Source organism: Brevundimonas sp., assembly GCF_004210735.1.
Taxonomy (GTDB): domain Bacteria; phylum Pseudomonadota; class Alphaproteobacteria; order Caulobacterales; family Caulobacteraceae; genus Brevundimonas.
The window spans coordinates 1-52720 of record NZ_SDZL01000007.1; the positions used below are offsets into that span (position 1 = coordinate 1).

The window sequence follows — 52720 nt, forward strand, 5'->3', positions numbered from 1 at the left end:
TTCACTTCCCAGTTCCAGTTCGCGCCGGTCGTGGACGATTCCGCATTGATGTCGTCGATGACGTGGTAACCCGCGTCAATCGCGCCATACCAGCCGTCCGGCTCCGCCGACGCAGCACCGGCTGCGAACAGCCCCGCCGCGGCGACACTGGCAAGAAGTTTGATCTTCATTGGTGTCCTCACACTCATGTTATTCCTACGGCGACGCTTACACGGCGCGCTCCAGCCCCGAACGACCTATTCGTCGCATCGTTCCGAAACCAGGCGCGGATTATGGCGACTGTGGCGCCGTTTCAACACATTGCGAGGTTGGCGGGGCGGCTTCGCCCTGCAAGATTTCGTCGATGAAAATGGAGACTGACATGAGACTGAGCTTTGACAACCGCGTCGCCATCGTCACCGGGGCCGGCGGCGGCCTGGGCCGGGAACATGCCCTGGCTCTGGCGGCTCGGGGCGCGAAGGTGGTGGTCAACGATCTGGGCGGCGCCCGTGACGGCTCGGGCGGATCAGCGACGGCGGCCGAGGCTGTGGTGGCCGAAATCGTGGCGGCCGGTGGCGAAGCGATGGCCAATGCGGCCTCGGTCACCGACCCCGCCGCTGTCGAGGCCATGGTCGCGGACGTCATGGCGCGCTGGGGTCGGGTCGACATCCTGGTGAACAACGCCGGCGTCCTGCGCGACAAGACCTTCGCCAAGATGACGTTGGAGGATTTCCGCTTCGTCGTGGACGTGCACCTGATGGGCGCGGTCAACTGCACCAAGGCGGTGTGGGAGATCATGCGCGCCCAGAATTATGGCCGCATCGTCATGACCACGTCGTCATCGGGCCTGTACGGCAATTTCGGCCAGTCGAACTATGGCGCGGCCAAGATGGCGCTGGTGGGATTGATGCAGACCCTGTCGATCGAGGGGGCCAAGAACGACATCCGGGTCAACTGCCTGGCCCCCACCGCCCATACGCGGATGACCGAGGATCTGGGCGCCGCCCTGCCGCTGGAAGCGCTGGGGCCTGAACTGGTGACGCCGGGCCTGCTGCACCTGGTCAGCCAGGATGCGCCGACGCGGGCGATCCTGGCCGCCGGGGCGGGCGGATTCGAGCGGGTCTATGTGACCCTGACCCAGGGCGCCTTCATCACCGGCGCAGACGCGCCCGAGCAGGTGGCCGCGCGCTTTGACGAAATCTCGGACCGCGCCGGCGAGATCGTGCCGGAGATGGGCGCCGCCCAAGGCATGATCGAACTGACCAAGGCGAAAGCTGCGCTTTCTTCCTAGGAGCCTATGCGCGCGACGCGGTCGCTCGCGGCTTGAGGCTATCTAGCGTCAACATCAGATATCCCGGCGCCTTGCGTTGACCTCGCGTGAGGCGCCTAACTTGGCTCAGGCAGGAAACCCGCGCTCAAGCAGCAAGCCGCCGCGCGGCGAGCGATAGCGCACTTATAAGGAAGCTCAGATGCGTGAAGCCGTCATCGTCTCCACCGCCCGCACCCCGATCGGCCGGGCCTATCGCGGGGCGTTCAACGACACCCAGGCGCAACAGCTCGGCGCCCATGCGGTGAAGCATGCGGTCCAGCGCGCAGGCGTCGATCCGGCCGAGGTCGAGGACGTGGTCCTGGGCGCGGCCCTGCAGCAGGGCGCGACCGGCACGAACGTCGCGCGCCAGGTCGCCCTGGCGGCGGGCCTGCCCTCGACCGTCCCGGGCATGAGCCTGGACCGCCAGTGCGCGTCGGGCCTGATGGGGATCGCCACGGCGGCCAAGCAGGTGGTGTTCGACCAGCAGAAGATGGCCGTCGGCGGCGGGCTGGAGTCGATCTCGCTGGTCCAGAACCAGCACATGAACCTGTACCGTATGAAAGACGAGGCGCTGCTGAAGCTGTCGCCCCACATCTATATGTCGATGCTGGAGACGGCCGAGGTCGTCGCCGCCCGCTACGGGATCAGCCGCGACGCCCAGGACGAGTACGCCCTGCAGTCCCAGCAGCGCACCGCCCAGGCCCAGGCCGAAGGCCGCTTTGACGCCGAGATCGTGCCGATGACCACCAGCATGCTGGTGATGGACAAGGCGACTGGCCAGACCTCGTCGAAGGAAGTGACCCTGTCAAAGGACGAAGGCAACCGGCCCGAGACGACGCTGGAAGGGCTGCAATCGCTGAAGCCGGTGTTCGGCGGCGGCGAGGAAATCGAGCAGGGCCGGTTCATCACGGCGGGCAACGCGTCACAGCTGTCGGACGGCGCTTCGGCCTGCGTCATCATGGAGGCGGGCGAGGCGGTGAAGCGCAACCTGCAACCGCTTGGCGCCTATCGCGGCATGGCGGTGGCGGGCTGCGAGCCGGACGAGATGGGCATCGGCCCGGTGTTCGCCGTGCCCCAGCTGCTGAAGCGCCATGGCCTGACCGTCGATGACATCGGCATCTGGGAGCTGAACGAGGCCTTCGCCGTGCAGGTGCTGTACTGCCGCGACAAGCTGGGCATTCCCAACGACCGGCTGAATGTGTCAGGCGGCGCCATCTCGATCGGCCATCCCTACGGCATGTCGGGCGCCCGGATGACCGGTCATGTGCTGATCGAAGGCAAGCGGCGCGGCGCCAAATACGGCGTCGTCACCATGTGCGTCGGCGGCGGGATGGGCGCAGCGGGCCTGTTCGAAATCTACTGAGTCTTAACTGACGCCATAATGCGCACGGTACCAGGCCACGAAGGCGGCGACGCCTTCGTGGACCGAGGTGCCGGGCGTATAGCCGGTCAGCGCCGTCAGCAAGTCGACGCTGGCGAAGGTGGCGGGAACGTCGCCCGCCTGCATCGGCATCATGTTCAGCGTCGCTTCACGACCCAGCGCCCCTTCCATCTCGCGGATGAAGTCCATCAGATTGACCGGCTCGCCCCGGCCGATGTTGACCGCGCGCCAGGGCGCGGCCGGGCTGAGGGAATCCATCGGCCCGACCGGCGACCCCTTGACCGGCGGAACCGTCAGCAGACGGACGATCCCCTCGACCAGATCATCGACGTAGGTGAAGTCCCGCTTCATGTCGCCGCCGTTATAGACGTCGATGGGCCGCCCCTTCAGCGTCGCATCGACGAATTTGAACAGCGCCATGTCCGGCCGCCCCCACGGCCCATAGACCGTGAAGAAGCGGAACATGGTCGTCGGGATGTCCCACAGATGGCTGTAGGAGTGGGTCATCAGCTCCGTCGCCTTCTTGGTCGCAGCATAGAAGGTCATCGGGTGGTCGGCGCGGTCCGTCTCGCAGAACGGCATGACGGTGTTGGCGCCGTAGACCGAACTGGTGGACGCGCCCAGGAAGTGACCGACCTGATATTTGCGGGCCAGCTCCATCACATTGAAGGTGCCGACCAGGTTGGAGTCCACATAGGTTTCCGGGTGTTCCAGACTGTAGCGGACGCCCGCCTGGGCCGCGAGGTGGATGATCGCCTCGGGCCGGGCCTGTTCCGCCACCGTTTCCAGAGCGGCACGGTCTTCAAGCATGACGATGTGTTCGGAAAAACCGTTGTGCCGCTTCAGCAGGTCATGCCGCGCAGTCTTCAGGGCCACGTCGTAATAGGCCGTCATGCCATCGACGCCGAACACCTCGTGCCCGTCGGCGATCAGCCGCCGCGCCAGGTGAAAGCCGATGAAACCGGCCGAACCGGTCAGCAGAATGCGCATGATGTATCCCCCGTCACCGGCCCCATGTCAGGCGAACGCCGGTCTGGCAAGAGAGGCGTCACCCCAGCGACAGGTCGCAATCCGCCAGTTCCGGCAGAACTTTCGCACTGACCGCCAGCTGATCGTAGGCCGACATGATGTGGTAGAAAGAGCTGGCGGGCGCCGCCTCCTCGACGAAACGTCGGTCGCCGGCCAGACGATCCCACCACAGGCCGTTGGGCAGCAGATAGGATTGCAGGGCGGCCAGTGCGTCGGCGGCGTCGGCGATGTAGGCGGCGCGCGCCGTCCCTTCGGCCGTTTCCGCCAGCAGAAGCGCGGCCTTCAGCCATTCGCCCTGCGGCCACAGGCGCGCCGAGCCGCTGCGGACGGACATGTCGTCCCGCAAGGCGTCAATCGCCACGCCCCGGATGGCGTCCACCCCCTTGCGACCGACCTCATAGAGGCGCCGCGCCGCATCAATCGCATCAGCATTCTGGCGTCGAACACCCCATCGCGTCAGCAGCCAGGCCCATTCGAACTGATGTCCCGGCTCGACCAGGCGCCCCTCCTCGCCCGGCTGCGGCGTCCAGTTCTCGGAGAAGAACTCGCGCAGCGCGCCGCTTTCGGGTGCGATGAAATGAGCCATGGCCAGTCCGGCGATCTCGTCTGCGATGGCGCGCCATTCCGGATTCGGGTCCAGATCCTCCCAGGCCAGAACCGCTTCCAGCAGGTGCATCTGGGCGTTCGCCTGATAGGGCTGGTCGCCCGCCTCGGGCCAACCGCCGAACGGCAGGCGTTCGCGCATCAGCGCGTCGCGCAAGGCCAGGGCGCGACGACGCGCCTCGTCCGCCTCGACCCCGGCTTCGACGGCAGCGGCCAGGGAGAACAGAACGAAGGACTGATCGTACAGGGTGGCGGTGTCGTCCAGCGTGTGACCGTTGTCATCCACCAAGGTGCGGTAACGCCCGTCATCGCGCGAATTCGTCTGCCAGAACCGGCGCAAGCCCCGTGTCACCGTATCTCGCCACGGCCCGCGCCAGCCCAGCAAGCCCGCGCGGCAATAGACCTGGACCTGGCGCGCCTGCACCCGCGTGCGCCGGGGAAGGTCCACACGACGGCCGTTCTGGCGCATCCGATCGACGAAGGCGCCGTCCGGCTCGACGCCCAGGGTGCACCATAGCGGCAGGGCCGTGGTGCGCATCCAGGTCGAAAAACTCGCGGCGCAATGGTCAAAAGCTTCCCGCGCGCCCGAGCCGAGACCGAAGTGAGTGGGGTGTTCGGCGCGGATGCGCTCGACCAGGCCTTTCACCTCCTGCGCGCGATCCAGGTCGCAGACCAGGACGGCGTCTTTTTCCGCGATGATCGCCAGGTTGGACACGCCGGCCGTGGCGACCAGTATGCCCTCGGACGCCCGCACCAGACATTGGTCGCCTTCTGATCCGATCCAGGTCCCGGCGGCCCCGGAGCCGGTCGCCGCCACCGCGTCCCAGGCGCCCAGGTCCGACCAGGCGAAGCCGACCGGCAGCACCCAGGCCTTGGCCGTGCGTTCCATGACGGCGTGGTCGATGGAGATGCGGGGCGCGGTGGCGAAGACCGGAGCCAGTTCGATCACTCCGCCTTGTTCCGGCGCCAGGGATGCGGTCGCGGCGTGTGCCACATCGGGCGCATAGGTCGCCAGTTCTTCCAACAGGGTGGCCGCCGGGACGATGAAATTGCCGCTGTTCCACAGGTAGCCCTGGGCGAGATAGGCCGTCGCGGTTTCGCGGTTGGGCTTCTCGACGAAAGCCGCGACGGGCGCCAGGCCCTGACCCTCGGCGCGGATATAGCCATACGCCGAGGACGGCTCCGTCGGCCGGACGCCCAGGGTGACGACGAAGCCTTCCTTGGCCTTGGACGCCGCCGCGCGGACCGCGTCGCGGAAGCCGTCGCCTTCCGGCAGATGATGGTCAGACGCCACATAGACCACCACCCCGGCAGGGTCGGTACGGGCCACATAGGCGGCGGCGGCGGCCATGGCGGCCGCGGAATCCCGCGCCTCGGGCTCCAGCAGGATGATCGCGTCGCGGCCCAGTTCCTGAAGCTGGGCTTCGGCCCAGTGGCGATAGGCGGCGCCGGTCACGACGATGACCCTGCCCGCCTCGCCCGCCAGGGGCGCGACCCGTTCGACCGCGTCCTGAAACAGCGACCGCCCGCCCTCAAGACCAAGGAACTGCTTGGGCCGATCCGCGCGCGACGCCGGCCACAGGCGGGTGCCCGAGCCGCCGCACATGATGACGGGGTAGAGAGGTTGGCTCATGCAGTCCTTCCGCAAAGCACGGCAGAGCTATTGCCTAGCCTGTCGCACGCCCCGCTGTCGACCGTTCAGCGTTTCGCGGTGAGGGCTGCGACAAAGTCGTCGCGCCAGATGGAGACGTCGGTGTCGCGCACGATCTGCATCAGGGCCTGCCAACGCTGGATACGCTCTTCCAGCGGCATGATCAGGGCGGTCTTGATGGCTTCGGACAGTTCCTCGCGGCTGAACGGATTGACCAGCAGGGCCTCGCGCATCTGTTCGGCGGCGCCGGCGAAGCGGGACAGGATCAGCACGCCCGGGTCGTCGGGGTTCTGGGCCGCGACATATTCCTTGGCCACCAGATTCATGCCGTCGCGCAGGGGCGTGACCAGGCCGACCCGCGCCGCGCGATAAATCCCCGCCAACTGATCGCGGCGATAGGTGCGGTTCAGATAGCGGATCGGCTGCCAGTCCATGTCGGCGTAGGCGCCGTTGATGCGGCCGGCCAGCGCCTCCAGCCGGACGCGGATGTCCTGATAGGTGTCGACCTCGTCGCGCGAGATCGGGGTGACCTGCAGCAGGAAGACCTCGCCGCGCATGTCGCGGTTGTCGTGCAGGAACTGCTCATAGCCCAGCAGTCGCTGTTCCAGCCCTTTGGAGTAGTCCAGCCGATCGACCCCGACCAGCATGGCGCGGAAGGCCGAGGACGCGGCCATCCGGTCATAGGTGCGGGCCCCCAGCGTCGAATTGCGGGCGTCGAGGAAGCCCTGAACATCGATGCCGATGGGAAACACGCCGCCCTGAAGCGTCTTGCCGAACGCGTCCAGACCGTCGTTGCCCGACGGCTTTCCACCCGCTTCGGAGATCACATAGTCGCGGAACAGGTCGAACCATTCGCGGGTGTGGAAGCCGACCAGGTCGTAGTCGAACATCGATTCGACCAGCCGCCGATGATACGGCAGCGTCACCAGCAACTGCCGCGCCGGCCACGGCGTATGCAGGAAGAAGCCGATCCGGTTCGTGATCCCAAGCCGCCGTAGATCCCGGGCCAGCGGAATCATGTGATAGTCGTGGATCCAGATGACGTCGTCCGGCTGGATCAGCGGGGCCAGGGTCTCGGCGAAGCGGGCGTTGGTCCGCTCGTAGCCTTCGCCGAACGACCGTTCATAGGCCGTCAGATCGACCCGGTGGTGGAACAGGGGCCACAGCGTCTTGTTGGCGTAGCCGTTGTAGTATTCCTCGACGTCCTGCTCTTCCAGATCGACCAGGGCGACGGTGACGCCGGCCCGGTCCTCGATCTTGGCCTCTGGGACAAAGGTCTCGGTCGTCTCGCCGGACCAGCCGAACCACAGGCCGTCGTATTTGCGCAGCGCCGCCGAAAGGGCCATGGCCAGTCCGCCGGCCGAGCCCGCCGCCGGATCCTTGGGCGCCGAGACGCGGTTCGAGACGACGATCAACCGGCTCATCGCGCGTCCGTCCACGACCGGCTGAGCAGGACGGCGCAGTTGATGATGCCGACCAGGGAATAGGTCTGGGGGTAGTTGCCCCACAGTTCGCCGTTCTCGATGGCGATGTCCTCGCTGAGCAGGCCGGCGTAGGTGCGGCGGGCCAGCATGTCCTCGAACACCTTGCGCGCCTCTTCGGTGCGGCCGTTCAGGTGCAGCGCCTCGATGTACCAGAAGGTGCAGAAGTTGAAGGCGGTCTCGGGCTCGCCGAAGTCGTCGGGGTGGGCGTAGCGGAACAGGTATTCGCCGCGCTTCAGTTCCTTTTCCACCGCCTCGAAGGTGCGGACCTGTCGCGGATCGCGCACGTCGAGGAAGCCCAGGTCGGTCATCTGCAGCAGCGAGGCGTCCAGTTCCGTCCCGCCGAAGCTGGCGGCGAAGCGGCCCTCGTCCGGCAGATAGGCCTCGGCCTCGATGCGCTCGTGGATGATGCGGGCGCGGTCGGCCCAGACCTCGGCCCGCTCGTTCAGGCCCAGGTGACGCGCCGCCCTGGCCAGCCGGTCGCAGGCGGCCCAGCACATGACCGAGGAATAGGTGTGCACCCGGGCGATGGTGCGGAACTCCCACAGGCCTGCGTCCGGCTGGTCGTGCATGGCGAAGGCGCGCTCGCCGACCTTTTCCAGCGCGTGATAGTCGTCGATCGAGCCGGGCCGCAGCAGGCGCTGGTCGAAGAAGGACTGCACCAGCGGCAGGACGATCTGGCCATAGACATCGTGCTGAAGGTGCTCGTGCGCCTGATTGCCGACGCGCACGGGCTTCATACCGCGATAACCCTCAACCGTCTCGACGATCCGCTCGCTGATCGCCGGTTCCAGACCCACGCCGTACAGGGGCTGGACGTGGCCGCCCTTGGACGCGTCGACCAGGTTGCGCAGATAGACCAGATAGTTTTCCAGGATATCGACCACACCCAGCCGGTTCAGCGCCCGCACCGTGTAATAGGCGTCGCGAATCCAGCAGTAGCGATAGTCCCAGTTGCGGCCGCTGCCGGGGAACTCGGGCACCGAGGTGGTCATGGCGGCGACGATGGCGCCGGTCTCCTCGTGCACGCACAGCTTCAGGGTGATGGCGGCACGGATCACCGCCTCCTGCCAGTCCAGCGGCAGGTACAGGGTGCGAACCCATTCCTTCCAATAGGCGATGGTCCGGTCCAGCGTGGCCGAGACGCCGGCGCGGACCTCCTGATCGTAGCCCTCGTCCGGGCCCAGGAAGAAGGCGAGTTCATTCTCCAGCCGGAAGGTGCGCTCATCCATCACATGCGAGACCGGGCAGTTGGTCGTCAGCCGCATGGTGATGTCGGTGCACAGATAGCGGATGTGGTTCGAGCCCGAGGTCTGCTCGGCCCGCCGCGCGCCCCACCCGGCCGAAGGCCGCAGCCGCACCGTGATGCGCGGCACGCCGTGCAGCGGCCGCACGATCCGCGCGAAGGCCAGCGGGCGATAGGTCCGGGCATGTTTGATATGGCGCGGCGCGAAATCGAGAATCTCGACCGAGGATCCGTCCTCGGCCGTCAGCACGGTGCGCAGGACCGGCGTGTTGCGGACATAGGCCTGATCGATGCGCTGCTGGCCCTCGATCTGGATGGACCAGAAGCCGTGTTCGGGGTCGCTCCCGTCCATCAGGGCGGAAAAGATCGGGTCGCCGTCGACGCGCGGCGCGCAGGCCCAGACGTAGCGGCCCTCACGGTCGATCAGGGCGCTGATGGCGCAGTTGCCGATGGGGGCGAGGTCCAGCGAGGGGGTCATGCGGGCGTCTCCTCGACGGTCTCCAGCCAGTCCAGCACCGCGTTCACGTCAGCAAGGCCGTAGCGCGCGGCGGTGTCGCGCGGGCCGCCGACCAGCACGCCGAACCCGCCCAGACGGGCAGCGGCGCGAAAGCCGTCCTCGTCCGTCAGGTCGTCGCCGACCATGATGGGGGTCGCCCCCGCGAACGGCGTCTCGGCCATGAAGGCGGCGACGGCGACACCCTTGTCCGCGCCGGGGGTTTTCAGCTCCACCACCATTGAACCCGGTTGCAGGGCCAGACCGTGGGCCGCCGCCAGCGCGTGGGCCAGGGCGGTGGCGTCCGCCGCCTGTTCCGGCGCCTGGCGGAAATGCAGGGCGACGGCCCCGCGCTTGTCCTCAACGATCACGCCGGGACGCGGTTCGGCGAAGGCCCGAAGCGCCCGCGTCGCCTGGGGCAGCGACGGCGCCGAGTCGCGTTGCTGAAGCCCGCCCGTCGCGTCACGGCGCTCCAGCCCATGCACGCCGGAAGCGGCGCCGGCCGCGCCGTCGGTGATCCGGTCGATCTCGGACAGGGGACGGCCGCTGACGATGGCCACCCTGCCCTGCATACGCGCGGCCAGACGCTCAAGCATGGCCGTGCGTCGGGGATCGGGGCCTACGGCGTCCGGCGTGGCCGCCAGCGGCGCCAGAACGCCATCAAGATCGAGGAAAAAGGCAGGTCGGATCAGGCGGGAGGGAGGGGATTGCAGTGGCAGGACGGACGTCGCGGACGACAAGGACATAGGCGTGCGGCTTTGACTCATAAGGCTCCCTCGAAGGGAGCGGAACGCGCCAAGGCAGCAAAGGTTACAGCGGTCGAGAATTTTTCCCGCCATTGTCGAAATGCGCCGCAAGAGGCTATCTCCCGCAAATGACACTCTCTGCTCCCGTTCATTCCTCGCCCGAGGAAATCGCCGCGATGACCGAGCGCGCCCGCGAGGTCGTGCAGTTGAACATCGAGGCCTTGAGCGCGCTGGAACGCTCCATCGACGTCTCGATCGCCCGCGCCTGCGACGTCATCCTGAGCCGGCCCGGCTATGTGGTGGTGACCGGCATGGGCAAGTCGGGCCATATCGGCGGCAAGATCGCCGCAACCCTGGCGTCCACCGGCACCAACGCCTTCTTCGTCCACCCGGCCGAGATGAGCCACGGCGACCTGGGCATGCTGCGACCCGACGTGACCCTGATCGCCCTGTCCAACTCGGGCGAAAGCCGCGAGTTGCGCGATCCGTTGCTGTATTGCCAGCGCAACGGCATTCCGGTGATCGGCATCACCCAGCGGCCGTCCAGCTTCCTGGGGCGTCACTCCGAGGTCTGCCTGACCATGCCGAATGTGGCCGAGGCGTGCCCCAACGGCCTGGCGCCCACGACCTCGACCCTGATGAGCCTGGCCGTCGGCGACGCCCTGGCCATGGTGTTGATGGACCGACGCGGTTTCACCCGGGAAGCCTTCGGCATGCACCATCCGGGCGGCGCCCTGGGCATGAGCCTGCAGTCGGTGAAGGAATGGATGGGCGACAACGCCGCCGCGCCAGCCACCGTCGGCGAAGAGGCGCCGTTCAGCGAGGTGGTGGCCGCCATCACCGCCGGCCGCAAGGGCGCAGTCGCCGTGCTGGGCGCCGACGACAACCTGGCCGGGGTGGTCACCGACGGCGACGTGCGCCGCGCCTTCGCCAACGACATCGCCGGCGTGCGTGCGGCGGACATCATGAGTCGCTCACCCATCACGGTGGAGCCCGAAGCCCGGATGAGTGACGTGGTCGACCTGCTGACCCAGAACAAGATCTCCAACCTGTTCGTGGTTCAGGACCAGCGCCCGGTTGCCATCATCCACATCGCGGAGCTGATGCAGTCCGGCTACGTTTCGTGACGGTGGAGGCCGACGGGCCAGCTTCTAGTCCAGCACCACGCCCGTGGTGCGCATGATCTCGGCGCGCAGTTCGGGGATGCCGCCGGCCTTTTCGGCCGAGGTGACGGCGACCCAGGGGTAGGCGGCGGGGCGTTTGGCGATCGCCTTGAGCGTGGCGGCCTGGACCTGTTCGGCCTCGCCCTTTTTCAGCTTGTCGGCCTTGGTCAGGACGATCTGGTAGCTGACCGCGGCCAGGTCCAGGGCGTCCAGCGCCTCGGTGTCCACGGCCTTGAGGCCATGGCGGCTGTCGATCAGCAGATAGACCCGCTTCAGCGTCACCCGGCCACGCAGATAGTCGCGGCCCAGGTCCTGGAATTTCTTCACCGTCGTCTTGGACGCCTTGGCCCAGCCGTAGCCGGGCAGGTCGACCAGCCGCATCTTGCCGTCCAGATCGAAGAAATTGATCTCACGCGTGCGGCCCGGCTCGTTCGAGGCCCGGGCCAGCTTGTGCATGCCGACCAGGGCGTTGATCAGGCTGGACTTGCCGACGTTGGACCGGCCCGCGAAGGCGATCTCGGGCAGGTCGGGATCGGGCAGTTGCTCGATCTTGGCGCAGCCCATGATGAAGGTGGCAGGGCGCGCGAACTGCACGCGCGCGGCCTCAAGCTCCTCCGGCGTATATTCGCCGGGGCCCAGTTCGCGCGGAGCCTGATCGCCCTCGATCATCCTCAGGCCTTCTTGAAGCGGGCGAGGAAGGTGTCGATCGGGTTCTCGGCCTTGAAGCGGTGCATGATGAAATACTGCTGGATGATCGACAGGATGTTGTTCCACGCCCAGTAGATCAGCAGGCCGGCGGCGAACGGCGCCATGATGAAGGTGAAGATCAGCGGCATGAAGGCGAAGATCTTGCGCTGCATCGGGTCCTGCGCCGGCGGGTTCATCGCCATCTGCAGCCACATGGTCAGGCCATAGAAGATCGGCAGTACGCCCAGGTGCAGCGAGCCGTTCAGCAGCCCACCAAGCACCGGCAGGCTGGCCGGATCCCAGGGGATGAGCCCGAACAGGGTCCAGATCGTCGAGGGATCGCGCGCCGACAGGTCGCGGATCCAGCCGAAGAAGGGCGCGTGACGCATCTCGATGGTCACGAACAGCACCTTGTACAGGGCGTAGAAGACCGGGATCTGGACCAGGATGGGCAGGCAGCCGGCCAGCGGATTGATCTTCTCCCGCTGATACAGGGCCATCGTCTCCTGCTGCTGCTTCTGCGGGTCGTCCTTAAAGCGCTTCTTGATCTCCTCCATCTTGGGCTGGAGGGTCCGCATCTTGGACATGCTCTCGTAGGATTTGTTAGCCAGCGGGAACATGAGCAGCTTGACCACGACGGTCAGGCCGAGAATGGCCAGGCCGAAGTTGCCCAGCAAGCCGAAGAAGAACTCCACCACCATGAACAGCGGGCGCGTCAGGAACCAGAACATGCCCCAGTCGATGGCGTAGACGAAGCGCGGCAGGCCCAGGCTTTCCTCATAGCTCCTGAGGATCTCGTTGCGCTTGGCGCCGGCGAACAGGCGCTGGGTTTCGGTGATCTGGCGGCCCGGCTGGATGACGTGGGCCTCGCCCAGCATATTGGCTTCGTGGATGTTGGTGCGCTCTGCGTCGCGAACGCTGAAGCGGGTGTCGACCTTCTCGGACTGGTTCGGGATCAGGGCCGCCAGCCAGTATTTGTCGGTGATGCCCAGCCAGCCGCCGGTCGATTCATTCTCGATGCGCGGCTTCTTGGCCCAGTCCTTGTACTTGACCTGTTCGGTGCGATAGCCGTCCGCGCCCCCGAAGGCGCCGATGGCGCCTTCGTGCAGGATCATCTGCTTGCCCAGATCGCCCGGAACGCCCTGACGCTGGACCGAGCCGTACGGGGCGATGGTGATGGCCTGGGCGCTCAGGTTGGCGACCGTGTCGGTGACGGTGAACAGATACTGCTCGTCAATTGCGATGACGCGCGTGAAGCGCAGGCCCGCGCCGTTGTCCCAGGTCAGGGTGACCGGCGTGGTCGGGGTCAGGGTCGCGCCCGAGGTCAGGCGCCAGACGGTGTTGGGGCCGGGAACGCCGCCCTGGACGTTGGGGCCGGTCCAGCCGAACTGGGCGAAATAGGCGTGCTCCATCCCCTGCGGGCGGAACAGCTCGACCGGCGGCGAGGCCTTGTCCAGCGTCTCGCGATAGCGTGTCAGATACAGGTCATCGATACGCGCGCCCTGCAGCGACAGCGAACCCTTCAGATTCGGCGTCTGGATCGGCACGCGGGCGGCGGTGCCCAGCGCCTCGGTCCGGTCGGTGACGAAGACGGCGCTTTCGGGCCGCAGGGCGGTGTTCGAGGCGTCCGTAGCCGCGGTCGACTGCTCGGCGGCGGCGGCGTCCTGCGTCGCCTTGCGACGCTCGGCCTGCGGCTGCAGCACCAGCACCTGATAGACCAGCAGGAAGATCGCCGCGATCACGACGAAGATGATCGTGTTGCGGGAATTCTCGTTCTTCATGGAGTTCAGCGGTCCTGGCCGGAAAGGTCGCGGTCGGTGGGGGGCGTCTCGGACGCCGCGCGCGGGGTCGCGAGCCTTGTAAGCGCCGATTTCACATCGTCAAGCAAACGGTCCCATGGACGGTCCGCGGTGCCCATGCGGGCGATGAACACATAGTCGCAGCCGGGCTGCGCATGGAGGGGCGTCAGCAGCCGCGCAGCCTCGCGCAGGCGGCGCTTGGCGCGGTTGCGAACCACCGCCCCGCCGATCTTGCGGGTAGCGGTGAAGCCCAGCCGCACGGCCGGATCGTCGTCGTCCCGCTGCAACTGCTGAACAACCACGGCGCCCCGCGCCTGGGAAACGCCTTTGGCGGCCGCCAGAAACTGGGGCCGCCGTGTCAGGCGATCGATTTTCATCAGATCGGTCATGCGCCGTTGGGGGCGCGTGACGTCAGGCCGTCAGGCGCTTGCGCCCCTTGGCGCGGCGACGCGCAACGATCTTCTGTCCGTTCTTGGTGGCCATCCGCGAACGGAAGCCGTGACGGCGCTTGCGCACGAGTCGCGACGGCTGATAGGTCCGCTTCACGGTCGGCTCCGAAATCTAGAGTGAGGGCGGACGGGTTGCTGTCCACCGCAGGAAGGGCGGGCCTATACGGGGCGAGAAACGGTGAGTCAACGCCGACAGGCCCGGGCGGGCTCAATTCCTCTAGGGAAACAGGGCGTCGTCGGCTAGGAAATCGCCATGGATCGGGTCAAAAGGTTTCTGCCCCTCGCCGTCCTGCTGGCCTTCGTGGCGCTGATCTTCGGCATGGGCTGGAACCGCTATCTCTCACTGGACACCCTGCGCGAGCACGGGGAGACGTTCCGCGCCCTGGCGCGGGATCACTATGTCCTGACGCTGCTGGCCCTGATGGCCGTTTTCGCCCTGATGACCGCCAGCGTGATCCCGGGCGTGGTCTTCATCACCGTGACCGCCGGCTACCTGTTCGGGCCGTGGGTTGGGGGAGTGTCCACGTCGATCGCCGCCACCGTGGGGGCGCTGGGCGTCTATTATGTCGGACGCTCGGCCATGGGCGAGGCCCTGCGTCGCCGGGCCGAAAGTCAGGCGGGCCTGCTGAAGACCATCTGCGAGGGTATCGACCGCAGCACCTTCCGTTATGTGCTGGTGGCGCGTCTGGTGGTGACGGTGCCGTTTCACCTGATCAATCTGGCGGCCGGGGTGATCTCGGCGCCGCTGAAACCCTATGTCGTGGCCACCTTCATCGGCCTGCTGCCGGCGCACACCATCTATTGCTGGATCGGCGCCGAGCTGAACGAGATCCTGGTCAACGATCCGGATCCCAACCTGCAGGAGATGTTCGCCCAGTTCATGTGGCCGCTGATGGGGGTCGGTTTCCTGTCGCTGCTGTTGCCGCTGGCGCTGCGGGGCGTGCAGTCGTGGCGCGCGCGTCGGGAGCCGCTGAACGGGAACACGGCATGAGCGGCGACAGCAACGGTGCGCCACCGTCCCGCGTTGGCCGCCCGATGGATCGGCTGCGCCCCCGGATCGCCACCCTGCGTCAGGACTGGCCCGATGAACTGAAGGTGCGCGCCCCGGACGGCCTGTCCGCGCGCCTGCTGCTGCTGACCGTGGCCTTCACCCTGGCGGTCGAGGCGATGATCATGGCCCCCAGCGCCGCCTCGTTCCACGAGCGATGGTTGCGTGACCGGTTGCAGGCGGCCGAACTGGCCTCGGTCGGGGTCGAGGCCCTGCCCTATAGCGCGGTCGAGGACGACACGGCCGAACAGCTTCTGACCATCGGCGGCGTGCAGGCCGTGGTCGTCGGCGAGCAGGGGGTGCGCCGTCTGCTGTTGCAGGCCCCGAACCTGCCTCGCGCGCCCGACGTCATCGACCTGAGGCGCGAGAGCAGCTGGTCGCGGTTGATGGAGCCGTGGCAGACCCTGTTCGGCCATCCCGACCGTTCGATCCGGGTTCAGGCCCGGCCCCGTTATCGGTCCGGCGACTTCATCGAGATCCTGGCGCCCGCCCAGCCGTTGAAGCTGGAGCTGCGGGCCTTTTTGCTTAACACCCTGTTCGTGTCGCTGCTGATCTCGGCGGTGGCGGGGGCGCTGCTGTATGCGGGCCTGTCGTATCTGGTGATCCAGCCGCTGCGCCGGGTCACCCGCTCGATCGAACGCTTCGCCGCCGACCCCGAAAGCCCCACCGAAACCCCGTCGGACCGTCAGGACGAGATCGGCCGGGTTGAGCGCGAACTGGCGCGGATGCAGGAAGAGGTGCGGCATTCCCTGCGCAGCCGCGCCCGGCTGGCGGCGCTGGGCGAGGCGGTGGCCAAGATCAATCACGATCTGCGCAACATGCTGACCTCGGCCCAGATGGCGTCGGAGCGGCTGTCGACCTCGTCCGACCCGATGGTGGCCAAGGCCCTGCCCCGGCTGGAGCGGGCGCTGGATCGCGCCTCGGGTCTGGCCCGGAACGTCCTGGCCTATGGCAAGACCGAGGAGCCAGAGCCGCAACGCGTCCGCGTGCCCCTGGCCCAGGCCGTCGCCACGGCCGGCGAGGACGCGGGCCTGACCCTGGCCGCCGGCGCACAGGGCGTGCGGCTGGAGCGCAAGCTGCCGGCGCGCGCGATGGTGCTGGCCGACGCCGATCAGTTGCATCGCATCCTGGTCAATCTGATGCGCAACGCCCGGCAGGCGATCGAGGCGGACGCCGCCCGTTGCGGGCGCGGCGCCGTGCGGGTCAGCGCACGCCCCGATGAGGCAGGCTGGGTCATCGACATTCAGGACGACGGTCCCGGCGTGCCCGAACGACTGGCCGAACGACTGTTCCAGCCCTTTGTCAGCGGTGGCGGATCAGAGGGGACCGGTCTGGGCCTGACCATCGCCCGCGAACTGGCCGTCAACCACGGCGGCGACCTGCGTCTGGTTGAAACCAGCGCCCAGGGCACGCTGTTCGAACTGCGCCTGCCAGGCTGAGCGCGGCGCCATTTGGGCGATGGCGCGTTATGCGCTGGATGAAAAGGGGCGAGGCCCCACCGTCCCGGAGCCTGTGATGCTGAAACTGACCGATCTTCGACTGACCGTCGCCGTCTCGGCGGCTGCCCTGACCTTTGCGACTGCGCCTGTCGTGGCCCAGACCGCTCCCGCGCAAACCCAGACCCAGACCACGCTGGACGCCATGCTGCGCGCCAAGGGCGAGGAATATCACCGCGCGCCCGACGCCGAGCAGAACCCGGCCGAGGTTCAGGCCACACAGGCGCTGAACGCCGAGATCGCGGTCGAGAACAGGGCCGCCGCCGAACTGGAAGCGGACGAGGAGGCTGGCTACGCCCGCGCTGTCGCCCGCAATGCGACCGATGTCGCCGAGACAGACGCCCTGCGCGCGCAGTACGAGGCCGACCTCGCGGCTTCGACAGCGGCCAAGTCCGAATACGACCGCGCCTACGCTTTATGGGAGGGCCTGATCCGCGCCTGCGAGGCCAGCGGCCGCACAGATTGCCGGGTGAACGATCCGCGTTAGGTCGCCTCTGTTCACGGACGCGAGACCACCCCATAGTTGCGCCTGCGGGCTCGGATGAGGGGGATCATGCGCAAGTTTCTGATCGGGGCGGCAGCTTTTGCGGTGTTGCTGACGCCTGGCCTGACGTTCGCCCAGGAAGCGGACGAGGATGTCATTGTGGACCCCGCTTGGGCGGAGGTGCCGGCGCCGGAAGAGCTGGGACGCCTCTACCCGGCGTTCGCCGGCGCCATGGCGATGAGCGGCTCGGCGGTGCTGAAATGCCGCGTCACCCTGGAGGGGCGTCTGGCGTTGTGCGAAGTCGTCAAGGACCTGCCTGCCGGACTGGGATTCGGCCGGTCGGCCCTGGCGTCCGCCCCGCAGTTCCGTTTGACGCCCCGAACGGTCAACGGCGACATCAGGAAGTCATACGTCCAGTTCACCGTCCAATTCACGATGGATCGGGACGAGACCATAACGCCCTGGTCCGGCAAGGAGCCGCCGCCGGAGCAGGTGGCGGCGCTTCGCAAGTCACTGGCTCAACTGGTCGAGGATAGGGGGCCGCCCCCGGGAGTCGACCTCGACAATCTGGGGGTCGATGACGCCCGTCACGCCGAGGTCGTGGCGATGATCCAGAGCGTCCAAGCCGATTTTCTGGACGGGCAGCTGGACGCCATGGCGCTGGCCATGACCCGTGTGTCGACGCCCGAACAGATGACCGCGATGGTCAATGGATTGCCGCCGCCCGGCCCTCTGCCCGAAGGCCTGGAAGAAGCAGGACCGGAACTGAAGCAACTGCAACTGCAGTTCGAGCGGCGCCTGCGCGATCTCTATTGCGCGCGCCATATGTGCCTGGCTGACGGAGCGCCGGGATTGGCCGGCGACGGTGTCCTGAATGCCGCTCAGGCTGCGGCGCGTGCCGCAGCGGTCAACCCGATCCCGGCGAGGCAGTAACCCCGCCGGGCATGACCTCGATCAGGCCTCGGTCTCTTCCGTGCGCTTCTTCATCATGACGTCGAAGCTGTTCCACACGCCTTCGGCGCCGTGCCACGAGCCCTTGGTGGCGGCCTTGGAGTATTCGGTGGCGCGGGCTTCGAAGAAGTTGGCGTGTTCGACGCCCGACAGCAGCGACTGCAGCCACGGCAGCGGATTTTCCGTCACACCGTAGATTTCCGGCAACTTCAGCTGGCGCAGGCGCCAGTCGGCGATGAAGCGGATGTAGGCCTTGATGTCGTCCGGCGTCATGCCGTTCACCGGGCCCTGCTCGAAGGCCAGATCGATGAATTTGTCCTCCATCGTCACCACGGTGCGGCAGCACTCGACGATGTCGTCGGCCACGGCCTTGGTGACGGCGCCGGTCTCCTTGTTGAAGGCGTGATACAGCTTGATGATGCCCTCGCAGTGCAGGCTTTCATCCCGCACCGACCAGGACACGATCTGGCCCATGCCCTTCATCTTGTTCTGGCGCGGGAAATTCATCAGCATCGCGAAGGACGCGAACAGCTGAAGCCCTTCGGAGAAGCCGCCGAACATCGCCAGGGTGCGGCACACGTCGGCGTCCGTATCGACCCCGAACTGGCCCATGAAGTCATGCTTGTCGCGCATGGCCTCGTATTCCATGAAGGCGCCGAACTCGCTTTCCGGCATGCCGATGGTTTCGAGCAACAGGGCGTAGGCCGCGATGTGGATCGTCTCCATGTTGGCGAATGACGCCAGCATCATCTTGACCTCGGTCGGTTTGAACACCCGACCGTAGCGCTCCATGTAGTTGTCCTGAACCTCGATGTCCGCCTGGGTGAAGAAGCGGAAGATTTGGGTCAGCAGATTGCGCTCGCTCTCGGTCAGGGCGACGGCCCAGTCCTTGACGTCTTCGCCCAGCGGCACCTCTTCGGGCATCCAGTGGACCTGCTGCTGCTTCTTCCACATGTCGAAGGCCCACGGGTAGCGGAACGGCTTGTAGGCGGCGGAGGGCGTGAGCAGTCCTGGCAGGGTCGAGACCGGGCCGGAGGGCGACAGGGGGGCGTGGGCGTTCATCGATCGGCTCTCGAACGGACGGCGGACGAATCCGGGAGGTAAGGCGCTCACCATGCGGCCATGGCCGGGCGGCGCCAAGTCGAAATGCGGCTATATTGCGATCACTTTTTTCTCGACCGCTAAATGTGGTGTTCGCCCGGCCCAAACATGGGGAGAATCCTGGGGACGGAAACGTCCGCGCCAGCGTGGCCGGAACCCCGACTGTCGCGCCACCGTTCCTTCAGCCTCGCGCTGTTGGAGGAGCGCCCGATGTCAGACACCGTGACCGAACCGTCCTTTGACCCGCCGCCCGAGGCTATCGCCTTCTATGAGGAATCGCTGCGCCTGCTGAAGGAATCGGGTGTGCCCTTCCTGCTGTCCGGCACCTATGCGGTCACCGCCTACACGGGCATCCGTCGCCCCACCAAGGATCTGGATGTTTTCTGCAAGCCAGGCGACTACCCCCGCATCCTGGCCTTCTTCCAGGCCCGCGGTTACCGCACAGACGTCGAGGACGAGCGCTGGATCGCCAAGGTCTGGAAGGACGACAAGCATTTCTTCGATGTGATCTTCGCCATGTCGAACGGCACCATCGCCGTGTCCGACAGCTGGTTCGGCGAGGACACGATCGACGTCTATGGCCACACCGTCACCATCACCCCGCCCACGGCCCTGATCCTGTCCAAGGTCTTTATCCAGGACCGCTATCGCTATGACGGGGCCGATGTGAACCACGTCATCCTGAAGCAGTCGGACGCCATCAACTGGAAGAGCCTGCTGGACCAGATGGATCTCTACTGGGAAGTGCTGCTGGCCCATCTGCTGAACTTCCGGTTCGCCTATCCGACCGAGCGGGGCCGTGTCCCGACCTGGCTGATGAGCGAACTGATCGGTCGGCTGCAGGCCCAGGTCGACCTGCCGGCGCCCCGGGTCAAGGTCTGTCGCGGGCGACTGTTCAGCCCGCGCGACTATATCGCCGACATCACCGAATGGGGCTTTGGCGACGTCGTGGGCAAGGGGCTGGAGGAACGCCATGACCCCATCGCCTGAAACGCCGCCCGCTGACACCAGCGACGCCGCCCTGCAGACTCCCCAGCCCGGCATGGAGGCCGGACCGGCGAAAACGCTGCGCGTCGCGGCGGTCGGCGACCTGCATGTCGGCGAGGCGTCCCAGCACCCCTATCGGGAACTGTTCGAGCGGGTCAGTGAGGACGCCGATGTCCTGTGCCTGTGCGGCGACCTGGTGAATTTCGGCAAGACCCGCGAGGTCGAGATCCTGACCGAAGACATCCGCGCCTGTAAAATCCCCATGGTGGGCGTGCTGGGCAATCACGAGCACGAATGCGGCCAGCCCGAGGTGGTGCGCGACATGTTGTGCGAGGCCGGGGTGCAGATGATCTTCGGCGGCCGCAGCTATGAAATCCAGGGCGTCGGCTTTGGCGGCGGCAAGGGATTCGTCGGCGGGTTCGGCCGCTACATGCTGAGCGGCTTTGGCGAACAGGCCGTCAAGGCCTTCGTCCAGGAGGCGGTGGACGACGCCACCCATATCGAGACCTCGATCCGTTCGCTGCGGACCGAGCGCGCCGTGGTGCTGCTGCACTATTCGCCGATCGTCGAGACCGTGGTGGGCGAGCCGCCTGAAATCCACGCCTTCCTCGGATCCTCCCGCCTGGCCGAAACCGTCGATCGCTACGAGAACGTCAAGCTGGTCTTCCACGGCCACGCCCATCGCGGCGCGCCCGAGGGCCGGACCAATCGCGGCGTCCCCGTCTACAACGTCGCCCTGCCGGTGCTGCGGACGCTGGGTGACACGCCGTATCGCGTGTTCGAGGTCTGAAGCCGCCCAGTTCTCAGGCAGACGGTTCGTCGTGCAGGGCGGCGCCGCGCACACGCTGGCGGCGTTCCAGCGCATACGCCGCCAGCCACAGAACCATGGCCCAGGCCGCGCCGACGCTCCATCCCGCGAAGACATCGGAAGCCCAGTGGGCGCCCAGATAGATGCGCGTCAGCCCGATCAGCAGGGCGATGACGACGCTGACCGCCAGCACATAGGCTTTCAATCGGCGGCGCGGGAAGGCGCGGGTCAGCATGACCCCCAGCGTCAGATAGAAGACGGTCGACAGCAGGGCATGGCCCGACGGGAAGCTGGCGTTCAGGGTCTCAACCGCCTGATAAACCTGGGGCGGGCGCTCGCGCTCGAATACGGCCTTAAGGCCCTCGCTCAGGGCGACGCCGCCGCCCAGGCCGATGACCAGCAGCAGGGCCGACAGCCGCTTCCTCTGGATCACCAGGAAACCCAGGGCGATCAGGGCGAACAGGGCCAGCACCGATATGCCGCCCAGCGAGGTGATATCCGCCGCCGCCTCGTGCAGCCACCAGGGCCCCCAGGGACGTCCCGGATCGTCGGTAAAGGGCCGGACCGCGTGCAACACCGCCTGGTCAAAGGCCTGGCCGTCCGCCTCGCGCATGTCGTCAGCCAGTTCGATGAAGGTCAGCACGCCCAGGGCCAGCACCAGAAGGGCGACCACGGCGCCGATCTCGGTCCGGGCGACACGAAGGGCGCGGGTCAGGAAGGCGGTCGGGTGCGGAGCCATGGCCCGCTAACGGTCAAGCTGGCTGCGCGTTCCGTGCCGCCGATCGCCTGTGCCGAATTGGGTCGATTCTGACGGTCTCCGGATGATTGGCGAGCGGAATCCAGACGATGGGCTCCGGCCCATTTTAACTTTGAAGCGGCCTCGGCCCGCCCCTTGGGCATGCAAGCGGAAAATCTGCTGTCGCGCGAAATTGTTTTGTTGCGGACGTACCGGCCTTAACCCAAGATTTAGCAAGTTCAGGTGTTGTCCACACAACATCTGGCGTTATCCACAGGGCGACGGGGCGTGTCATGGCTGTAGGCGAAGCGTTGAAAACCACGGAATTTCTGGCTGATGCGGCCGCGATCCCGACGGATCGTCCCCAGCTGAAGGTGGTTACCGGCCTGACGCTGGATCGCACCCGCGACGCGCTTCTGACCGATTTCGGCAAGAAGACGCTGGAGGATCGCTACCTGCTGGCGGGCGAGTCCTATCAGGACATGTTCGCCCGGGTCGCCACGGCCTATGCCGACGACGCCGACCACGCCCAGCGCGTCTATGACTATATGTCCAAGCTGTGGTTCATGCCGGCGACGCCAGTGTTGTCGAACGGCGGCGCGGATCGCGGCCTGCCGATCAGCTGTTTCCTGAACGCGGTCGGCGACAGCCTGGACGGCATTCAGAACGTGTGGAACGAGAACGTCGCCCTGGCCTCGAACGGCGGCGGCATCGGCACCTACTGGGGCGGCGTCCGCTCCATCGGCGAAAAGGTCAAGGGCGCGGGGCAAACGTCCGGCATCATCCCCTTCATCCGCGTGATGGACAGCCTGACGCTGGCGATCAGCCAGGGCTCGCTGCGCCGCGGCTCGGCCGCCGTCTATCTGGACATCCACCACCCGGAGATCGAGGAATTCCTGGAGATCCGGAAGCCGTCGGGCGACTTCAATCGCAAGTCCCTGAACCTGCACCACGGCATCAACATCACCGACGCCTTCATGGAGGCGGTGCGCGACGGCAAGACCTTCGATCTGCTCTCGCCCAAGAACGGCGAGGTCAGGAAAACGGTCGATGCGCGCGGCCTGTGGACCAAGATCCTGGATATCCGGATGCAGACGGGCGAGCCCTATCTGATCTTCTCGGACACCGTGAACCGCGCCATGCCGCAGCATCAGCGCGACCTGGGCCTGTCGGTCAAGCAGTCGAACCTGTGCTCGGAAATCATGCTGCACACGGGCCGTGACCATCTGGGTGTGGACCGGACCGCAGTCTGCTGCCTGTCGTCGGTCAACGCCGAGACCTTCCTGGAATGGCGCGAGGAGCCGCAGTTCATCGAGGACGTCATGCGTTTCCTCGACAATGTGCTGGAGGACTTCATCCGCCGCGCGCCGTCGGACATGAAGGCCGCCGTCTATTCGGCCAAGCGCGAGCGTTCGGTCGGTCTGGGCCTGATGGGTTTCCACTCGTTCCTGCAGGCGCAGGGCGTGGCCTTTGAATCCGCCATGGCCAAGAGCTGGAACATGCGCCTGTTCAAGCACCTGCGCCGCGAGGCCGACAAGGCCAGCGTCAAACTGGCCGAAGAAAAGGGGCCGTGCCTGGATGCCGCCGAGCGCGGCGTGATGGAGCGGTTCAGCCACAAGCTGGCCATCGCCCCGACCGCCTCGATCAGCATTATCTGCGGCGGCACCAGCGCCGGCATCGAGCCGATCCCGGCCAACATCTATACGCACAAGACCCTGTCGGGCTCGTTCGCGGTCAAGAACCCCTATCTGGAAAAGGTTCTGGGTGAGAAGGGCATCGACACCGAGGCGGTCTGGTCGTCGATCCTGGAACACGAAGGCTCGGTCCAGCATCTGGATCAGCTGACTGAGGACGAGAAGGCGATCTTCAAGACCGCCTTCGAGCTGGACCAGCGCTGGATCATCGAACTGTCGGCCGACCGCTCGCCGGAGATCTGCCAGGCCCAGTCGATCAACGTCTTCCTGCCGGGTGACGTCGACAAGTGGGACCTGCACATGCTGCACTGGATGGCGTGGGAGCGCGGCGTCAAGTCGTTGTATTATCTGCGGTCCAAGTCGGTGCAGCGCGCCGCCTTCGCCGGGGCCGACGACAAGGCCGAGGCCGAGATCGATCCGAACCAGCCCGACCTGTTCGCCGTCGCCCGCACCGACTATGACGAGTGCCTGGCCTGCCAGTAATCGCTGACACCCGGCCTGCCTGAACGCAGGCCGGAACCCCTCCCCGGGACGCGACGTTGCCTGTGTCGAGAATACGTCGCGAAAAAGTCGTTTGCGGGACGCCCCCTTCTATAGGAGGCTGTCGAAACCGCTGACGGACCTTGGGAGGGAACCGTTGATGCGCCTGTTGGGAGCCTTGGCCGGACTGGGTCTGACGGTGGTCTGCACGACCGCCGCCATCGCCCAGGTGCGCGCTCCCGACCTGTGGGCGGCGGAACCCGCCACCATCGACTGGCGCGTGGATCGGTTCGAGGATGACGCCCGCGATTTCGCCGCCAGCCTGGACCGCGGCGTCGCCTCTGACGATGTGATTGGCGACCGGCTGCGGATGCTGGACGCCCGTGGGCTGGCGTCGACCCGTCGCGACATCTGGAGCGACGGCGAAGGCTTCACCGATCGCCTGCGACTGCGGACCCGGGGGGAATTGCGCCGCGCTGACGGCGCGCCTGTGCCGCCCCATCTGAATGAAGCCGCGATTCTTGAGCCCGACACCTATGACGTCAGCTTTATCCGGGGCTGGGAGGCCGCCAGCGGCCGCACGCCTTCGGGTCTCGAGGTCAGCCTGACCCCGCACGCCGGCGTCGGCATCGGCAGCGAAGGCGGCACCGCCGAGGCCGGAGCCACCCTGCGTATCGGCTCGGGCCTGAACCGGCTGGTCCCCGAAGGTCATGAGGCGTTCGGCGAGCGCGCGCGCTGGTATCTGTACGCCGCTGGCTCGGGCCGGGCGGTCGGCTATAATTTCGCCCGCAACCGCGACGGGGACTTCACGCGGTCCGGATACAGCCATGACTCCGGCAACTTCCTGGGCGACGCCTCGCTGGGCGTGGCCTATCGCCGGGGCGCCATGCAGGGCTCGGTCGGCCTGGTCTATCGCGAGATTGAACCCGGCGCCCTGCGCCACACCGGCGCGCTGGAGAACGACGTGACCGAGGGTCTGTTCGCCTTCCAGCTGTCGATCAAACCCGAGTAACGCGCCTACTGCGTCCGGGCCACGCCTTCGCGCCGGTCGTCGGCGCCGCCGTCCCAGCGACCATCCCGCCAGACACCGCCGTGCAGGCCCGAATTCTCGGACGTATTGGGCAGCAATCGCACACCGCGCGCCGCCAGCCCGTCGCGCAGGTCCGGGCTGAACCGCTCGGTGTCCGCGCCGAAACCGTCGCCCTTGGCCACCAGATTGGGCAGGTCGAACGCCGCCTGAACGCCCAGTCGCCAGTCAGCCACGCCGATCAGCGCCTTGGCGTTATAGGCCAGGATGGACGACCCGCCGGGCGAACCCAGCGCGCCGACAAACCGACCCTGTCGATCCAGCAGGATGACCGGCGACATGGACGAACGCGGTCGCTTGCCTGCCGCCACGGCATTGGCGGCCGGCACGCCGTCCGACGTGGCGGGCGTGAAGGAGAAGTCGGTCAGCTGGTTGTTCAGAAAGAACCCGCCCGCCATCCGGCCCGAGCCAAACAGGCTTTCGACCGTGGTGGTCATGCTGACCGCGTTGCCCCGGGCGTCCACGACGACGAAATGCGAGGTGCCCGCCGGCTCATGCGTCGCGTCCGGCGCGCGTATGCCAGCGCCGGGGGGCGATCCGGCCAGCGCCGCGCCGGTCAGCGTCGGCGCCAGGGCGGCGCGCGAGGCGACATAGTCGGGGTCCAGCAGGCCCGCGACCGGAACCGAAACAAAGGCCGGGTCGCCGACATAGCGGTCACGGTCGGCGTACATCAGCCGCTGCAACTGGGCGAAGGCGGCCCAGGCGTCCGCGTCCTGGGAGCCACTGGCGATGGCCGGAGTCTGCTCGGCCATCGCCAGCAACTGCAACAGGGCCACACCGCTGGACGGCGGCGGAGGCACACAGACGACATAGAGTTTATACGGGCGGCAGATCGGCTCGCGCTCAATCGGGCGATAGGCGGCCAGATCCGCCTCGGTCAGACCGCCGGGACGGGGATCCGCCCGCACCGCCGCAACGATCTCGCGCGCCAGTTCGCCGCGATACAGGGCGTCCGGCCCCTCGGCCGCCAGCCGCGCCACAGTGCGGGCGTAGGCCGGGTTCTGCAGCACGTCGCCAGCGGCGTAGCGGGCGCCGTCGGGCCGGGTGAAATAGGCATTGGCCCAGGGCGTGCGCGGTTGGCCGCCGGTCAGGGCGATCATCCCGGCCAGGCGCGGCGAGACGACGAAGCCGTCCCGCGCTAGCCGCTCTGCGTCGCCGAACAGCTGGCTCCAGGGCAGGACGCCATGGTCCTCCTGCGCCTGCGCCAGCATGGCTACTGCGCCGGGCGCGCCCGTCGATCGGCCCGACAGCACCGCCTCCATGAACGGCAACGGCTTGCCGTCTTCGTAGAACAATTCGGGCGTGGCTGCGGCTGGCGCTGTTTCGCGTCCATCATAGGCGGTCAGGTCGCCGGTCGCGGCGTCATAGACCATCATGAAGGCGCCGCCGCCCAGCCCGGATGATTGCGGTTCGACCAGACCCAGAACCGCCTGCACCGCCACCGCCGCATCAACCGCCGAGCCGCCGCGCCCCAGCACCTGCATCCCGGCCTCGACCGCCAGCGGATTGGCCGCCGAGATGAAGGGCCCGCGCGCCATCTCGTCCGGAACCGTGATGCCTTGGGCGGGGACTACGCTTCGGGATGTCGAACCGCAGGCGCCGAGCGCGATCACGGCAGCGGTCAGGATTGCGACCGTTTTCCAACGAACCGGGTTCATGGCGGCTCCTACAGCGTACGGGGATGCGCTACGCCTAGTGGCTCGAAGCGTGTGGGCCAAGCCGTAACCGTGACGGTTTCTGTCCCCGACGCCTCAAAACATCGGGAGGATTCCAATGCGTCATCTGATTTCGGCCCTCGCCCTCGCGGGCGCCCTGCAAGTCTCACCCGCCTTGGCCACGCCAGCCATGGCCCAATCGACGGCCGTCGCCGCGCCCGCCCCCACTCAAGACGACGACGCGGGCCTGACCACCCTAGACGGCCTTCTGGATGCGCTCTACGACACCGTGTCGGGCGACGCGGGGCCTCGAGACTGGGATCGCTTCCGCTCGCTTTTCTATCCCGGCGCCACCCTGGTCCCCAGCGGCCGGCGCGCGGACGGAACCCTGACGGCCCGCGTCCTGACGCCGGACGGTTATATCACCCAGAACGGCCCGGTGTTCGCCCAGAACGGCTTCTTTGAACGTGAGATCGGTCGGTCTGTGCGTGAGTACGGCCCCACAGCCCAGATCTCCTCGTCCTACGAAGCGCGGCGCGCCGAGAGCGACGCCGAACCGTTCATGCGGGGGGTCAATGCGATTCAGGCGTTCAACGACGGCAAGCGCTGGTGGGTGATCTCCATCGCTTGGGCGGCCGAGACGCCGGAGTGGCCTGTGCCTGCCGATCTTCTGAAGCCCGAGGGCTAATCCGGGCGCTCAATGAAACAAAGAGACGGCAGGGTGTGATTCCTCGCTTGCGCCCTCCGTCGGCACCCGCTAGATACCCGGCCCTCGCCGCAAGGCGACAGCGCGCCCGTAGCTCAGCTGGATAGAGCATCAGACTACGAATCTGAGGGTCGGACGTTCGAATCGTTCCGGGCGCGCCATTTCTTTTCAGTGCTTTAGGCCGACAGCACGGTTGCTGAGGCTGATGTTGTTACAGCCCAGTTACAGCGCCTGTTACAGGCTCGGCACCGGACGAGGATATGGGGCAGAGGCCGCCACGGATTAGTGAGCGCCCAGTAGTTAGGGCTCCCCGGGTCCTGGGCATCAGCGCCTCATCCGTTGTCCCCCTTCTCAATGTAATCTCGAAAGTCGAAGACCTGACGCAGGATGGTCCCGGAGTGGACCTGGATCTTTCGGACTGTGAGGAAATTTCCCGCAGCGCTGCGCTTGTCGTCACCGCTCAGATCGAACGATCGTTGATCAGGCGCCCCCGTTGCCTGAACGGATTCAGCCCATCGACGCTTGACCCATGCCGAAGGCTTCACGGCCTAGGATTCTACAAGCATCTGAACTTCGATACGCCGCGCCTGGTCACGGACGACGACGAAGTTGACGCAATAACGGTCGTCTCTGGAACGGCTGTCACGGCCGAGCTGTCTAGAGAGCTCGAGCGAGTGGCTGAGGTCGCTCAGCCGTTGTTCGGCAACGAGGAGTTTGTTGCCCACATTCACGAGGCTCTAAGTGAAGCGATGGCTAACATCGCAGGGCACGCCTATATAAAGGGCGTAGAACGCTGGGCCCTGACGCTTCAGTCGCAGTCGAACGAGCTGAATTCCGATGCTCCGGAGTGGCTCCGACAGCAGGCCAAGGCTGAGGCGCTGCGCAAATGGTGGATCGCTGGCCATGCGGACAATCAAACCGGTGAGCTGCTGCTATTCGCGCTGGATCACGGTCATAGCATCCCCGTTATCGCCCCATTTCGGATGAAGGATGCGTTGGAAGAATTCTGGAACGCAAACCCCAAGTTGAAGCCTGCAACCAAGTCCGCCGCTACTGATGCTCAATTGCTTGAGGCCGTCGCACGGGCGCGGCGAGAAGGCTATGGAACCGGCCGGCGCGGTCGGGGCTTTCCCAGCATGATTGGCCTAGTGGAGCATGAAGCAGTTTCCGGCGCTGTGTCCGTAATCAGCGGCGGGGCGCTGTATGAGTATCGCAAGCCTGGCGGGGATGAGCCTGCGACAGAACGCGCCATTCCCCTTAGCAAAAAGTTTAACGGAACTATGATTGAGTGGCGAATAGGCGGAGCTCGGTGAGGGAGGGCGAAATGGGTGACGTGATAATCAATGTTGCGCGCGACTACTCGACCCACCCCATGGGACGCGAAGCGCACCTATGGCCGTTTAGTGGCGAGCGGTTCCGCGTTCAGTATCTCCAGCCGCGCCTGAAGAAGCATGAGCATGTCCGTGTGGATCTTCGCGGCACGAAGGGGCTTGCTCCTTCCTTCCTGGAAGAGGCCTTCGGCGGTCTCGTCGATGCGGGGTATTCGTATGACGAGATCCGACGCTACCTAAAGGTGGTGGCTGACGACTCTGCCCGCGAACAGCAAGTCTGGCGCTATATCCAACAGGCGGACGCTCAGCGCAAAAGGAGCTAGGATGGCGGTGGCCGATGGGGGTTCGCCGCTGCTCGAAGTCGGCGGCCACGTCCTTACGTATTTGGCGGCTGTCGGCACAGGCTTTCTGGGCGGGCGCCTGAAGGATATGGTGGCGGATGTGAACTCCGCCTTTGACCAGGTCGACGAAGCGACTTCCGCAGGCGAACACGTGCTGCGAATGCACGCCGGAAGCCACCATAGTCCCGAAGCTATCGCTAATGTTTTCACGTTGCGTAGCCACCTAGGCGTGCTTTTGGACCGACAGTTCGGCAAGCGTGAGCGGGCGATTATAAGCGCCCTCACGCTCTTTTCCGATTCTCTAGATCAATGCGACCCGTCATCCAGTGGCGCGCTTCAGCTTGGCCAGGATGCGACGGGGGCCGTTACTGCTGTGCGGGATGCGCAGCAGGGTCTGCGGGCAGCTATCGCTAAAACGCGCAAGGCGAAGTTTGCTGCCTTTGTTGGCAAACGCTCGCTGGATTAGGCGCGCCGCGTCGCCCGCAGCTTCACCACATTGTCGATCTTGTTCTGGGCGGCGTCGGCCATGCGGCGGCGGTCGGCTTGGCGGCGGTAGATCTTGGCCGCGCGGTCGGTGGCGTGGCCCAGCTGGGACATGATCTCGCCGTCGGTGGCGCCGGCTAGGGCCAGCTCAACGCCGCGCGCGTGGCGGAGGCCGTGGATGGTCAGGTTGGGGCGGACCTTCTGATCCTTGGCCAGTGTCTCGATCATGCGGTCGATGGCCTGGTTCAGCTGGCGTTCCTTCCAGACCTCGCCCTTGCGGTTGTAGGCGATGGTCAGGGCCTTGTCGGGCGTCCTGGCCAGCAGGGCCGTCAGGCGCGCATCCTCGCGCGCGTCGACCAGGACCTTGCGCTTTTCCGTGACCCAGTAGATCCGGCGCTCGGGCAGGCCGTCATCGTTGATGGCCCTGGTGCGGGCGTTGAGCGGCAGGTTGCAGATCGTCCCGCGCCGGAACCCGCCCCAGCGGCCCAGGGCGACCGCGCGGGCGAGGCCCGGCATCTTGCGAGCGATGGCCAGTTCAATGACGGCCGCGACCTCTGCATCCTCCCACGTCGGGTGCGCCTCGTCCGAATCGTGCGGGCGGCGGACCTTCTTGAGGCGGGCGAACGGATCGTCCGGGATCCGGCCGTCGTCGATCGCAGGCTCGAGCGCGTTCTTCAGCACCTGGAGGCGATCGTTCGCGGCCTTGTATCCGCGCACGGCCCAGGCATCGCGCATGTCGCGAACCCAGCCGGCCGTCACCTCGCCCGCCATCACGTCGCCGGCGTCGGCGTCGATCTCGTCTATCAGTCGCTGATAGGCGCGCTGGGTGCTGCGCGCGAGGGCCAGAAACTCGGCCGACTTGTTGTACTGCCTGAGCATGGCCCCGACCGTTCCGGCCTTGGGCGTGGCGGCGCGGATCGTCGCCTCTATCCGGGCGAGGATGGCGCCCACCTCGGCCTTCAGCTCGGGTGTGTTGTCGGCGGACCGGAGGGGGCCTTCGCGGAAGTCGCCCTTGCGGAAGTAGAGATCTACCCGGCCGCTGCTGCGCTTGATGCGCTGGACGTGGGGGACTTTTTCCATTCGCGCCGGGCGCTGGCCCGTCCTCCTGATGCTCTGAGCCGGGCCCGTTCGGCGGCGGCGCTGGTGCGGCTTTCCGGGGCCGTCGGATCGGCGGCGGGCGCAGGCTGACTCGACTCCCCCTCCCCCCGCAAGGCCCGAGGCAGACGCGGCGGCAACGACGCCGCCCAGGCGTCCACCGCCGGCCGGGGATAGCGCAGGACATTGGCGCCCAGGTCGACCGGCGCGACCGGCAGGATCTTGGCCACCGTGTCCCACGACAGACCGCCCAGGTAGGCGCACAGCTGGTCCCGCGACAGCAGCAGCGGCCAGGCCTGAGGGATATCGTGGGCGGCGGCGGTCATGTCAGCGCTGACGCCCTTGGCTGGCGACATCCACTCGTGGCACCGTGTAGGCATGACTCGGGGTGACTGGATCAGTGCGGGCGGATGCGCCATTTGGCTCGCCTTCATGGCTGCCCTTCCAGCGATGCAAGGCGCTGTCATCCGGATCGACGCCGTCACTCTGGAAGCGCTCGTCGCGGGAGTGGCGATCTTTCTCTCCTCGGTACTGGCGATCGCTGTCCCGTTGATCATTCGGCGAATGGACGCGGGCACAGCTCGTCAGGACGCGCTCGATGCGGCCTTTGATATGGGCCGCTGGACCTATGCAGTTGTCACGGCCGGGCAACGTCACGGCATCGTGCCGGCCACTCTTGAAGCGGGGCTCCGAGCCCAGGTCACCTTGGCCGAGCAGCGCCTGAGCGCTTTGGATCTGATCGCTGTAAGGTCCGCGCCGATCGCTCGCCGCGTCCGGCAAGTGCAGAGGCTTGGCAGAGGCCTCGTCGCGGGTTTGCCCGCGCCAGGCCATATCGACCCCCTTGCGGCGCAGTTCATTGCCAATACAGCGGCCGCGCTTGCCGACGCTGTGACTGATCTGGCCCGCCTCGTTGAACGGCGCCCTAGCCTCACCCATGCTGAAGTGGTGGCTCGATTGGATGTGGCTTAGCCAGCTAGGCGAAAATGGTTCGTATGAGACGGGTGACAGGCTCACTTCCGTCCCCGCCCTTCGGTGCAGACGTCGGCGGCGAAGCGCAGGGCCGTGGCGGCCAGCTGGATCGCCTCGCCGCGCATGGCGGGCAGGTCGCGACGAACCTGGTTTGTCCAGACGTGGGCCTTCAGCTCGTCGAACTCTTCATTGATAACGGCGAAGCCTTCGTGCGCGGAGTTGTAGGCGGGCCACTTCTCGGCGGCGCAGCTGGCCTCGGCCAGCGCCAGGGCGGCGGCGCCTTCGAGGGTGTCGGGATCGGCTATGTCGAGGGCCGTCGCCTCGACCGTGATCCGGACCAGATCGCTCTTCGCCTCGGCGATCGGGTCGCCTTGCCATTCAGCCTCTTCCGCCGCCGCGACGTGGGGCGAGGCGAACAGGTTGATCAGGTCCGTGTTTTCCAGATTGGCCTGGCCGGTCTTAGCCCACGTCAGGCCGGCGGCCAGGCGGTCGCCGTCGATGCCATCGGAGTGTCCGATCAGGATGTCCTCCAGATACAGGAAGCGGTGCAGCGCGCCGCGCGAATAGGTCTTGGCGGTCATGGTCAAACCCTCAGGGGCATGATGACGCACAGGGCGCCGCTGGCGGCTGCCTGGTCATCGGGGTGGGGATCGAGACGGGCGGGCGAGCCGCCGTCGGTGACGCGCAGGACCACGCGCTTGGCGTCGGTCTGATCCAGGGCGTCCAGCAGGTATTTGCCGTTGTAGCCGGCCTCCAGGTGGCCGCCCCCGTCGTCAATCGCGATCTCTTCCACGGCCTGTCCGGCCTCGGCGTTGCGGACTGTGAGGGTCAGGGTCTCGCCGTCGATCGTGAACTTCACCGATCGCGACTTCTCGGCGCTGATCAGGGACACGCGCTTGACCGCCGCCGCCAGCATGACCCGGTCCAGGGTGATCTGGCGTTCCCATTTCCGAGGCACGACGCGCTGATAGTCGGGGAAGGAACCGTCCAGCGCCTTGGCTGTCAGGCGGGTGGTCGGGGTCTGGAGGCGCAGGCCGGCGCTGGACGTTGTCAGTTCGACCGGGGTCGTCAGGCCATCCAGCAGGCGACGCATTTCGCCGATGGTCTTGCGTGACGCCAGGACCGGCGTCAGGTCCGACCCTTCCGGCAGGGGGCATTCATCCAGCGCCAGTCGGTGTCCGTCGGTGGCGACGCCCCTCAGGCGCACGCCGTCCGGCGTCGCGCGCGGGGCGATATAGACGCCGTTCAGATAATAGCGCGCCCCTTCGGTCGACTGGGCGAAGTGGACGCGGTCCAGCACCCGCTTAAGGTCCGGCGCCTGAATCTGGACCGTCGTTTCCGTGCCGTGCAGATCGCCCCAGATGGGGAAGTCCCCGGCCGGCAAAACCGGCAGCTGATAGCGCGACCGGCCGAACTGGACCTGGGCGCGCGGGTCGTTGTCGCCCTGGCCATACCGGATGCTGAGCTCGGCCCCGGCCGGTGCATTGCGGGCGATCTCGCTGAGGGTGGCAGCGCTGACTGTGATCGAGCCCGGGGTCTCGACCTCGGCAGGTATGAACTCGCGGATCTCGATGTCCAGATCGGTGGCGATGATCCAGAGCTGATCGCCCTGAGCGTCCAGCATCAGGTTCGCCAGGATGGGGATGGCCCCCTTGCGGTCGGCCACGCCCGCGACCCGGGCGGCGGCGCGCTGAAGCGCCGACTGTTCGACGGTCAGCCTCATAGTCCGCGCTCCCCCTCAAAGAACTCAACAAGGTCGTCGATCCGGCGGCCGACGGTGATGGCGCGATCCCTGACCGCTTCGGGGTTGCCGGTTTTCTCGCCCAACGCTGCGCGCAGCTGATCGGCGGCGGCTTGGGCCGCGCGCAGCTTCTTGATGAAGCCGTTGACCCAAGGGGCGTCCCCGTCGTGGTCTCCGGCGACGCTGTCGGCAGCGGCCAGCGCGCTCTCGCCCCACTTGCGGACCCACGCCGCCTGCTCTGCCTCACCGCCGAAATCGACGGCGCGGTGCAGTTCGTGGCGGGCCTGGGTGATGGCGGCTTCGTCGGACAGGTCCAGATGGCTGGGGGTCAGCGCGCCCATCACGCGGCCTCCGCGTCGGGCATGACGACGGGGTTGCGGCGCAGGGCGGACTTGAGGGTTTCCAGGCCGCCGCCGTCCAGCCAGGCGTAGCCGAGGAAGCGGTCGCGGTTGTTGCCGTCGTCCAGGGTGTAGATCTGAACTCCGCGGTGGGCGTCGGGGCGGCCGGCGAGCTCCAGATCCTCGATCTCGGTCATGTCCAGGGCTTGCAGGCCGCGCTCGCGCTGGATTTTGCGCGCCAGGGCGTGGATGTCGGGGAAGACGACCGGCTTTACGGTCGCGTCCAGGCGGGGCAGCAGGGCAAAGCGGACGGTGTCGGCCATGCGGAGTCCTTTTCTGAAGGTGATGGGGGCGGCGCTGTGGCCGTGGGCCGCCAGCAGGGCGGCGGCGTCGATGTGAGGGCCGCGCATCAGGCGGACGCGCCCATCTTCTCGGCGAGTTCTTGCCGGGCCTTGGCGTAGCTCGCCGCGACCATCGGATAGTCGTCGGCCAGGCCCCACTTGGCGCGGTATTCCTCGGGGCTGAGGTTGTAACGGGTGCGCAGGTGACGCTTCAGCGACTTGAACTTCCGCCCGTCCTCCAGGCAGACGATGAAGTCGGGATCGACGGACTGGTCGATCGGCACGGCAGGTTCGCCGGGCTCGCTGACGGACGCTGGCTCCTCGCCAGTCTCGCTCTCCTCGGCTTCGGCCGCGTCTTCCCAGTGGGTGACAGCCAGGGCGTAGGCGCCTTCGGCGGACCAGTCGAAGCCCTCGTCACCGAAGGCGACGCCGTTGTCGGCGAGGAAGGCCGAGAGGACGGTCGCGGCCAGCGTTTCGGCCGCATCGTCGGGCAGGTCAGCGCCTTCGGGGAGTTCGCGAAGCGAGCCCACCAGTTCGTTCAGGAAAGCCTCTTCGCTCAGACCCTCGGCCCCGGGCGCCTTTGGCGTCGGCGTCACCACGCCCGCCGCCGCATTGGCGGCGACCACGATCATGTCGTTGAGGGCCAGCTCCTGATCGGAGGGCGCGGCGCCATAGAGGCGTTGCTTCACCTCGGTCCCGTTGGCCGCCACGATCGCGCCGGACGGCAGGGCCTGCCACGGGAAGGGCCGATCCAGATCGGCGGCGATGGCGACGACCTCTTCCGGCTGGCCCGCCGTCGGAGCCTGCCGCGCGGCGTTCAGCAGCTGGATGTGCCGCGCCCGGGCCTCGGCATAGGCGCGTTGGCGCTCGGCCCACCGTCTGCGGTTCTCCTCGCGGATGCGCTCGGCCTCTGCGTCGGCGGCTTGAAACGCGTCGCGGGTCGCCTCGCCCTCAGGCGTCAGTTCGCCGATGTCGGCCAGCCAGGGCGTGGCGTAGGCGACATCGTTCTCGGGCCATTCGGGTGCCTGATCCCCGAGGGCCTCGACCTGGGCCGCGCGAAGGATGGCGTTTCGTTCGTCGTCACCGTCAAACATCCCCGCCGGGAAGGGCGGGTCGATCCGCACCCTGTTCGCGTCGTAATGGCGCTTGGCCGTGAAGCGGCCGGCGCGCGGGCCATGCAGGTGCATGGTCGAGAACTCGACCGCGCCGATCTCTTGCAGGCGCATGCCCTCGGCGCTGTCCCGGGCGTCGGGCCCGACCTGAACCGAGTTCCAAAGGTTGGAGTGTTCACCCTCGTTATAGGCGGCGTGAGTGAGTTCGATCCACGCCAGGCGGGTCATCGGGGTGACCGGCGCGGGGGCGGGTTCATCCGCCTTCTTCGCCAGCTTGGCGCGGGCGTCGCGGACGGACAGGCGGCGCTGGTCATCCCTGGGCAGGGTCATCCGCTGCTGGTCGGCTTCGTCGAGCTGTAGGAACCGGCGGTGTTGCTGGACGTGTTCGGGGGTCGAGCTGACGCGGTCGGCGATCTCCTGGTTCGACAGGCCCGCCAGGGCCAGCCCTTCGAAGGCCTTGGCCTTTTCGATCGGGTTCAGGTTGCGGCGTTGCAGGTTCTCGGCCAGGGCGGCCAGGCGGTGGCCCAGGTCGTCGGTGTCCAGCAGGCGGCAGGGGATCAGGCGGTCCTCGGCCCAGTCGCCGTCGCGCATCGCCTCGCCGATGGCGCGCCAGCGGCGTTCGCCCCCGACCAGGGTGTAGAGCGGGACCGGATGACCGGCGGCGTTCACCACCTTGACCAGGCCGCCCATGTCATCGGGGCCGCGCACGACCAGGTTTTGCAACAGACCGTTCTGGACGATGTCCTGTCGCAGGTTGTCCAGTTCGTCCCGGGCCTCGTCACTATCCCAGTCGCGGCGCGCGTTCTGATGATCGGGGAAGATCTGGGCGTGGTTGAGGAACAGGATTTCACCCTGACCCGCCGACGGCGAACCGGGTTCGTCGCCCCCCTGCCCTTCGGCCCGGTCGATCATGGCCAGCTGGGCCTCGCCCTCGGCCGTCAGGCCGGTGACCATGGCGTTGAAGGCGGCCAGGCCGGCGTCTTCCAGGCGATCCAGCGACCGGCGCAGATTGGACGGATCGCGGGTCAGGTGGGTGGCGAGGGCGGTCAGCGTTTCCCACCCGCCCGTGGGGCGGTCGCGCAAGGCGCGCAGGAGGGCGGCGTTCTCGACCGCGAGCTTGTTCAGGGTGGCGGCGCTCATGGGCGGCGTCTCCGGACAGGGATGGAAAGGAGGACGAGAAGGCCGATCACGACGACCAGCAGGTGGATGCCGTTGATGTCGGGCATGGTCAGGCGATCCCCACGACCAGCAGCCAGGGCGCGACCATCATCACCAGGGCGAGCCCGGCGGCGGGCAGGTTGCGGGCGAACAGGCGGGCGGTCTGGGCGGCGATCAGTTGGTCGCGGGCCTGGGTCAGGCCGGCCATCGCCTCTTCCAGCGCCAGGTTTGCGCGGCGGTCGTCGCGGCCGGCGAAGGCGTCAGCGATGGACAGGGCGTCAATCGCGCCGGCGCTGTAGTGGCGGGCGGACTGGATAGCGGCGGATGCATGCACGGCGTCGGACATGGATGGCTCCTCGAAAGGGGTCGTCCGCATCGGCCCCGAGGGGGACCGGATGAGCGCCGTGTCAGCAGGAAGTGCGCTCGACCGATGCGGACGAGCAAAAGTTTGCATATGCCGAACACGACCACAAGAGAAATGTTCGCCATTGCCGAACCTTCATCCGTCGTTATCGGACGTAGGGTCGCGAGGGGAGACTCGACTCTAAGCGGTCGGCGTGCGGAAAAGTCACCAGGAATGGAGGATCGGACGCATGCCGCGTCAGCTACATTACTGTGCCCAGGTGTTCAGAAGCGGCCGGCCAGCCGAGCGCTATCCCTTCCTTTGTGCTTTGGACGCGGAAGAGGGAGGCGCGATCCTCGCGCGTTCGGCCGACGGCGTTCTGGTTTTCCAGCAAAGCGCCGACCTGGAGGCCAACATCTTTGACGATCCCGAGATCTTGCAGGTGATTGGCAACGTCCCTGCAGGGGCGATGATGATAGATCCGGACGGCCGCGACCCGTGGCTGGATGATGCAGCCTAGACACCCGCCTCAGTTGAAGCCTATCGTTCGCGCAATCGTGGCCGGGGGGCTGCGATATTCCTGGGAGGGATCAATGAAGAATATCGCCATCGCGGCGGCGCTGTGCGCTGCCTCTTTATCCACGTCTGCCTGCGCGACGCGGGCCAGCGGGGTCGCGCCGGTCGCCGTGTCCGCCACGGACTTTTCGGGCCTTTCGTGCGCCGACGCACGGACTCAGCTCCAACTAACCCGTGAGAGGGTGACCGCGCTGTCCAAGCGCCAGAACAATGCGGCCCTGGCGGACACGGCCGGTGTGTTCCTGGCTCTTATCCCTGTCGGCTCAGTCTTTGGCGGGGGCGTGGAAGGCGAGTTAGCTCAGGCAAAAGGCGAGCAGATCGCCCTCGAGCGCAATGTCATGCAGCGCTGCTCTTCCTGAGCGCCATCACAAAAGCAGAACGGCGGTCCTGACGGACCGCCGTTCTCATTTGGAATGTTAGCTCGCAAGTCGGCTGGCTAATCGTTCGGCCATATCAATCACAGCCTGTCTGTCTTCCGGCCCCAGGCGCCGGATCGTCGCTTCGAACTGCTCGGCGCCTTCCCATGCGGTGAAAGGGTTCACATCGATGAGGCGCCCGCCGGTTGTGTGGACCACTAGAGCAACCTGCTCGACCAGATCTCGATTGAAACGCGTCGGTGGCCGCCCCGTCCTGGTTGCGCCAGTTTCAAGGTCCGAAATGTAGCCCTTGGACCGACCCAGCTCGTCAGCCAGATCTTCAAGCGTGAGCCCGGCATAGTCACGCCACGCGGCAAGATACCAGCCGCTTCGGGCGCGATACTCCTCGTACACTTCTGCGGGCCGCGATTTGCGGGGTTTCTGAGCCATGTTCGGAGTATGCAAACCCGCGCCCGGCGCGTCAGTCCGGCCATGCCGAACATTTGGCTTGTCGGAAAGTTCGGCATGTGCAAACCTTTGCCCATGTTTGTCGTCGATCTCCGCAAAGAGCTTGGCCTCTCTCAAGAGGCATTTGCTGCGCTGCTCGGGCTCAAGAGCAAGGGTCAGATCAGCCAAATCGAGCGGGGGTGTGAGGAGCCCAGTGTCCGTGTCGCCTTGGCGATCGAGCAACTCTCCAGCGGACGTATCCCCGCCGCGCAGCTGAACGCTGATGTCGCGCTCGTTGTTGGGTTTCACGATGAGCGGGAGCGTGGGAACTGCTGTCATGAAGACAACTTGCCCGCAACGGCCGCGCTTGGCGCCGAGAATCCCGCCGAGAACGTCTCGCGAACAAACTTACTCAGTTCGTCAGGTCCGTCCCCGACCACCCTCCGGGACACCACGCCGGCGCATCAGGTCGCCGAGACTGACACCATCAAGGGCACAGCGGGCAACAACGCGGTCGTAGGATCGTCGGCCGGTAATGCAGGTAACCGTTCGGCCCATGGCAATGTCGATCAAGGCGCGGCGCGCCTCTCGGCCGCCGGTATCGTTCAGCTCGGGTCCGAAGAAGTCGGCCAAACGGACCTCGACCCAGCCCTCGCCCCCTCTGCCTGGCAGGGTCTCTACGCACAGGCTGTCGGCGTCACCGACATAGACGACCGGGCCGCTGAAACTGTGACCCGCGCGCAGCTCGGGCGGCATAGACCCGCGATCAGGGATGCGTTTGCAGGGGTCGGCAGAGGCCGTCCCAGCGACGGCGACGAACAGAAGGGTCACGGCGGCGAGTCGGATCATGCGGCCACGCTAGCACCTGAGCGCCATCGTGGGGCACCCGCATGATGACGCCCGAGGGTCGCCGCAACTGGCTGAAACTGAAGACGCGTCGTCTGATCGACGCGTGCGGCGGCCTGGACGCCGCCTCGGCCGCCTGCGCGGAGCTGTGCCGCCCGTATTCGGTCAAGCAGTTGTCGCGGTGCCAGAACCCGTTGGCGCCGGACATGCTGCCGCTGGATATCCAGTGGTCGCTGGAAGAGTTCTGCGGCCAGCCGATCATTTCACGCGCCCTGGTCGAGGCGCGGCCCGACGCGGCGACGGTCGGCAATCTGCGCGACGAGGCCAGCGACGTGACCGAACTGGCGGCGCGGTTGCAGGCCGGATGCCGTGAGGCGATGGCCGATGACGACGTCAATCCGGCCGAGGCCGCCGCCCTGTATGCGCTGGTCGAACGGGGCAAGGCCGAACTGGATCAGGTCGCGTCGGTGCTGGAGCCCCTGTTGAAGCGGGGGGTCCGATGACCCGCGCCGTCGATGTGCCCGTCGGTTTCGTGATCGAGAAGCGCGCGCTGAGATGCAGCTGGTCCGCCATCGCGCGGATGGCGGGCGTGACCGAACATGATCTGCGCCGTCACCACGATGCGGCCTGGACTGGCGGTGTCGTGCCGGTGCGTGCGGAAAGCCCGCGGGAGATGGTGCGGCGCGCACTGCGCCGGGCCGGGCTGGACGAGGAATCGGCGCTGATCGTCGCGCGCCTGTGGCACGCGAACGCGGGGCGGGTGGCGACCGAATCGCTGACGCGCGGGATCATCGGCGGGGGCGGCGCCTATGTCGCCGTGGTCGAGGCGCGGCGGCGCGCAGCGACCCTTGGGATCACATTCGCGCCCGCGTCGGGTCGCGGGTTCGCCCTGACGCCGGAGGGCGTGGTGCGGGTGGCCCATATCGCGGACCTGCGTCCGGAACGCGAGGCGGCATGAGCACGCGGCCGGCCTGGAAAAAGACGAAACCGACGCGGTCCGCCGCGACGACCAGCCGCGCCGATTGGCGGGGCCTGGTGTTGTTGGCCGGGCAGTGCGTGTCGGATCTGGAGATAGCGGCGAGCGGGCATGAGGTCGAGTTCCGGTTGATGACCCTGGCGCGGCGGACGCAGTCGGCCAGCACAGGCGCGCTGGACCGCGAAGCCGGTTCGACGGTGGCGGATGCCGCCAAGGCGTTCGCCCTGGCGGCCGGGGCGTTCGCACGACAGGCGGCCGAGGGGCGGCGTCAGCTGGCCCCGTCGGTGACGGCGCTGGGCGCGTTTCTGGACGATGAGCTGCACCGGCTGGCGCAGCGGGATTTTCAGCGCGCCCACCAGGGCCGACCGGAGGTGTATGGATGATGTCGGGGGGATTGACCGCTGCGCATGCGGCGGTCGCGCTGGTCGCCGCGAGCAAGATCGTGGGGATCGCGCCGGATCGCGTGTTCGAGCATGGCGGCGGGCGCGCGCGCCAGATCGCCGCCGCCGCCTTCATCACCGGGTTGAACGTCCGGCCCGCCGATGCGGCGCGCCTGTTGAAGCTGTCGCGGGGCAAGGTGGCGCCGTCATCGCTGGACCGGGCGCGGGTGTCGGACGACCAGGTCGCGTTGGTGATGCAGGATCTGGCGGCGGCCGGATTGGCCCTGCCGCCGGAAGGGCCATCCGCCCCTCTGTCCCCGGCGGCTGAAACGGCGACGGATCAGCATAAGGCCGGCGCTGATCGCGAGGATGGCGGGGCCGACAGCCCGGCGCCGGTGGCGGCGAGAGCGTTCGGCGTCGCGCCGCCCCTGACGGAACCGCCGCGCAGACGCCCGCGCCCGACGAACCCGGTTCGCACCGGGACGGTGCGGTTGAAGCCCGTGACCGCGCCCATCGCCCGGTGGAGCCGCGCCTATGTCGCGCGCGGAGTGCCGGTCGATGACCTGGCCGAGCTGTTCGACGTGTCGCCCGAGGCGCTGGAAGTCGCGATCAGCGACGGCGGGAGGCAGGCGGCATGAGCGCGGAGATCATCGATCTGGTCGCGCGACGCCCCGCGCCGGACGCGGACGCGAAACAGGACAAGCCCATCGGGTGCTGGCCCGGCGACATCATCGTGGCGTGCCTGAACGCCACCCAAGGGATCTGGATGGCGTGGCCCGTCGCGGTCGTGGATTGCGAGGGGTTCGTGCTGGGCGTCCGGCTGAAGGACGGGCGGCTGTATGGGGCCGAGCGCGTCAGCTGCGAGCCGACGGTTCTGGGCATGGCGGCGGCCGACCACGACCCGGAAGGGTTCGCGGCCCTGCGCTGGCAGTCGTTCACCGATCCGCTTCAGGCGATCGCGGCGTTCAGCGCGGTGCGCCGGCGATGACGCATGCCGGGGGGCGGGCCGCATACGCTGGCCGCGCAGATCTGATCTGTGGTGACAGTCGCGATGTGCTGCGCGGTGTTGAGTCATGCTCCATCGACGGATGCGTGACAGACCCGCCCTATGCGCTGGTCAGTATCGTCAAGCGGTTCGGCGGCGAAGGGACGGCAACGGCCAAGATCGGCGCCAGCGGGGTCTATTCCCGCGCTTCGGCCGGCTTCATGGGGCAGACGTGGGACACGGGCGAAACGGCGTTTGATCCGGCCTTCTGGGCCGAGGTTCTGCGCGTCCTGAAGCCCGGCGCGCACCTGGCGGCGTTCGGCGGGACGCGCACTGTTCACCGCTTGGCCTGCGCCATCGAGGACGCCGGCTTCATCATCCGCGATCAGCTGGCGTGGGTTTACGGAACGGGCTTTCCGAAATCGCATAACCAGCGCGGGGAATGGGACGGCTGGGGCACGGCGTTGAAGCCCGCCTTTGAACCCATCGTCCTGGCGCAAAAGCCGCTGGATGGGACCGTCGCGCAGAACCTGAGGCGCTGGGGCGTCGGCGCGCTGAATATCGACGCCTGCCGGGTTGAGGGCGGCCATGCCGGGGTATCGCGCGAGGGAGAGGCTTCGGCTCAGCGGCGTTACTCGAAATCGGGATCTACCACCTACACGTTGGCGCCTGGACCACGCGGCGGCGACGCCCGGGGGCGGTGGCCGGCCAACCTGATGCATGACGGGTCGGCCGAGGTCGCATCGGCCTTCCCGACCGCGCCGGGGCAGCAGGGTGCGGTGACGGGCGATGAGCCGAGCGCGCTGACGAACAATGTTTACCGTGCATTCGGCGGCCGGCCTCCGTCCTCGCCGCGCGGCGATACAGGGTCTGCAGCCCGGTTCTTCTACTGCGCCAAGGCGACGGCGGCGGAGCGACGCGGAAGCCGCCATCCGACCGTGAAGCCGGTCAACCTCAAACGATGGGTCTGCCGGCTGATCGCTCCCCCAGGCGCGATGATCCTGGACCCGTTCGCCGGTTCAGGAACCACGGGAGAGGCGGCTCTGCTGGAAGGTCAGCGCTCAATGCTGATCGAGCGCGAGCCCCAGTTTTGCGCCGACATTGAACGCCGCCTGAGCGACGCATCCAAGGGAATGGCCGCATGACGTTAGACCTGTTCGGCACCGCCTTTGACGCGCCCGGCGACGACCATTCGCCGGTGTCGATGACCATGACCGTGCACGACGAGCGGCCGGCGTCATGGCTGCTGGCCAAGGGGATCGACCGGCGCGGGGCGCGATGGGTTCCGAAATCCGAAGTGAGGCGCGGCGTGGGCCGCGACGAGAATGTCTGGACCATGCCGCGCTGGCTGGCGCGGGACCGGGGGTGGTTGTGAGCGTGTCGACGGGCGGGGAGCATGAGGCGTCCCTGAATGTGCTGCGCGAAGAGCGCCGCCGCGTGCGCGAGGCGCGGGCGGCGGCGATGGCGGACGACGATCTGCGCCGGGATGATCCGGCGTACCGCCAGGCGCTGTTGACCCAGATGCTGGTCGAGCTGACGCAGCTGGACGGCTCGATCCAGTTGCTGGAGGCGGCCGCGCTGACGGCGGCTGGCGGCATGATCGCGGCTGCGCCCATGCCGGCGCTGGGGAGGTGGTCATGAGCGACGTGGCCGTGACCTGGGCCAAGGCGCAGGAGTGTCGGGACGCCAAGGGCAACCGCGACCGGAACGCCAAGGACGTGCTGAAGACCATCGCCGCCTGGGCCGACGCCGAGGGCGAGGTTTGGGCCGCCGTGCCGGTGCTGGCGCTGGAATGCGACGTGTCGGAGCGGACGGTCCAGCGGGGACTTAGGGCGCTGAAGGGCATGGGCCTGCTGATCGAAACGGGGGCCAAGAAGACCTATATGGGCCGGCTGTATCCCATCTATCGGATGCCGCTGGATACGGGTCACGCCAGCACCATTCGCCGCCTGAAGGCCGAACGCGCGGCGGCGGCGCGGGGTGACGCGGGTGTCACCCCAAGGGACGGCGGCGGGGTGACGCGGGTGTCACCCCAAGACGACACGGGTGTCACCCCGCCCGGTGACACGGGTGTCACCCAAATAGGGAAGGAAATACCTCAAGAGGTTAAACCTCTAGCGGGTGCGCGCGAGCGCGAGGCGGCGATATGGGCATGGGCGGCCAAGGCCCCCGAGCGGGTCAGCCCTCGTCAGGTCGAGCGGGCGTGGCTGGCGGCGATGGAGCGGTCGGCCATGACGCCCGAGCGGCTGCTGAGCGCGGTGCGGGCCGCCGTGGCGCGCGACCCCGACTTCGCCCGCGACAGGGCGATGAACCTGGACCGCTGGCTGGACGAGGATCGGTTCGAAGTCTGGCTTCCCGATGACGACGCCCTGGCCCAGGCGCCGGTCGCGGCGGGCTGGTCGGGACCGCGTCAGGTTCGCGACGTGGTGGTGTCGGCCATGGGCGATGCGGGGGCCGCCAGCTACCTGAACCCGGCCCGTTGGGACGAGACGCGCCGGGTCGTCCAGGCCGCCACCAGCGTCGCCGCCACGCGGTTGATCGACGGGGCGGGGCGAGCGCTGAAGGCCATCGGGGTCTCGGTCGAGCATGCGGGACCGGCGGTGCGTCATGGCTGAGGGATCGAGCGCGGCCCGGATGATGGTCGCCGCCGTGGGCCGCATGGCGAAGCCTGTTGTTGAGGCCGAAGTGGTCGAGACGCGCGTGGGCGGGCGGGCGCTGAACCGTTGGCAGCAGACGGCGCTGATGCGGGCGGCGATGCTGGCCTCGGGATCGGTCGAGCAGCGGCGGCAGGCGGCGGCCCTGGTGCGCCGTGTCGAGCAGCAGCTGGCGGGCGAGAATGAGGCCGAGGCGGTCGAGGCCGGGATCGCCGACACGGTCGAGCGCCTGAGGCGAACCGGGGCCGAGGTCGAGGTCGGAGACATCGAACAGGCCGAGTTCATCCGCGACCGCTTTGGCGGGGTGATGCGCCACCAGGGCGAGGCGATGATCAAGGTGACGACGGTCCGCCGGGTCAGCCGCGTGGACGGGGTTGAGAGCCTGTGGCGCGCGGGCGGGCTGTCGGACGGGGAGCGGCAGACGGCGTTGCGATACCGCTCCCTCTATGAGGCGGGGCTTGCTCCCCTGGGGAGCAGTCTCGGCGATCCGGAGCGGAGCACGCGGCAGGCGGTCAGCAGCGACAGGCTGGTGTGGGCCGGATTGGATCGCGGGGCGGCCCTCGTCTATCGGACGGAGATCGGACGACGCCTCGGCGACAACAGGGTTGTAGCGGTGCTGGACGCCGTCGCCGGGCGTGGCGAGACGATCCGTTCCCTGGGTGCAGGCGGTGATGCCAACGGTTTGAACCGGGCACGTCTGCGGCAGGCCCTGGCGGTCGTGGCCAGCGTTGTCGTGCTCCCCTTGGAAGACCTGCTTGCGAATCAGGAACGCTAAGCGCATGGACTCGACACGTTCGAGAGGTGCGACTGGAACGGAGCGACGCGCTCCCCCGGTCGCTCCCCCTCCCGACGACGGGTCGGCCTGATGCCCTCCCTTCCTCCGACATTCCGACCCGCCAACGCCGTGACCCGGCGCGACACGAACCGCGCATCAGACGCCCGGCGAGGGTCGGCCCGCGAGCGGGGATACACCTCGGCATGGGATCGGGCGTCGCGCGGTCATCTGCGGTCATCACCGCTGTGCCGCTACTGCGAACTGATCGACGAAGTGACGGCGGCGACGCTGACGGATCACCTCTATCCGCATCGCGGGGACCAGGCGCTGTTCTGGAACCGCACCTACTGGATCAGTTGCTGCAAGCCCTGCCACGACGGGTTCAAGCAGCGGCTGGAGCGACAGGGCCGAATGGCTCTCGACAACCTGGCGGTCAGGCTGGGCCTGCCGCCGCTTCCTCCTTCATCCGCGCCGATCCTGCGCGGGACCTGACCGGGCGAGGCCGCGAAACACGGCTGACCTTAGAGCGAGAAGCTACCTGTGGCGCGGAGGCGAGCTGGGGACCTGAGACCCCGCCAAGGCTCGCCGAGTTAGGCAGGCAAGGCAGCAACGCCCGGACCCCTGCCCTCCGCCCCGCCGGGGAGGGGGGTGGGTCGATCTCTCCAACCTTTCGGTTAGGGACCGGCGGGGGCAACCAAAATCTTTGGGCGCGAATATCCGGAATAATTTTTTGGGAGACCTTTCATGGCGAGGGGACGAAAGCCCGACCCCGCGTCGGTGAAGGTGGCCAAGGGCAATCCCAGCCGCCGCCGTATCGGTGTCGATCCTGTGGTGCAGCCGGCGCGACCGGGAGCGGTGCAGCCGCCGACCTGGCTGAAGGGTGATGGGCTCAAGGTTTGGGATCGGCTGTCGCCGCGCCTAGAGCTGCTGAAGTTGCTGACGCCGGTCGATGCGGAAGCGTTCGGGCGCTACTGCCGGAACTTCGCGCGGTGGCTGAAGATGCAGGAGCGCCTCGACACCGAGGGCGAGATTTATGAGATCGTGACGGCCAGCGGGACTGTGCGCCGTCCGGACCCGGCCTACATGATCGGCGACCGGCTGGAGCGTCAGCTGATCTCGGCGGAAGATCGGTTCGGGCTGAACCCGGCCGAGCGGCAGCGTCTGTTCGCATCCAGGGCCACGACGCCGGATCCGGCGGGTGATCTGTTTGGCTCGCGCCCCGAACCCGGTTCGTCAAAGACGGACGAGGCCGAGGCGCCGGCGCGCACGATCGGGCTGCTGAACTAGACCGCATGGTCCTCAAGGTCGGGACGCCTGACCGCCCGCTGGGCGTCGGGAGCAAAGCGACGTGGTCGGTCGAGCGGGGTTGCTGGGTCGAAGGCGAATACTGGTTCGACCAGCGGGCCGCAGACGCGGCGGTCGCCTTCTTCCACAACAACCTTCGGCTGACCGAGGGCGAGTGGGCGGGGCGGCCGTTCCGGCTGGAGGGCTGGCAGGAGGGTGACATTGTCCGGCCGCTGTTCGGCTGGAAGCGAGCGGACGGGACGCGGCGTTATCGGCGCGCCATCGTCTGGGTGCCGCGAAAGAACGGCAAGACGGAGCTGGCCGCCGGCGTCGCGCTGCTGGCGCTGATCGGCGACGCGGAGCCGGGCGGTCAGGTCTATTCGATCGCCAAGGACAAGGACCAGGCCAGCCTCGTCTTCCGCAAGGCGGTGGCGATGGTGAACCTGTCGCCGCTGCTGTCGGAGCACCTGGAGTGCTTCAAGCCGTCGATCTACTGCGCGGAGCTGGGCGCGGCGTTCAAGCCGCTGTCGGGATCGCCGACCGGCAAGCACGGTCTGTCGATGTCGGGACTGGTCGGGGACGAGATCCACGAATGGCCGAACGGGGACCTCTACACCTTCGTTCACCAATCCTCGGCCGCGCGGCGCCAGCCGCTTGAGTTCCTGATTTCGACGGCCGGCGAGCGGATCGGCTACGGCTGGGAGACCTGGGATTACTGCCTGAAAGTTCAGGACGGATCGATCGACGATCCGGACACGCTGGTCGTCATCTACGCCGTGCCGCCGGAGGCGGACTGGACCGATCCGGCGGTGTGGGCGCAGGCGAATCCGAACCTGGGCGTCAGCGTCAAGCGTGAGTATCTGGAAGCGGAGTGCCGCAAGGCGCGGGAGAGCCCGCGCCTGGAGAACGACTTCAAGCGCTATCACCTGAACCTCTGGACCGAACAGGCCGTCCGCTGGCTGTCGATCGAGAAGTGGGATGCGTGCGCGGGGCCGATTCACTGGTCCGAGCTGGCAGAAAGCCTGCGCGGGCGACGGTGTTTCGTCGGCAACGACCTGTCGCAGACGACCGATCTGACGGCGTCGCTGCTGGTGTTTCCGCCCGAAGAAGAGGGGCGGACGTGGGCGTTCCTGCCGCGCTTCTATCTGCCACGCGAGCGGATCGCGGAGCGTGTGCGCCGGGACCGGGTGCCCTATGACAAGTGGGTCCGCGAAGGCGCCCTGACCCCGACCGAGGGGAACGTCGTCGACTATGAGTTCGTGAAAGCCCAGCTGCGGGCCGACGCGGAGATGTTCCAGTTCCAGCGGGTCGGCTTCGATCCCTGGAACGCCATGCAGGTGATGATCCAGCTGACCGGTGAGGGCATGCCCTGCGAACAGGTTCGCCAGGGCTTCCTGACGTTGTCGGGTCCGTCGAAAGAGCTGGAGCGGTTGCTGCTGGACCAGGCGCTGGCCCACGGCGGCCATCCCGTGCTGCGCTGGTGCGCGCAGAACGTGGCGATCGAGACGGACGCCGCCGGCAACATCAAGCCGTCCAAGGCAAAATCGACTGAACGGATCGACGGCATCGCCGCCCTTGTGACGGGGCTGGCGCTGGCGGTGGCGGATGACGGCGGCGGGCTTGCGGCCTCGCCCTGGGACGATCCGAACTTCTCTCTGGCGGGGGCGGCATGAGCTTCTTCGACCGTTTCCGGCGTGGTGAAACGCGGGCTGCGAGCATCGAGAACCCCACGGTTCCGGTCAGCAGCAAGGACTTCCTGGCGTTCTTCCTCGGCCAGGGCGCGGTCAATCTGCCGCCGGTCACGCCGGACAGTGCCATGACCGTGCCAGCCGTCGCGGCGGCCGTGACCTTCCTGTCCAGCGCGCTGGCGAACCTGCCCCTGCACCTGTTCAAGGACAAGGGCGAGGCCGGGGTCGAGCGCGACCGATCGGACCTGTCGAAGGTTCTGAACGAGGCCATGAACGACGAGTGGTCGAGCTTCGCGGCCCGCCGCTATTTCTGGTCACAGGTGTTCAGTGCGCCCGGTCGGGGCCTGCTGTATATCGAACGGGCCGGCCCCAAGATCCTGAGCCTGTGGCCGATGGATGCGAGCACGACCGTCGTGCAGCGCGTCCAGGGACGCCGCGTCTATCACTATGGCGGCCGGGCCTATCCGGCGTCGGATATCATCGACGTTCCGTTCCTGCTGAAGTCCGATCAGCTCAGCAGCCATAGCCCTTTCGTGATGGCGTCGAAGGCCATTCAGCTGGCGCTGTCGCTGGGCGACTACGCCAGCGGCTTCTTCGCCGGCGGGGGCGTCCCGCCCTTGGCGTTGACCGGGCCGATGCCGTCAGGCGCCGATGCGGTACGTCGGGCGCAGGCCGACATCAAGCGGGCCATCGACGCGGCGAAGGCCAACAACGAACCGGTGTTTCCGATACCCGCCGGCTATGAACTGAAGCCTGTCGGGTTCGAGCCCGACAAGGGGCAGATGACCGAGGCTCGGCGCTTCCAGGTCGAAGAGTTTTCGCGCGTGTGGGGCCTGCCGCCGGTCTTCCTTCAGGACCTGACGCACGGGACGTTCACGAACACGGAGCAGCAGGATCTGTTCCTGGCCAAGCATCTGATCAGCGCCTGGGCCAAGGCGCTGGAAGACGAGCTGAATCTGAAGCTGTTCGGGCCCCGCCGGAACCGCCGCTACGTCGAACACAATCTGGGCGGCCTAGAGCGCGGCGATCTGAAGAGCCGAATGGAGGCGCTGGCGCGCGGCGTCCAGACGGCGATCCTGACGCCCGACGAGGCGCGGGCATACGAGAACCGGCCGCCGAAGCGCGGCGGGGACCAGCTCTACATCCAAGGCGCCACGGTTCCTCTTGGGGCGCAGCCTCAGTCCGGAACCCCTACCCCGAAAGAAGATGGAGAGGCCGAATGACCCTTGAGACCCGCGCGCTGGTTGGTTCGTTGGAGAGCCGATCGTCTGATGACGGCGCTCGCGTCGGCGGGCTGGGCATCACCTACAACAGCGCCACCGAGATCGGCGACAGCTTCAAGGAAGTCTTTGCCCCCGGCGCCTTCTCAGGATCGATCGCGAGCGATGTTCTGGCGTTCTTCGGCCATGACCGGAACCGGGTTCTGGGTCGCACGACGGCCGGCACGCTTCGACTGTCCGAGGATGAGCGCGGGGTGTCCTATGAAATCGACCTGCCCGACACCTCGGACGGGCGGGACCTGGCTGTCTCTGTCGGCAGGGGGGACATTCGCGGCACCTCGTTTGGCTTCCGGGCGATCAAGGAAACCTGGGACGATACGACCGAGCCTCCGACCCGCACGATCCACAAGGCGGAGCTGCGGGAGATCTCGCCCACGGCCCAGCCTGCTTACGGCGACACGACCATCGCGCTGCGCTCGCTGGATGCAGCGCGCAAGGAACGCCGGTCCCACAACTTCAGTCATGCGGCGCGTCGGCTTCGCATGAAGGTTTCCCTCGACCTGAAAGGCCGAGAGTAAGGCAGCGCTCCCGCGCTCGTCCGAACCCTGTCAGCGACAACATAGGAGCACCCCATGTCGCGCATCATCGAACTGCGGGAGAAGCAGGCCCAGCTGGTGGCCGAAGCCCGCGAACGCCTGGACCAGATCAACGCCAACACCGACGAGTCGCGCGCGGCCGAGTTGGAAACCCAGCACGACGCAGCCATGGCCGAGCACGACCGCATCGACAAGCTGATCGAGCGCGAAGAGCGCATGGAGCGCGTCGAACAGCGCGCCAACGAACTGCGCGAACAGCGCCGCCCGACGCCCCCGGACGGCCAGGAACAGCGCGGCGATGACGGCAAGATCGAATACCGCCAGGTCTTCGCCAAGGTCGTCTGCGGCGTGTCGCCGTCGGACCTGACGGCCGAGGAGCGCCAGGTGCTGCAGAAGGGTGTTGCGGAGTTCCGCGCCCAGACCGCCGGCACCACCACGGCGGGCGGGTACACCGTGCCGACCGAACTGCTGGGCGAGATCGAAAAGGCCATGAAGGCCTGGGGGCCGATGTATGACAGCGACATCTGCCGCGTCCTCACGACCTCGGGCGGCAATCCTCTGAAGCTGCCGACCGTTGACGACACGGGCAGCACGGCTGAGGCCCATACCGAAAACACGGCCCTGACTGACGACGGCGGCAAGGACGTGACCTTCGGCCAGAAGTCGCTGGACGCCTATGCCTTCGATACCGAGTTCGTGCGTTGGTCGTGGCTGCTGGAGGCCGACAGCATCTTCAACATGGAAGCGCTGCTGGGCGAGCTACTGGGCGAACGCCTGGCCCGCATCGCCAACAAGCAGCTGACCATCGGCACCGGGTCGTCGGCGCCGAACGGCATCGTCACCGCTTCTTCGCTGGGCGTAACCGCTGCGGCCACCACGGCCATCACCTTCGACGAGCTGATCGACCTGGAACACTCGGTCGACCCGGCTTACCGCAAGGCGCCGGGCGTCGGCTACATGCTGAACGACCAGACCTTCAAGGCGATCCGCAAGCTGAAGGATCTGGAAGGCCGTTACATCTGGCAGCAGGGCGATGTGAAGGGCGGCGCGCCGGGCACGCTGAACGGGCGCCCCTATCACATCAACCAGGACATGGCCGACATCGCCGCGGCGGCGAAGGCCATCCTGTTCGGCGACTTCAAGAAATACTGGGTGCGCAAGGTCGGGTCGCCGATCATCGGCGTGCTGCGCGAACGCTTCTGGCCCGATCTGGGGATCGCCGGCCTGATCCGTTTCGACGGCGAGCTGGCCCAGGCGGGTGCTGTGAAGCACCTGATCCTGAAGGCCTCCTAAACCCTCCAGGGAGCGGGGCGGGCTGCGGCCCGCCCCGGCTACTGTCATGAAAATCAAGATGCTGGCGGGCTTCGAAGGCCCGACGATTTCGGTCGCCCCGGGCGCCGTCACCGACGCGTTCAGCAAGTCCGACGCCCTCAGCCTGATCGAGCATGGCTATGCCGTGCCGGTCGTGGAAGAGAAGGTCGAGCGGACGGTGAAGACGCCGCCGCCGGAGACCCGCGCCTGATGTGGCGCTCGCCCGTCGTCGTCACCCCGCCCGAGGTCGAACCGATCGACCTAGAAAGCGCGAAGGCGCACCTCAAGGTCGACGACACGGTCGAGGACGAGCTGATCGCGCTCCATATCGCCGCCGCGCGGGGACATGTCGAAAGCCTCACGGGCACGCGGATGGTCACTCAGGAGCTGGTCCTGACGGCTGACACCTGGGAGGATTTGGGACACCTGCCGATCGGTCCGGTGTCGGAGGTTCTGACGATCACCTATCGCGACAGCGCGGGCGCCGACGCGGCCCTTGCGGCCGACGCTTATGAGGTCCGTCTTCATGGCCTGGAATCGGCCATTGTGCTGCGAAGCGGCCGGGCCTGGCCCGCCCGTGAAGCCGGATCGCTGATCACTGTGTCGGTTGTCGCCGGCTACGGGGAGGCGGGCGTCCAACCCGCGGAGGTGATGGCGGCCCTGAAGCTGCTGATCGGCGATTTCTACGCGCATCGTGAGACGGTGCAGGTCGGTTCGGTCGCAGGCCGCATCCCTGCTGTGGCGTCGGTGGAAGCTCTGCTGGCCAATCACAAGATCCATCTGGTCTAGGGGCGCGGCATGCAGGCAGGGAAGCTTGAGCGGCGCGTCACCATCCAGCGTTTCACCGAGACGCGGGATGAGATGAACGAGCCGGTGAAGGTGTGGGCCGACGTGGCGACGGTTTGGGCGCAGGCCCGGCCGAACCGGGGCAACGAGCGGTTCGCCGCCGCCCAGGTGGCGGGGGCGGCGGTCATGTCGTTCCATATCCGGTATCGCGCTGACCTGACGGTGCAGGATCGCCTTGTATATGACGGCGTCGTCTATGAGATCGTCGCGCCGCCGCGCGAACTGGGGCGTCGGGTCGTGACCGAGATCGATACCGTCGCGGCGGTGGATTGATGGCGGGCGCCCGGATCAAGATCGAGGGGTTGCGCGCCCTGGAAGAGGCCCTCGGCGCACTGCCGAAGGCAACCGGAAAGAACGTCCTGCGGCGCGTGGCGTTCGCCCGTCTGCAGCCGGTCGCCGAGGCCATGCGCCAGCGGGCGCCGGTCGATGACGCGGACCTGGTCGAGAGCATCACGGTCACGACGAAGAGCCCGACCAAGCGTTACCGCAAGCAGTCCACTGTCGAGGCGCACGCCGGGCCGGGACGGAACCCGCAAGGCGTGTTGCAGGAGTTCGGGACCGTCAATCATGCGCCCCAGGCGTTTGCCCGGCCGTCATGGGACGCGGAGGCCGACGCCATTCCCGAAGGGGTCGGCGAAGACCTGTGGGCCGAGATCTCCAAGGCGGCTGATCGGCTGGCGCGGAAAGCCGCACGCTCGGCCGCAAGGGGTAGCTGATGGAAAGTGCGCTGATCGCCGAACTGCTGGCCGCCCCGAGCGTCAAGGCCAAGGTCGTCAAGCGTATCAACTGGGTTCGGCGGCCCCAGGGGGAGGCCTTGCCCGCCATCGTCCTGCACGTCATCGATCGCACGCCCGACGTTCACCATGGCGGCGCCTCGGGCGTGGTCCAGGCACGTGTCCAGGTAGACTGCTGGGCGGCAAGCTATGCCGCCGCGAAGTCGCTGGCGCGCGCCGTTGAGACGGCCCTGACCGCCCGCGCCTTCAGTCGGGGCGCTGTCCGCTTTGATGTCATTCTGTCTATCGCTGAGCGCGACGACAGCTTCGAGGAAGCGGGCAAGCCCGTCTTCCGAACGTCCCTGGACCTGATGGTCCATCACGCCGCTGCTTCCTGAGGAGATCCGCAATGGCTGCATCCGCCGCGCGCGCCGGTTTTGGCGCGTCCGTTCAATATCTGGCCACCGCCCCGTCGACCTTTGCGGGCATCGGGGAGTTGCTGGCCGTCACGCCGCCGAACAAGTCGCGCGAGACCATCGACACGACCCATATGGCGTCGCCCGACG

Annotated in this window: 62 protein-coding genes, 1 tRNA gene and 2 pseudogenes (1 of these 65 cut by a window edge); 42 read left to right on the forward strand and 23 right to left on the reverse strand. The window is 67.3% G+C overall.

The window, feature by feature from the left end:
• Positions 1-361 precede the first annotated feature (361 nt).
• Positions 362-1270: an SDR family NAD(P)-dependent oxidoreductase gene (locus EON91_RS02390; RefSeq protein ID WP_292091347.1), complete on the forward strand. Its 909-nt coding sequence runs from the start codon at positions 362-364 to the stop codon at positions 1268-1270.
• A gap of 178 nt (positions 1271-1448) precedes the next feature.
• Positions 1449-2651: an acetyl-CoA C-acyltransferase gene (locus EON91_RS02395; protein ID WP_292091348.1), complete on the forward strand. Its 1203-nt coding sequence runs from the start codon at positions 1449-1451 to the stop codon at positions 2649-2651.
• Between the two features lie 3 nt (positions 2652-2654).
• Here EON91_RS02395 and EON91_RS02400 read toward each other — a convergent pair whose 3' ends face one another.
• From EON91_RS02400 to otsB, 5 genes are all read right to left on the reverse strand, one after another.
• The gene (locus tag EON91_RS02400; RefSeq protein ID WP_292091349.1) at positions 2655-3659 is read right to left on the reverse strand and encodes an NAD-dependent epimerase/dehydratase family protein; all 1005 of its coding nucleotides are present in this window, start codon (positions 3657-3659) and stop codon (positions 2655-2657) included.
• 58 nt (positions 3660-3717) lie between these two features.
• Entirely contained in the window at positions 3718-5934 is a 2217-nt protein-coding gene (locus EON91_RS02405) for an AGE family epimerase/isomerase (RefSeq protein ID WP_292091350.1), read from the reverse strand.
• Positions 5935-5999: 65 nt separating this feature from the next.
• A complete protein-coding gene (locus tag EON91_RS02410; protein WP_292091351.1) occupies positions 6000-7376 on the reverse strand; it encodes a trehalose-6-phosphate synthase in 1377 nt (458 codons plus the stop codon).
• Complete coding sequence (locus EON91_RS02415; RefSeq protein ID WP_292091353.1) at positions 7373-9157, reverse strand: glycoside hydrolase family 15 protein; 1785 nt, start codon at positions 9155-9157, stop codon at positions 7373-7375. Before EON91_RS02415 ends, EON91_RS02410 begins: the two co-directional genes overlap by 4 nt.
• Positions 9154-9939 (reverse strand): trehalose-phosphatase, encoded by a 786-nt coding sequence (gene otsB / locus EON91_RS02420; RefSeq protein WP_366250153.1) that lies wholly within the window; start codon positions 9937-9939, stop codon positions 9154-9156. The genes EON91_RS02415 and otsB overlap by 4 nt, the downstream gene beginning before the upstream one ends.
• Before the next feature lie 155 nt (positions 9940-10094).
• Between otsB and EON91_RS02425 the strand changes: the two genes are divergently transcribed.
• Entirely contained in the window at positions 10095-11045 is a 951-nt protein-coding gene (locus EON91_RS02425) for a KpsF/GutQ family sugar-phosphate isomerase (protein WP_292091356.1), read from the forward strand.
• A gap of 24 nt (positions 11046-11069) precedes the next feature.
• On the opposite strand, the gene yihA is transcribed toward EON91_RS02425, so the two are convergent.
• The 4 genes from yihA to rpmH are packed head-to-tail and all read right to left on the reverse strand — an operon-like array spanning position 11070 to position 14113.
• Entirely contained in the window at positions 11070-11750 is a 681-nt protein-coding gene (yihA, locus tag EON91_RS02430) for a ribosome biogenesis GTP-binding protein YihA/YsxC (protein ID WP_292091358.1), read from the reverse strand.
• Between the two features lie 2 nt (positions 11751-11752).
• Positions 11753-13549 (reverse strand): membrane protein insertase YidC, encoded by a 1797-nt coding sequence (gene yidC / locus EON91_RS02435; RefSeq protein ID WP_292091360.1) that lies wholly within the window; start codon positions 13547-13549, stop codon positions 11753-11755.
• A gap of 5 nt (positions 13550-13554) precedes the next feature.
• A complete protein-coding gene (gene rnpA / locus EON91_RS02440) occupies positions 13555-13956 on the reverse strand; it encodes a ribonuclease P protein component (RefSeq protein WP_292091362.1) in 402 nt (133 codons plus the stop codon).
• Positions 13957-13978: 22 nt separating this feature from the next.
• Complete coding sequence (gene rpmH, locus EON91_RS02445) at positions 13979-14113, reverse strand: 50S ribosomal protein L34 (protein ID WP_003164000.1); 135 nt, start codon at positions 14111-14113, stop codon at positions 13979-13981.
• Positions 14114-14269: 156 nt separating this feature from the next.
• Between rpmH and EON91_RS02450 the strand changes: the two genes are divergently transcribed.
• The 4 genes from EON91_RS02450 to EON91_RS02465 all read left to right on the forward strand — a co-directional run bounded on the left by EON91_RS02450 (position 14270) and on the right by EON91_RS02465 (position 17977).
• Positions 14270-15007 (forward strand): TVP38/TMEM64 family protein, encoded by a 738-nt coding sequence (locus EON91_RS02450; protein ID WP_292091363.1) that lies wholly within the window; start codon positions 14270-14272, stop codon positions 15005-15007.
• Positions 15004-16503, forward strand: coding sequence for a HAMP domain-containing sensor histidine kinase (locus EON91_RS02455; RefSeq protein WP_292091364.1), 1500 nt, complete (start codon positions 15004-15006; stop codon positions 16501-16503). Before EON91_RS02450 ends, EON91_RS02455 begins: the two co-directional genes overlap by 4 nt.
• Positions 16504-16579: 76 nt before the next feature.
• Positions 16580-17047, forward strand: coding sequence for a hypothetical protein (locus EON91_RS02460; RefSeq protein ID WP_292091365.1), 468 nt, complete (start codon positions 16580-16582; stop codon positions 17045-17047).
• Positions 17048-17113: 66 nt separating this feature from the next.
• The gene (locus tag EON91_RS02465) at positions 17114-17977 is read left to right on the forward strand and encodes an energy transducer TonB (RefSeq protein ID WP_292091366.1); all 864 of its coding nucleotides are present in this window, start codon (positions 17114-17116) and stop codon (positions 17975-17977) included.
• 21 nt (positions 17978-17998) lie between these two features.
• On the opposite strand, the gene EON91_RS02470 is transcribed toward EON91_RS02465, so the two are convergent.
• Entirely contained in the window at positions 17999-19057 is a 1059-nt protein-coding gene (locus tag EON91_RS02470) for a ribonucleotide-diphosphate reductase subunit beta (protein ID WP_292091367.1), read from the reverse strand.
• Positions 19058-19306: 249 nt separating this feature from the next.
• Here EON91_RS02470 and EON91_RS02475 point away from each other — a divergent pair, with 249 nt between their 5' ends.
• Entirely contained in the window at positions 19307-20086 is a 780-nt protein-coding gene (locus tag EON91_RS02475; protein WP_292091368.1) for a hypothetical protein, read from the forward strand.
• Positions 20070-20873: a metallophosphoesterase gene (locus tag EON91_RS02480; protein ID WP_292091369.1), complete on the forward strand. Its 804-nt coding sequence runs from the start codon at positions 20070-20072 to the stop codon at positions 20871-20873. Before EON91_RS02475 ends, EON91_RS02480 begins: the two co-directional genes overlap by 17 nt.
• Before the next feature lie 13 nt (positions 20874-20886).
• On the opposite strand, the gene EON91_RS02485 is transcribed toward EON91_RS02480, so the two are convergent.
• Entirely contained in the window at positions 20887-21630 is a 744-nt protein-coding gene (locus tag EON91_RS02485; RefSeq protein ID WP_292091371.1) for a phosphatase PAP2 family protein, read from the reverse strand.
• Positions 21631-21920: 290 nt separating this feature from the next.
• On the opposite strand from EON91_RS02485, the gene EON91_RS02490 reads away from it, so the two are divergent.
• Together EON91_RS02490 and EON91_RS02495 are read left to right on the forward strand one after the other, a co-directional pair.
• Complete coding sequence (locus tag EON91_RS02490) at positions 21921-23804, forward strand: ribonucleoside-diphosphate reductase subunit alpha (protein WP_292091372.1); 1884 nt, start codon at positions 21921-21923, stop codon at positions 23802-23804.
• Between the two features lie 157 nt (positions 23805-23961).
• Complete coding sequence (locus EON91_RS02495) at positions 23962-24813, forward strand: lipid A-modifier LpxR family protein (RefSeq protein ID WP_292091373.1); 852 nt, start codon at positions 23962-23964, stop codon at positions 24811-24813.
• Positions 24814-24818: 5 nt separating this feature from the next.
• Here EON91_RS02495 and EON91_RS02500 read toward each other — a convergent pair whose 3' ends face one another.
• Positions 24819-26546, reverse strand: a complete 1728-nt coding sequence (locus EON91_RS02500; RefSeq protein WP_292091375.1) for a gamma-glutamyltransferase family protein — start codon at positions 26544-26546, stop codon at positions 24819-24821.
• A 115-nt stretch (positions 26547-26661) separates the two neighbouring features.
• Here EON91_RS02500 and EON91_RS02505 point away from each other — a divergent pair, with 115 nt between their 5' ends.
• The 5 genes from EON91_RS02505 (at position 26662) to EON91_RS02525 (ending at position 29387) form a co-directional block, all read left to right on the forward strand.
• Entirely contained in the window at positions 26662-27231 is a 570-nt protein-coding gene (locus tag EON91_RS02505; RefSeq protein WP_292091376.1) for a hypothetical protein, read from the forward strand.
• A gap of 102 nt (positions 27232-27333) precedes the next feature.
• Positions 27334-27410, forward strand: a tRNA-Arg gene (locus EON91_RS02510).
• 237 nt (positions 27411-27647) lie between these two features.
• Entirely contained in the window at positions 27648-28562 is a 915-nt protein-coding gene (locus EON91_RS02515) for a hypothetical protein (protein ID WP_292091377.1), read from the forward strand.
• An 11-nt stretch (positions 28563-28573) separates the two neighbouring features.
• Entirely contained in the window at positions 28574-28903 is a 330-nt protein-coding gene (locus tag EON91_RS02520; protein ID WP_292091378.1) for an STAS-like domain-containing protein, read from the forward strand.
• A gap of 1 nt (position 28904) precedes the next feature.
• On the forward strand, positions 28905-29387 hold the full coding sequence (locus EON91_RS02525) for a hypothetical protein (protein ID WP_292091379.1): 483 nt from the start codon (positions 28905-28907) through the stop codon (positions 29385-29387).
• On the opposite strand, the gene EON91_RS02530 is transcribed toward EON91_RS02525, so the two are convergent.
• Both EON91_RS02530 and EON91_RS02535 read right to left on the reverse strand, forming a co-directional pair.
• Positions 29384-30484, reverse strand: a complete 1101-nt coding sequence (locus EON91_RS02530) for a site-specific integrase (protein WP_292091380.1) — start codon at positions 30482-30484, stop codon at positions 29384-29386. The two genes, EON91_RS02525 and EON91_RS02530, sit on opposite strands and share 4 nt — an antisense overlap.
• Positions 30433-30825, reverse strand: coding sequence for a hypothetical protein (locus EON91_RS02535; RefSeq protein ID WP_292091382.1), 393 nt, complete (start codon positions 30823-30825; stop codon positions 30433-30435). Before EON91_RS02535 ends, EON91_RS02530 begins: the two co-directional genes overlap by 52 nt.
• On the opposite strand from EON91_RS02535, the gene EON91_RS02540 reads away from it, so the two are divergent.
• Positions 30824-31468 (forward strand): hypothetical protein, encoded by a 645-nt coding sequence (locus EON91_RS02540; protein ID WP_292091383.1) that lies wholly within the window; start codon positions 30824-30826, stop codon positions 31466-31468. The two genes, EON91_RS02535 and EON91_RS02540, sit on opposite strands and share 2 nt — an antisense overlap.
• A gap of 41 nt (positions 31469-31509) precedes the next feature.
• On the opposite strand, the gene EON91_RS02545 is transcribed toward EON91_RS02540, so the two are convergent.
• The 7 genes and pseudogenes from EON91_RS02545 to EON91_RS02575 all read right to left on the reverse strand — a co-directional run bounded on the left by EON91_RS02545 (position 31510) and on the right by EON91_RS02575 (position 36504).
• Entirely contained in the window at positions 31510-32049 is a 540-nt protein-coding gene (locus tag EON91_RS02545; RefSeq protein WP_292091384.1) for a hypothetical protein, read from the reverse strand.
• Between the two features lie 2 nt (positions 32050-32051).
• Positions 32052-33191 (reverse strand): DNA polymerase III subunit beta, encoded by a 1140-nt coding sequence (gene dnaN / locus EON91_RS02550; protein WP_292091385.1) that lies wholly within the window; start codon positions 33189-33191, stop codon positions 32052-32054.
• Complete coding sequence (locus EON91_RS02555; protein ID WP_292091386.1) at positions 33188-33550, reverse strand: hypothetical protein; 363 nt, start codon at positions 33548-33550, stop codon at positions 33188-33190. Before EON91_RS02555 ends, dnaN begins: the two co-directional genes overlap by 4 nt.
• The gene (locus EON91_RS02560; RefSeq protein ID WP_292091389.1) at positions 33550-33957 is read right to left on the reverse strand and encodes a hypothetical protein; all 408 of its coding nucleotides are present in this window, start codon (positions 33955-33957) and stop codon (positions 33550-33552) included. The genes EON91_RS02555 and EON91_RS02560 overlap by 1 nt, the downstream gene beginning before the upstream one ends.
• Positions 33957-34418: a MucR family transcriptional regulator gene (locus EON91_RS02565; RefSeq protein ID WP_292091458.1), complete on the reverse strand. Its 462-nt coding sequence runs from the start codon at positions 34416-34418 to the stop codon at positions 33957-33959. The genes EON91_RS02560 and EON91_RS02565 overlap by 1 nt, the downstream gene beginning before the upstream one ends.
• Positions 34419-35507: 1089 nt before the next feature.
• A pseudogene (locus EON91_RS14665) lies at positions 35508-36140 on the reverse strand (ParB N-terminal domain-containing protein); the annotation flags it as partial.
• A gap of 88 nt (positions 36141-36228) precedes the next feature.
• Complete coding sequence (locus EON91_RS02575) at positions 36229-36504, reverse strand: hypothetical protein (RefSeq protein ID WP_292091391.1); 276 nt, start codon at positions 36502-36504, stop codon at positions 36229-36231.
• 247 nt (positions 36505-36751) lie between these two features.
• Between EON91_RS02575 and EON91_RS02580 the strand changes: the two genes are divergently transcribed.
• Together EON91_RS02580 and EON91_RS02585 are read left to right on the forward strand one after the other, a co-directional pair.
• On the forward strand, positions 36752-37021 hold the full coding sequence (locus EON91_RS02580; RefSeq protein WP_292091392.1) for a hypothetical protein: 270 nt from the start codon (positions 36752-36754) through the stop codon (positions 37019-37021).
• A 73-nt stretch (positions 37022-37094) separates the two neighbouring features.
• Complete coding sequence (locus EON91_RS02585) at positions 37095-37436, forward strand: hypothetical protein (protein ID WP_292091393.1); 342 nt, start codon at positions 37095-37097, stop codon at positions 37434-37436.
• Positions 37437-37493: 57 nt separating this feature from the next.
• On the opposite strand, the gene EON91_RS14670 is transcribed toward EON91_RS02585, so the two are convergent.
• Positions 37494-37883 (reverse strand): helix-turn-helix domain-containing protein, encoded by a 390-nt coding sequence (locus EON91_RS14670; RefSeq protein ID WP_366250155.1) that lies wholly within the window; start codon positions 37881-37883, stop codon positions 37494-37496.
• A 93-nt stretch (positions 37884-37976) separates the two neighbouring features.
• Between EON91_RS14670 and EON91_RS14675 the strand changes: the two are divergent.
• A pseudogene (locus EON91_RS14675) lies at positions 37977-38063 on the forward strand (hypothetical protein); the annotation flags it as partial.
• Positions 38064-38300: 237 nt separating this feature from the next.
• Here the strand turns inward: EON91_RS14675 and EON91_RS02595 are convergent.
• Entirely contained in the window at positions 38301-38729 is a 429-nt protein-coding gene (locus EON91_RS02595) for a nuclease (protein WP_292091395.1), read from the reverse strand.
• Positions 38730-38770: 41 nt separating this feature from the next.
• Here EON91_RS02595 and EON91_RS02600 point away from each other — a divergent pair, with 41 nt between their 5' ends.
• The 22 genes from EON91_RS02600 to EON91_RS02705 all read left to right on the forward strand — a co-directional run.
• A complete protein-coding gene (locus EON91_RS02600; protein ID WP_292091396.1) occupies positions 38771-39229 on the forward strand; it encodes a hypothetical protein in 459 nt (152 codons plus the stop codon).
• Positions 39226-39684 carry a hypothetical protein gene (locus EON91_RS02605; protein ID WP_292091398.1) on the forward strand — a complete coding sequence of 153 codons (459 nt, stop codon included), beginning with the start codon at positions 39226-39228 and terminating at the stop codon, positions 39682-39684. The genes EON91_RS02600 and EON91_RS02605 overlap by 4 nt, the downstream gene beginning before the upstream one ends.
• Positions 39681-40085: a hypothetical protein gene (locus tag EON91_RS02610; RefSeq protein ID WP_292091399.1), complete on the forward strand. Its 405-nt coding sequence runs from the start codon at positions 39681-39683 to the stop codon at positions 40083-40085. The genes EON91_RS02605 and EON91_RS02610 overlap by 4 nt, the downstream gene beginning before the upstream one ends.
• An 11-nt stretch (positions 40086-40096) precedes the next feature.
• Positions 40097-40720: a hypothetical protein gene (locus EON91_RS02615; RefSeq protein WP_292091401.1), complete on the forward strand. Its 624-nt coding sequence runs from the start codon at positions 40097-40099 to the stop codon at positions 40718-40720.
• Complete coding sequence (locus EON91_RS02620) at positions 40717-41070, forward strand: hypothetical protein (RefSeq protein ID WP_292091402.1); 354 nt, start codon at positions 40717-40719, stop codon at positions 41068-41070. The genes EON91_RS02615 and EON91_RS02620 overlap by 4 nt, the downstream gene beginning before the upstream one ends.
• Positions 41071-41174: 104 nt before the next feature.
• On the forward strand, positions 41175-42212 hold the full coding sequence (locus EON91_RS02625; protein WP_292091404.1) for a DNA methyltransferase: 1038 nt from the start codon (positions 41175-41177) through the stop codon (positions 42210-42212).
• Positions 42209-42442 carry a hypothetical protein gene (locus tag EON91_RS02630; protein ID WP_292091406.1) on the forward strand — a complete coding sequence of 78 codons (234 nt, stop codon included), beginning with the start codon at positions 42209-42211 and terminating at the stop codon, positions 42440-42442. The genes EON91_RS02625 and EON91_RS02630 overlap by 4 nt, the downstream gene beginning before the upstream one ends.
• On the forward strand, positions 42439-42708 hold the full coding sequence (locus EON91_RS02635; RefSeq protein WP_292091408.1) for a hypothetical protein: 270 nt from the start codon (positions 42439-42441) through the stop codon (positions 42706-42708). Before EON91_RS02630 ends, EON91_RS02635 begins: the two co-directional genes overlap by 4 nt.
• Positions 42705-43682, forward strand: a complete 978-nt coding sequence (locus EON91_RS02640; protein ID WP_292091410.1) for a helix-turn-helix domain-containing protein — start codon at positions 42705-42707, stop codon at positions 43680-43682. The genes EON91_RS02635 and EON91_RS02640 overlap by 4 nt, the downstream gene beginning before the upstream one ends.
• On the forward strand, positions 43675-44496 hold the full coding sequence (locus EON91_RS02645) for a hypothetical protein (RefSeq protein ID WP_292091411.1): 822 nt from the start codon (positions 43675-43677) through the stop codon (positions 44494-44496). Before EON91_RS02640 ends, EON91_RS02645 begins: the two co-directional genes overlap by 8 nt.
• 90 nt (positions 44497-44586) lie before the next feature.
• Entirely contained in the window at positions 44587-44988 is a 402-nt protein-coding gene (locus EON91_RS02650) for a hypothetical protein (RefSeq protein WP_292091413.1), read from the forward strand.
• Positions 44989-45240: 252 nt separating this feature from the next.
• Positions 45241-45783 (forward strand): phage terminase small subunit P27 family, encoded by a 543-nt coding sequence (locus EON91_RS02655; protein ID WP_292091415.1) that lies wholly within the window; start codon positions 45241-45243, stop codon positions 45781-45783.
• Between the two features lie 5 nt (positions 45784-45788).
• On the forward strand, positions 45789-47453 hold the full coding sequence (locus EON91_RS02660) for a terminase TerL endonuclease subunit (protein ID WP_292091417.1): 1665 nt from the start codon (positions 45789-45791) through the stop codon (positions 47451-47453).
• Positions 47450-48691 (forward strand): phage portal protein, encoded by a 1242-nt coding sequence (locus tag EON91_RS02665; RefSeq protein ID WP_292091418.1) that lies wholly within the window; start codon positions 47450-47452, stop codon positions 48689-48691. The genes EON91_RS02660 and EON91_RS02665 overlap by 4 nt, the downstream gene beginning before the upstream one ends.
• Positions 48688-49266, forward strand: coding sequence for an HK97 family phage prohead protease (locus EON91_RS02670; RefSeq protein WP_292091419.1), 579 nt, complete (start codon positions 48688-48690; stop codon positions 49264-49266). Before EON91_RS02665 ends, EON91_RS02670 begins: the two co-directional genes overlap by 4 nt.
• Positions 49267-49320: 54 nt before the next feature.
• Positions 49321-50577 carry a phage major capsid protein gene (locus tag EON91_RS02675; protein WP_292091421.1) on the forward strand — a complete coding sequence of 419 codons (1257 nt, stop codon included), beginning with the start codon at positions 49321-49323 and terminating at the stop codon, positions 50575-50577.
• A gap of 46 nt (positions 50578-50623) precedes the next feature.
• The gene (locus EON91_RS02680; protein WP_292091423.1) at positions 50624-50806 is read left to right on the forward strand and encodes a hypothetical protein; all 183 of its coding nucleotides are present in this window, start codon (positions 50624-50626) and stop codon (positions 50804-50806) included.
• Positions 50806-51384, forward strand: coding sequence for a phage head-tail connector protein (locus tag EON91_RS02685; RefSeq protein ID WP_292091424.1), 579 nt, complete (start codon positions 50806-50808; stop codon positions 51382-51384). Before EON91_RS02680 ends, EON91_RS02685 begins: the two co-directional genes overlap by 1 nt.
• 9 nt (positions 51385-51393) lie before the next feature.
• Positions 51394-51714, forward strand: coding sequence for a phage head closure protein (locus EON91_RS02690; protein ID WP_292091425.1), 321 nt, complete (start codon positions 51394-51396; stop codon positions 51712-51714).
• A complete protein-coding gene (locus EON91_RS02695; RefSeq protein ID WP_292091426.1) occupies positions 51714-52157 on the forward strand; it encodes an HK97 gp10 family phage protein in 444 nt (147 codons plus the stop codon). The genes EON91_RS02690 and EON91_RS02695 overlap by 1 nt, the downstream gene beginning before the upstream one ends.
• On the forward strand, positions 52157-52552 hold the full coding sequence (locus EON91_RS02700; RefSeq protein ID WP_292091427.1) for a DUF3168 domain-containing protein: 396 nt from the start codon (positions 52157-52159) through the stop codon (positions 52550-52552). The genes EON91_RS02695 and EON91_RS02700 overlap by 1 nt, the downstream gene beginning before the upstream one ends.
• A gap of 11 nt (positions 52553-52563) precedes the next feature.
• A protein-coding gene (locus EON91_RS02705; protein WP_292091428.1) for a phage tail tube protein crosses the window boundary here: on the forward strand, positions 52564-52720 show its 5' end (the start). 269 nt of this gene lie beyond the right edge of the window; the window shows 157 of its 426 coding nt (coding positions 1-157); the start codon lies at positions 52564-52566; its stop codon lies beyond the right edge, outside the window.

What these genes read in the sequence shown, in the direction of transcription:
- EON91_RS02675 (WP_292091421.1), top strand. Translation starts at nt 49,321, where the DNA reads ATGTCGCGCATCATCGAACTGCGGGAGAAGCAGGCCCAGCTGGTGGCC.
- EON91_RS02540 (WP_292091383.1), top strand. Translation starts at nt 30,824, where the DNA reads ATGTCAGCGCTGACGCCCTTGGCTGGCGACATCCACTCGTGGCACCGT.
- yihA (WP_292091358.1), bottom strand. Translation starts at nt 11,750, where the DNA reads ATGATCGAGGGCGATCAGGCTCCGCGCGAACTGGGCCCCGGCGAATAT.
- EON91_RS02575 (WP_292091391.1), bottom strand. Translation starts at nt 36,504, where the DNA reads ATGTCCGACGCCGTGCATGCATCCGCCGCTATCCAGTCCGCCCGCCAC.
- EON91_RS02595 (WP_292091395.1), bottom strand. Translation starts at nt 38,729, where the DNA reads ATGATCCGACTCGCCGCCGTGACCCTTCTGTTCGTCGCCGTCGCTGGG.
- EON91_RS02610 (WP_292091399.1), top strand. Translation starts at nt 39,681, where the DNA reads ATGAGCACGCGGCCGGCCTGGAAAAAGACGAAACCGACGCGGTCCGCC.
- EON91_RS02700 (WP_292091427.1), top strand. Translation starts at nt 52,157, where the DNA reads ATGGAAAGTGCGCTGATCGCCGAACTGCTGGCCGCCCCGAGCGTCAAG.
- dnaN (WP_292091385.1), bottom strand. Translation starts at nt 33,191, where the DNA reads ATGAGGCTGACCGTCGAACAGTCGGCGCTTCAGCGCGCCGCCGCCCGG.
- EON91_RS02525 (WP_292091379.1), top strand. Translation starts at nt 28,905, where the DNA reads ATGGCGGTGGCCGATGGGGGTTCGCCGCTGCTCGAAGTCGGCGGCCAC.
- EON91_RS02670 (WP_292091419.1), top strand. Translation starts at nt 48,688, where the DNA reads ATGACCCTTGAGACCCGCGCGCTGGTTGGTTCGTTGGAGAGCCGATCG.
- EON91_RS02415 (WP_292091353.1), bottom strand. Translation starts at nt 9,157, where the DNA reads ATGACCCCCTCGCTGGACCTCGCCCCCATCGGCAACTGCGCCATCAGC.
- EON91_RS02660 (WP_292091417.1), top strand. Translation starts at nt 45,789, where the DNA reads ATGGTCCTCAAGGTCGGGACGCCTGACCGCCCGCTGGGCGTCGGGAGC.
- EON91_RS02460 (WP_292091365.1), top strand. Translation starts at nt 16,580, where the DNA reads ATGCTGAAACTGACCGATCTTCGACTGACCGTCGCCGTCTCGGCGGCT.
- EON91_RS02650 (WP_292091413.1), top strand. Translation starts at nt 44,587, where the DNA reads ATGCCCTCCCTTCCTCCGACATTCCGACCCGCCAACGCCGTGACCCGG.
- EON91_RS02520 (WP_292091378.1), top strand. Translation starts at nt 28,574, where the DNA reads ATGGGTGACGTGATAATCAATGTTGCGCGCGACTACTCGACCCACCCC.
- EON91_RS02390 (WP_292091347.1), top strand. Translation starts at nt 362, where the DNA reads ATGAGACTGAGCTTTGACAACCGCGTCGCCATCGTCACCGGGGCCGGC.
- EON91_RS02600 (WP_292091396.1), top strand. Translation starts at nt 38,771, where the DNA reads ATGATGACGCCCGAGGGTCGCCGCAACTGGCTGAAACTGAAGACGCGT.
- EON91_RS02630 (WP_292091406.1), top strand. Translation starts at nt 42,209, where the DNA reads ATGACGTTAGACCTGTTCGGCACCGCCTTTGACGCGCCCGGCGACGAC.
- yidC (WP_292091360.1), bottom strand. Translation starts at nt 13,549, where the DNA reads ATGAAGAACGAGAATTCCCGCAACACGATCATCTTCGTCGTGATCGCG.
- EON91_RS02695 (WP_292091426.1), top strand. Translation starts at nt 51,714, where the DNA reads ATGGCGGGCGCCCGGATCAAGATCGAGGGGTTGCGCGCCCTGGAAGAG.
- EON91_RS02535 (WP_292091382.1), bottom strand. Translation starts at nt 30,825, where the DNA reads ATGACCGCCGCCGCCCACGATATCCCTCAGGCCTGGCCGCTGCTGCTG.
- EON91_RS02485 (WP_292091371.1), bottom strand. Translation starts at nt 21,630, where the DNA reads ATGGCTCCGCACCCGACCGCCTTCCTGACCCGCGCCCTTCGTGTCGCC.
- EON91_RS02495 (WP_292091373.1), top strand. Translation starts at nt 23,962, where the DNA reads ATGCGCCTGTTGGGAGCCTTGGCCGGACTGGGTCTGACGGTGGTCTGC.
- EON91_RS02665 (WP_292091418.1), top strand. Translation starts at nt 47,450, where the DNA reads ATGAGCTTCTTCGACCGTTTCCGGCGTGGTGAAACGCGGGCTGCGAGC.
- EON91_RS02560 (WP_292091389.1), bottom strand. Translation starts at nt 33,957, where the DNA reads ATGCGCGGCCCTCACATCGACGCCGCCGCCCTGCTGGCGGCCCACGGC.
- EON91_RS02400 (WP_292091349.1), bottom strand. Translation starts at nt 3,659, where the DNA reads ATGCGCATTCTGCTGACCGGTTCGGCCGGTTTCATCGGCTTTCACCTG.
- rnpA (WP_292091362.1), bottom strand. Translation starts at nt 13,956, where the DNA reads ATGACCGATCTGATGAAAATCGATCGCCTGACACGGCGGCCCCAGTTT.
- EON91_RS02555 (WP_292091386.1), bottom strand. Translation starts at nt 33,550, where the DNA reads ATGGGCGCGCTGACCCCCAGCCATCTGGACCTGTCCGACGAAGCCGCC.
- EON91_RS02475 (WP_292091368.1), top strand. Translation starts at nt 19,307, where the DNA reads ATGTCAGACACCGTGACCGAACCGTCCTTTGACCCGCCGCCCGAGGCT.
- EON91_RS02645 (WP_292091411.1), top strand. Translation starts at nt 43,675, where the DNA reads ATGGCTGAGGGATCGAGCGCGGCCCGGATGATGGTCGCCGCCGTGGGC.
- EON91_RS02545 (WP_292091384.1), bottom strand. Translation starts at nt 32,049, where the DNA reads ATGACCGCCAAGACCTATTCGCGCGGCGCGCTGCACCGCTTCCTGTAT.
- EON91_RS02455 (WP_292091364.1), top strand. Translation starts at nt 15,004, where the DNA reads ATGAGCGGCGACAGCAACGGTGCGCCACCGTCCCGCGTTGGCCGCCCG.
- EON91_RS02450 (WP_292091363.1), top strand. Translation starts at nt 14,270, where the DNA reads ATGGATCGGGTCAAAAGGTTTCTGCCCCTCGCCGTCCTGCTGGCCTTC.
- EON91_RS02470 (WP_292091367.1), bottom strand. Translation starts at nt 19,057, where the DNA reads ATGAACGCCCACGCCCCCCTGTCGCCCTCCGGCCCGGTCTCGACCCTG.
- EON91_RS02690 (WP_292091425.1), top strand. Translation starts at nt 51,394, where the DNA reads ATGCAGGCAGGGAAGCTTGAGCGGCGCGTCACCATCCAGCGTTTCACC.
- EON91_RS02685 (WP_292091424.1), top strand. Translation starts at nt 50,806, where the DNA reads ATGTGGCGCTCGCCCGTCGTCGTCACCCCGCCCGAGGTCGAACCGATC.
- EON91_RS02680 (WP_292091423.1), top strand. Translation starts at nt 50,624, where the DNA reads ATGAAAATCAAGATGCTGGCGGGCTTCGAAGGCCCGACGATTTCGGTC.
- EON91_RS02530 (WP_292091380.1), bottom strand. Translation starts at nt 30,484, where the DNA reads ATGGAAAAAGTCCCCCACGTCCAGCGCATCAAGCGCAGCAGCGGCCGG.
- EON91_RS02425 (WP_292091356.1), top strand. Translation starts at nt 10,095, where the DNA reads ATGACCGAGCGCGCCCGCGAGGTCGTGCAGTTGAACATCGAGGCCTTG.
- EON91_RS02580 (WP_292091392.1), top strand. Translation starts at nt 36,752, where the DNA reads ATGCCGCGTCAGCTACATTACTGTGCCCAGGTGTTCAGAAGCGGCCGG.
- EON91_RS02465 (WP_292091366.1), top strand. Translation starts at nt 17,114, where the DNA reads ATGCGCAAGTTTCTGATCGGGGCGGCAGCTTTTGCGGTGTTGCTGACG.
- EON91_RS02480 (WP_292091369.1), top strand. Translation starts at nt 20,070, where the DNA reads ATGACCCCATCGCCTGAAACGCCGCCCGCTGACACCAGCGACGCCGCC.
- EON91_RS02605 (WP_292091398.1), top strand. Translation starts at nt 39,226, where the DNA reads ATGACCCGCGCCGTCGATGTGCCCGTCGGTTTCGTGATCGAGAAGCGC.
- EON91_RS02640 (WP_292091410.1), top strand. Translation starts at nt 42,705, where the DNA reads ATGAGCGACGTGGCCGTGACCTGGGCCAAGGCGCAGGAGTGTCGGGAC.
- EON91_RS02405 (WP_292091350.1), bottom strand. Translation starts at nt 5,934, where the DNA reads ATGAGCCAACCTCTCTACCCCGTCATCATGTGCGGCGGCTCGGGCACC.
- EON91_RS02490 (WP_292091372.1), top strand. Translation starts at nt 21,921, where the DNA reads ATGGCTGTAGGCGAAGCGTTGAAAACCACGGAATTTCTGGCTGATGCG.
- otsB (WP_366250153.1), bottom strand. Translation starts at nt 9,939, where the DNA reads ATGAGTCAAAGCCGCACGCCTATGTCCTTGTCGTCCGCGACGTCCGTC.
- EON91_RS02410 (WP_292091351.1), bottom strand. Translation starts at nt 7,376, where the DNA reads ATGAGCCGGTTGATCGTCGTCTCGAACCGCGTCTCGGCGCCCAAGGAT.
- EON91_RS02500 (WP_292091375.1), bottom strand. Translation starts at nt 26,546, where the DNA reads ATGAACCCGGTTCGTTGGAAAACGGTCGCAATCCTGACCGCTGCCGTG.
- EON91_RS02655 (WP_292091415.1), top strand. Translation starts at nt 45,241, where the DNA reads ATGGCGAGGGGACGAAAGCCCGACCCCGCGTCGGTGAAGGTGGCCAAG.
- EON91_RS02585 (WP_292091393.1), top strand. Translation starts at nt 37,095, where the DNA reads ATGAAGAATATCGCCATCGCGGCGGCGCTGTGCGCTGCCTCTTTATCC.
- EON91_RS02395 (WP_292091348.1), top strand. Translation starts at nt 1,449, where the DNA reads ATGCGTGAAGCCGTCATCGTCTCCACCGCCCGCACCCCGATCGGCCGG.
- EON91_RS02505 (WP_292091376.1), top strand. Translation starts at nt 26,662, where the DNA reads ATGCGTCATCTGATTTCGGCCCTCGCCCTCGCGGGCGCCCTGCAAGTC.
- EON91_RS02620 (WP_292091402.1), top strand. Translation starts at nt 40,717, where the DNA reads ATGAGCGCGGAGATCATCGATCTGGTCGCGCGACGCCCCGCGCCGGAC.
- EON91_RS14670 (WP_366250155.1), bottom strand. Translation starts at nt 37,883, where the DNA reads ATGGCTCAGAAACCCCGCAAATCGCGGCCCGCAGAAGTGTACGAGGAG.